Raw genomic sequence first — 57671 nt, 5'->3', positions numbered from 1 at the left:
ATAACTGCTGGCAACATACCCATAATCACATGTAGTAAGTTGAAGTGACCTTTCACAGATTTCGATTGGCCATCAATTTTATAAAGTCCCACTAAATTTAACATTCGCTTCCACATAACAACGACTACGGCTAAAATGGAGCCAAGCTGTACAACAATTTTAAACGTATTGGCGGGATACATCCCTAAAAACTCCTCTGTCTTTAGCCACATATCGTCTACAATAATCATATGACCTGTCGACGACACTGGCGCAAACTCTGTCATTCCCTCGACAAAGCCCAAAATAAGCGCCTTTAATAATTCAATGATATCCACGTTTTCACCTTACCTTTTATAAATTAAATACCAACATATTATAAAATACACTTTTTCATATACTATGACTATAACATTCAGTTATGAGTAGACTGCCTTATCACCATAACGTGGCGTTGATTTCCGTTCCGGCTGGGTGCTTTCGCACAGAAAACATCCGCTTCCGCTCCATGGGCTCATCTGTGAAGCTAGTCCCCAAGGAGTCGCCCAGCCTCCACTCCAATCAACTTATTCACATGTCATTTATTTCAAAATGTCTTCAGATAACGGACCAAAATTCACCATAATACAGGGGTTATTTTGAGCCCAAGCGTAATTTACCAATTAACGGAAATTTATATTTACAACCCATAATTCGGAACGGCTGCCTATTCGCATTGGCGGACCCCAAAAGCCAAAACCTGATGAAACAAGTGTATGCATTTTTTCCTTTATGTTATAACCATAATCAAGTTCAAATACACGAGCCGTTATATACTGATTAGGCCATAGTTGACCTTTATGTGTATGCCCTGACATATGGAAGTCTACGCCCATTTTTGCAGGCGTAATTAAATCATTTGGGGTATGATTCATAACAAACCAAGGCAAATCATCCGCTGTCTTCAATGCATCTAGTTGCTTTCTATCCTTGTTTGTAATATCCTCTTGCCCCGTTAATACTATCACATTATCGATTCTAATAGTTTCATCACACAAAACTTTTACATTAGCATTTTCCATCTCTTTAATAAATTCAGGGATTTTCTTGCCATAGTATTCGTGATTGCCTAGTACACCGTACACTCCATATGTCGATGTTAATTGCTTCATCACATCTGCCATTCCATCTTTAGCAAACCATTTAGGATCGTCATCCACAATATCCCCAACTAAAAAGACGATGTCTGGTTGTGCTTCATTCGATAAAGTAACAAAGCGTTGTAAATGCCTTTTATTTGAGAGAACCCCTAAATGAAAATCTGAAGCAACTACAACTCTCATCGAATCTAGCTCACTACTCTTTTTATCCATCGTTATTTCTAAATGACGGACAACAGGTGAATATGCTAAATAAGTGCCTACAATACTTAGTACAAAAAACATAGCAATGGCTATACTTCCAATGATCTGTACACTTTTAAAGGGGCTTAACCAAATAATCAAGTGTGCTAACAAGCAAAGCATTAATCCGTATTCAAAAATAAACATCCAGTAATTATGGATTATTGAAAAGACTCGTAAGGACTCATGCAATCTACTAATAACAATACTAAACGCAATGATATACAGTACTACCCAATATAAAATTGGGAATCGGAACCACCCCATTGCCACAAGCCACTGTCTCAATCCCCATCCTAAGTAAAAAGTTAATGCACTATATATACTTATTAATAGAATTCCACCGATTACTTTAGGCATTCAGTTCCCTACTTTCATATAGTCTTAGTTGATTATAGCATTATACTTAATCTTTAAATTTGCATTAAGTATTCTTATTGAAAGTATGTAAGGGCAACCAATCTGCTCAATATATTGTTTATTTTTCTTGTCATTTAATCGTATGATTTACATGACAATCTAATTAGGAAGGTGACAATATCGTAATCTAGGCAAATGATTGGATCTCTTCTGGTTTACAGTGAGACCTTGGAGCGCTTATCGGAAGCGCCTATGAATCAAATCATGTTATGTAAGACCCCTCCTTACAATTCACTATAATTATTAGATGATGTAAAAAAATCTATGAATAATATACTTTGATTTTTCCGAATTTTTAAGTAACATTGTAATTGCAAGAAAAAATTTACGCATGTACGGGAGAAAAAAGGGGTGTTGTTCATATGGCAAAATATAAATTTGAATCAACAGAGCATGAGTTATTTCGTAAAACCTTACGTAAGTTTTTAGCAGAAGAAGCTGAACCACACTATCCACAATGGGAGAAAGAGCATCTTATTCCACTTGAGTTTTGGCGTAAGCTTGGAGAAATGGGCTATCTATGCCCTCAAGTAGAAGAACAATACGGCGGTCTCGGACTAGATTTTAGTTTTGGCGTTATTATTCAAGAAGAGCTTGAGCGTGTAGGTTCGAGCCTTATTGGCGTTGGTCTGCATAACGATATTGTCGTTCCTTATATTGAAGCATACGGCTCAAATGAGCAAAAATCACGCTGGCTACCAAAATGTGTTACAGGCGAAAATATTACTGCAATTGCTATGACAGAGCCAGGTGCAGGTTCGGATTTGGCAAACATTCAAACAACTGCTATTCGTGATGGCGATTACTATATCGTCAACGGGCAAAAGACATTTATTACAAATGGTATTCATACAAATTTAGCAGTCGTTGCTGTAAAAACAAATCCTCAGGCAGAAAAAAAACATCGCGGTATTAGCCTCCTTGTCATCGAGGACGGGACGCCGGGCTTCACGAAAGGTCGCAAACTCGAAAAAGTTGGCATGCACGCGCAGGACACAGCAGAGCTTTATTTTGAGGATTGTCGTGTACCTGTAGAAAATCTCCTTGGCGAAGAAGGTAAAGGCTTTATCTATATGATGGAAAAGCTACAGCAAGAGCGTCTAGCAGTAGCCATCGCTGCGCAAACGGCTGCTGAGGACATGCTGGCCTTAACAATTGATTATGTAAAATCACGCAAAGCTTTCGGAAAATCAATTAGTGACTTCCAAAATACACAATTTAAAATAGCTGAAATGGCGACAAAAATTGAACTGGGCAAATCATTTTTAGAATCTTTAATAGAGGAACATATCGCAGGAAATGATGTTGTGACAAAAGTTTCGATGGCAAAATACTGGATAACAGAAAATGCACGCGAGCTTGCTATTCAGTGCATGCAGTTACATGGTGGCTACGGTTATATGGAGGAATACAAGATTGCTAGAAGATATCGAGATATTCCTGTCATGTCGATTTATGCAGGTACTAACGAAGTCATGAAAGTGATTATTGCCAAGAATTTAGGTTTATAACTTTGAACCTGAAATGTATTCTCTTCAGCAAGACGAGGGGATTGATTTCCTCCGTTCCTGCGAGCGCCCGATGAGCCGCTTCACTTCTTTACAAAATTCCAGCACAAATGATGTGTAAGTGTAGTGTTAGCGCATTGGCAGCGAATTAAAGCGAAGATCCGGGGTGACGGATTGTTGGGCTGGATCGACGGATGAATTGGCACAAGTGACGGTATAAAGAGCTGAAGTGACGGATAGAACCGTCTTAATCGTGGATAAGAACATCATATTCGCGGATAGAGCCGTCTTAATCGTGGATAGGACATCGTATCTGCGGATTGAACCGACAATCGTGGATTGGAACGTCAAATTCGCGGATTGGAACGTCATATCCGTGGATTGAACGTCATTGCCGCGGATAACCCCGCCATACCAAAAAACAGCGGGCAAAATGTTTGCCGCTGTTCTTTGTCTATGCTGTTGGAATTCGAACAATTACTTTAAATAAATCTCCATCTACCTCTATACTCATACGAGCATCATGCAAATCTACAATGGATTGTGCTATGGCTAAGCCTAGCCCTGAGCCCTCTGTATGACGTGATGCATCAGCTCGCTTAAAGCGTTCAAATAACTCATCAGCATTCTCGCTAATTTCATATTTTGCAACATTCTTCACTGTGAATTCAGCATCACCTTCTGCCGTCCGTTTCAATGTTACATAAACACGTGTGCCTTCTAATGCATATTTCAAAACATTAACGATTAAATTATCGATTAATCTCCACCATTTTTGTCCATCCACATATGCGTAGATTGGCTCATGTGGTTTTGTCATGCGTAAATCTAAATGCGCCTGTGCTAAATCTTCCTCATGCTCCCCTACCGCCTGCTGTACAAGCTGGGTTAAATCAACTCGAGTGCGATGAAGCTCCATATTCCCACTCGCCATTTTAGACACTTCAAAAAGATCCTCAATCAGTAATTTTAGACGTTCTGATTTTTTATCAAGGATATGAATGTATTGCTTACGCTCTTCCTCTGTAACATCAGGATTTTTCAATAAATCTGTATACGTAATAATAGATGTTAACGGCGTGCGTAAGTCGTGACTAACATTCGTAATAAGCTCTGTTTTTAAACGCTCACTTTTTGCCTGTTCATGCATAGACGTGCGTACGCCGTCCCTTAAATGATTAAGATTTTCTGCATGCCCAGCGAGTGGTGATTTGCCCATTACCTTGACATCGCGATTTAAACGCCCTTCTGCCATGTCTTTCGTATCCTTCATAATTCGATTTAAATAGCCCATTCTAGAAAGGAAGAGAATCATGGCTGGTATACCGATCATTGCACAGATGCCCAACATTAAAAAGGGGAATCCGCCACCTCCTACCATTGTGGCAACAAGGCTGCCACCACCGAAAAACGCTGCCCCAATCATTACAATGGAATGTAATGCAATGGAACGATTTATAAATAAATCTGTGATTGATCCGCCAAGTGACCATAAATAGCTAGCTTTTAAGTCTTCTTTTAATTTCTGTGTTGTATTCACTCGATCATACAACCAAATAAGCTGTACAAAGAACAGCATTGCAATAATGATTAAGGCACCTATTTTAAACAGCAAACTAATTAAGTAATGTACATAGTTAGATTGATAAGGGACAAACTCAATCGATTCAAAAGCAATTTCAGATGCTATAAAATATATGAATGCACTTATTATTAATAATCCAATCGGGTAGTCAATTTTCATCTTTGCAAGAGCTTCTTTTTCCTTTAAACCTTGTACCATCTGCAGTACTTCTTTACGCCCTTTCCATGCAAAAATAGCTGCCACAATACTCGTTAGCCATATAAAGTAGAACATGTATTGATTGCGTGTAAAATGGTCATATCCTCCCAAGATATCGACTGTTTGGGCTGATTTTTTTGAAATGGTTATGATACCAGTGTAATCAGAAGTTTCCCTCAAATCCTCTATATCCACGTAGCTATCGGCCCGGTAAACAAATTGGTTTAAATTATCAAGTATATTCCAAGCAGTTAATGGGTGTTGTCCGTTATACTTAATTTTGAACGCACTACTATCCGAAACATCACCGGAACGATATGTTTTGCCTGTTTCAATGTTCGTTAATTCATAAGACCAATAATTATAATTTTTCGCAAAACTCTTTGCTTCTTCATTTGCTGCCTTTATATATTGATCAACAAGCTCTTCCTTTTGAGCTAGGATTTTTTTACGGACATGCTCATCATCCTCAAAATTACTCGTAATATCTTTAATTATTGCATCCCGCTCTTTCTCAAGCTTGGCTTTTAATTCCGTTGCATTTACATTAGCAGCTTCTTGAATACGTCCTTCATATTGAGTTTTAATACTATCTATCTGTTCTCCTAATGTTCCATAGCGATTACGATGTTCCTCTATTTCACTTTGTGTAACTACAATTTTTCTTTTCAAATCCTCAGCTATTGGCATGTTCAACACTAATGGTCCTAATTCTGACTGAAAATTATCAAGTTCATGCTGGAAATTTTCAGATTGAAAATACGACTTTCCAATATATTGGTACCCGATCTTAGAGAACGTAAATATACCGAAAATTACCCAGATTAAACATATAAGAACGAGAAGAGGTTTCCAATTTTTCAACATACTTTTAACTCCTCTCTAAAAAATTTTCTCAAGTAATTGTAACATCCCCGAAGAGCGTGAAGTTACTATTTGATAGGCATACACACCGAAATAAATTAGTCCAATAACCCCTGCTACAAACCCTGCAATTGTAACATACTGCTCTATTTTATTTTTCCATTTTATAGCCAACGCCCCACACCACCTTTAAATAGCGTGGATTTTTCGGATCTGCTTCGATTTTTTCACGTATTTTTCGAATGTGTACAGCCACAATATTTTCTGCATTGTAAGCTTCCTCATTCCACACACGCTCATAAATCTCTCTTATCGAAAATACACGCCCTACATTTTTCATTAATAATTCCGTAATCTTATATTCGATTGGTGTTAATCGAACAGGCTCACCTTCTAAAATGACTTCCTTTGCATCTTCATCTAATACAAGTCCGTCGATTTCCACCTTTGCTGCTCCCTCATTGTACGTCCCAAGTTGTACATAACGTCGCAGCTGAGATTTCACTCGAGCCAACAACTCTAGCGGATGAAAAGGCTTTGTGACGTAATCATCAGCGCCTACAGACAAGCCATGAATTTTGTCGCCATCCTCCGCCTTTGCACTAAGCATAATAATTGGAATATTGCGCTCTTCTCTAATTTTAAATGTTGCTGTAATTCCATCCATATTTGGCATCATAATATCTAAAATAATTAAATGTACTTCATTGTTTTCTAATTTTCCGAGTGCCTCTAAGCCGTCAGCAGCTTTAATGACATTGTAGCCTTCATTCTTTAAATAGATTTCAATACCATCACGAATATCTTGATCATCGTCTGTTACAAGAACTGTTAGTTTCGTCATGATATACACCTCGCTCTCAATTAATAGTGTACCTTTTAAATCTTAAAAACCGGTTAGTATAAAAATGAAGAATTTCTTAAGGTTTTAACTTTGGCGGGTGTCACGGAATCGAAAAGGAATTCACAAAAGGATGTTCGCCGTTATCACAGGACGTGATGGTTTTAGCCTTCGCTTCGTTCCCCATCGCTAATCCCCAAGGAGTAGGCTAGTCTAATTCCCCCAGGATAGCCCCTTCCCCATTGTTAACATAGTTGATGTTCCCCACATCTTTGTCGCAAAATTTCCAAAGTTTACATTCTAAAGCATCACAAAAGACAGGAGAGAGCTACCAAACGTTACAATGGTTCCAATAGCTACACCTGTAAGACGAATTGATGAGAAAAAAAGACCTTGAATAACGCAGCGAAAATGTCCATTTCCTTGAACATTTCAGACAGCTCATTTTACATTGCAAAATGGTAATAGCTAATCATCATTATTGCCCCCTTAACCGTCACAACTCATTAACATTAATAATACAGATTTATCCAAAATCAAACAATTACCATTTTCCTTTTTTTTCATTTATTAACCCATAGTAGGCTTTCTATTAAATGGAGGTTATAATAAAAACAATAAAAGGAGCGAAATTTATGTATAAAACAATTGAAGAAACAGCCATCGAACTTGGTATGCCAGAGGATCAAGTACTTCGCCTAGTTTACGAGGGCCGTATTCGTTCAGTATACGACGGAGACCAAATACTAATTAATAGCGGGCAATTTAGCACTTATTTTGAGCAGTTAGATCGTATTAAAGAGGAAATAGAGATTTGGCGGAATACACCTATTCCAGAGGATATCGATGTTAAAGATGAGGATTAAAAAATGCCTATCATTCAAACAAGTAGAACATTGTTGAATGATAGGCTTCTATTATATTGTTACGACAAATCCAGCTCGCTTACCGATAATTTCCGCATAATCCTCAACCATTACACTAGCTGTTGGATACATGCCTGCCCCAGGTCCAACTAGCGTCAATGTGCCAATATAATTAGTATCTAATGCCACAGCATTATTGACATCATCAACTGGATAAAGTGGATGTTCTTTATCAACTAATTGCGGTCCAACCTTTGCAACCACTTTACCATCTGCTAGTTTCTCAACCTCAGCAACGTGGCGGTAACGCAAGCCTTTTTCACATGCTTCTTTTACTTGTTCTGCTGAAATACTATCAATACCTACTACTTCGACGTCAGCCCAGTCTGGTTGTTCTCCAAATGCCAAAGCACTTAAAATCATTAATTTTTTAAAGGCATCCTGTCCTGAAATATCATTATAAGGATCTGCCTCTGCATAGCCTAAATTTTGCGCTTCTTTTAGTGCAGTTTCGAACGACCAGCCTTGTGAACGCATTTTCGTTAAAATATAGTTGGATGTCCCATTTAAAACACCCTGAATACGACTAACATCATTGACAAGCAAAATGTTTTTCATCGTTTTAATAACTGGTACACCGCCAGCAGTCGTTGCCTCAAAGCCTACAAAAACACCGTTTGCTTTTGCAAGATCCTGTAGCTCCAAGCCTCGTTTTGCAAACATTACTTTGTTGGCGGTGATGACATGACATTTATGTTCAACAGCGCGCTTTAAATAAGTAAATGCTGGCTCCTCATTGACAATCGCCTCAAAAACAACCTGCATACCTGGTTCTGCTAAGACTTCATCCATACTAGTTGTCATTAAATGCGCTGTGCCTGGTACACGTTCACGGCTAGTATCTGTAACTAAAATTTTTGCTACTTCTAGCTCAATTCCTAATTTATTTTTAAGCTCTTCACGCTTTTCGTTTAATATATGGTAAATTCCTTGACCTACCGTTCCAAATCCTAATATAGCTGCCTTTATAGTTGCCATTGTTGTATTCCCTCCAACTTACATTCCGCAGTTTCATTAAATTTATTTCGTCTCAGCTTAATTCGGACATATTTTGAATTGTGCGCCGACTTTACAAAGCAGGTCAATTTGCCGTGTTTCCAACACTTCGTTTTCAAACAGATATTTAGGTTAAGTCATCTAACCTTCGCTACAAAAAATATTCTGAATGAAGCTAAAAAACCTTTGAAACACACACAAATTCAAATAATTCAAAATTCAACTTAAAGAAAATTGTAACGTAAATACTTACATTGCACAAGAAAAATCTTTCTAGGATGGACATTTGTTTTCTGTAGACGTGCAAAAGAAATCGTTCTCATCCCTTTTATTATATGATTTTTCACTCGAATCTATAATGATGGAACAATTATTGACTTTTCTTTATCAATTGTGCCTCGGCATAATTGTGTCCGGAATCGGCTTTGTGCTTGCACAAAAAACTCCTTCCCGATTCCATGGCATCCACCGGAGGCTTTAGGCCAATATGATGTTGGTCACTCAGTCGTTGTTGTTGTTGCTGTCGCTTCGCTTTCGCACAGACAAAACCGTGTTGCTGTCGCTTCGCTTTCGCACAGATAAATTGCCACAGGACGTGGCGCTCTTAGACTGAGTTCCTTTATTTCAGCGCATGTCTTTTGTACCGAAAGCGTAGCGACAGGTACAGATGTTTGCAAACCCGCTGAAAAGAAACTTAACTACGTATTAATCTCACCAACTATAAATGTGAGAGACTTCTGTAACTGCACTTCCATTACAAATATATTTGCTGAAAGAAGTTAAAAAACAAATGCCTTTCTTCTATTATATATATGTATGTAAAGACATTCATAAAAATTGTTCTTTTGAAATATATTAATAAAAATTTTTTCTGTATATTTTCATCGTCTAATTTAAAAAGCTCATTCCCTGTAGCAGCAGAGAATGAGCCAAAAATATGAGGGATAATTAACTAGCGTTGGCTAGCAATTTATAACGATATTGTGTTAAAGCTTGTTGAACTAATCCTATTTCCTCCCACGTATAATTTGGTATTGCATACGTACGTTCAACTAATTGGAATGTACCGTATTTTAAATAATACTCTGTCGCAGGAAGAGGAATATGATTTGCTCCATAGCTTTCATAAGCTTCGAAAACTTCTTTTACTGTATAGCCTTCCTCTTTGACATAGACCATTTCATTAAAAGCAGAATGTCCAAAGTTCTCTTGCCATTTACGTTCAACTGACGCAAGTATGTTTTGAATGGACATGTTGTTCACAAACACATGACCTTCATTTAATTCATAAATAAGATAAGATGCAATGTTTTGCGCACTATACACATTTCCCATTTAAAACACTCCTTTATCATCAGTTTTGTAGAAAGAGTAGCTACTGGCTGAGTAACTACTCCTCTTCATCTATTCAAAAGTGGGGGAGCACTTATGAAACTAAATTAGTTTAAGCATTAATTGAAAACATTGGTTCTAGGTTGGTAGCCCTTCGAACACTTTTCTTATTTCCTAGTATAAAACAAGGAATTAAGAAAATCAATAATACTTATAAAATTACTAGGTATTAATTTTCAGCTTCTTCACCAAATGAGGAGAGCGGATGATGTAGCAACGTTTGACGCATTACCAAATGAGGCCTATCGAATGAGAAAATACGTAAACGCTACAACATTAGCCAATGTCCTTTATTTATTAAGCTTCTACTTTTTGTTGTGAAGCTGTTACTTGTTCAATAGCTTGTTCTAAATCTTCAATGATGTCCTCTACTGCCTCTAAACCGATGGATAAGCGAATGAGCGACTCGGTTACGCCAGTTTGGATTAGCTCTTCAGCAGATAGTTGCTGATGTGTAGTAGATGCTGGATGAATAATTAATGATTTCGCATCCCCTACATTTGCTACGTGCGAGAATAATTTCACACTATCTATTAATTTACGCCCTGCTTCACGTCCACCTTTAATACCAAATGTAAGCACTGAACCGAAGCCATTTTTTAAATATTTTTTAGCTAAATTATAGGTAGGGAAATCTTCTAAGCCGTTGTAATTTACATATTCCACAGATGGGTGGTTTCGTAAATATTCAGCTACCGCTAATGCATTTTCATTGTGTTTAGGAATACGCAAATGAAGCGTTTCTAAACCTTGTAATAAATTAAATGCTGCATCTGCACTTAATGTTGGACCAAAGTCGCGTAGTAATTGCACACGCAATTTTGTGGCGAATGCTGCCTCTGCTGTGTCAATACCATAACGTAAACCGTGATAAGAAGCATCTGGCTCAGTAAAACCTGGGAAACGGCCACGAGTCCAATCGAACTTCCCTGCATCTACTACAACGCCACCTAACGTTGTTCCGTGGCCACCAATCCATTTTGTTGCGGAATGAACAACAATATCTGCACCGTAGTCAATTGGTGTAGAGCCATATGGTGAAGCAAATGTGCTATCAATAATTAATGGCAAGCCGTTTTCATGTGCTATATTTGCTACTGCTTCAATATCTAGTACCTTTAAACTTGGGTTACCGTAAATTTCAGCGAACACGGCCTTTGTTTTATCAGTAATAGCTGCTCGGAAATTTTCTGGATTTGTTTCGTCTACAAAAATCGTTTTAATACCGTAGTTTGGTAGTGTGTTGGCGAATAAATTATAAGTACCTCCGTATAAAGAGCTACCTGCAACGATTTCATCGCCTGCCCCTACAAGATTTAAAATGGAGAATGCGATAGCTGCTGCACCAGATGAAAGTGCTACCGCTGCTGTACCGCCTTCTAATAAAGCGACGCGTTTTTCAAAAACATCTACAGTTGGGTTTGTAATTCGTGTGTAAATATTGCCGGCTTCCTCTAAGGCAAAAAGACGTTGCGCATGAGCAGTGTCTTTAAAAACGAAAGCCGTTGAGCGATATATCGGTACTGTTCGTGATCCTGTTACCGGGTCTGGCTCTTGGCCACCGTGTAACAGCAATGTTTCTGGTTTAAATTTTGTCATTGTATACCTCCAAATGGTTATTTTTTTACGATGGTACCGGAGATGAGGAGGATTTTTTTAGTAGAAAACAAAAACCCTCTTCAGCTAAGAAGAGGGTTGCGGCTGCAAGTTTTCCTCCCCTTATCTGCCAGATCCAATAAGAATCTGTAGGAATTAGCACCTTAGCAAGTTCATCACTTACTGGTTGCCGGGCATCATAGGGCCTATCCCTCCGCCGCTCTTGATAAGAGTATGAGATTCAATTTCCATCGTTGTTACACAGTATAAACATAGACTTTTTCACTGTCAATACTAAAATTTTATTTTTTCTGAAACTTCCGTCTGCTTTTTTACGTAATACGAACGCATACACTATTTTGATATTTATTGTTTTTATCACCAAAATGTGGGGTTGATTACAGTTCCGACTATGTGCTCTCCTAGGGGCGCCCAGTCTCCACTCCAATCAACTTTAGGGCATATGTTATAACAAACGTCATTCCTAACTTTTAGTGACGAGCCTATTTTATTTTGAAAGGAGAATTTTTATGATAAAAGCCGTTATTATTTTTCTTCTTGTTGGTTATTTGATTGGCTGTATTCACGGCTCTAAAGTTGCTCAGTTTTTATCTGGGGTAGATTTAAAAAAGACTGGTCATGGCAATGCAGGTGCCTCTAACGCAACACTTTCCCTTGGCTGGAAATACGGCATATTAGTTGCACTGATCGATATCAGCAAAGGCGTTGCAGCTATAAACTGTGCACATGCCTATTTAGCAGATATAACACAATTAACAGAAGTACAAGTTTGGTTCTTCACGTATATTGTAGCTGCCGGTGTCATTCTAGGTCATAATTTCCCATTTTATATGGGCTTCAATGGCGGTAAAGGAACTGCTTCAATCATAGGGATATTACTTGCGATTGATTGGACAATTGGCTTATTTGCACTCATTTTATTTGTTATTTTATCTTTCGTAACGAACTATTTAATTGTCGGTGTACTTGAGTTTTATCTCGTTTTCTGTACAGCCACATATTTATGGATCCCTGGAACAGTCCCAACGATTATAGCCCTATTACTTTTTGGTATAGCCATCATTTTACATATCGAAAATATTAAGCGATTGCTGCTAGGAACTGAGCCTAAAGTGACTTCAGCATTCAAAAAGAAAAAATAAGGATCATCACCAAAACGTGTGGTTGATTTCCGTTCCGACTGGGTGCTTTGTTGCTGCCGCTTCGCTTTCGCACAGAAAACATCCGCTGCGCTGCAGGGTCTCGGGCCAACACGATGTTGGTCACGAAGGCGTTATCACAGGATGTGATGCTTTTAGTCTTCGTTCCTCTATCGCTGATCCCCTAGGAGTCGCCCAGCCTCCACTCCAATCAACTATTTACATAGTAGACGTTTTAACAAAAGTCATCCACAACTTTTTGGTGATGAATCAAAAATAATATCTTTTGGATATTTTTGTCTTTTCTATGACCGTCTATTTGCTCGCAACTGCCCATTATCGCTATAAATAGAGAGTATTTCACATACTAGTTTTTTTACAATAAATAGACAAATTAACTTTCTTAATAAAGCATTTTACTAGCCGATGTGAAAATTACAGTCATGTTTAAGAAAGGATGAAAAGGTATGTCTACTTCTGAACAAGCAAAACCAAAACGTAATTTGAAACCACTCTGGATTGGATTAGCCTTCGCTTCATTAATCATCATTACTTTTTTACCTAACAACGGTGATTTACCTGTAGCCGGACAACGCGCTTTAGCTATTTTAGCTTTTGCGGTCATCCTTTGGGTTACAGAGGCAGTATCCTACCCTGTTAGCTCTGCTATGATTATTGCTCTCGTTACAATCTTATTAGGGTTAGCTCCATCAATGGAAGATTCAACGAGAGAGCTAGGCACTTCAGATGCATTAAAATTAGCATTAAGTGGATTTAGTAATTCAGCAGTAGCACTAGTAGCCGCAGCACTTTTCCTAGCGGCAGCCATGCAGATTACCAATTTACATAAAAGACTTGCGCTATGGATTCTTTCACTCGTAGGGACAAAAACGAAAGCCATTGTATTCGGTGCTATTTTAGTATCTATTGCACTCGCATTCTTTGTCCCTTCTGCTACTGCACGTGCAGGCGCAGTTGTGCCAATACTACTTGGAATGGTAGCAGCATTTGGTTTACAACGTGATAGTCGGCTTGCTGCTCTACTTGTCATTACCTCTGTGCAAGCTGTCTCTATTTGGAATATCGGTATAAAGACGGCAGCAGCTCAAAATATGGTCGCTTTAAACTTCATCAAAGAACAGTTTGGTGTGGATATTTCTTGGGGTGCTTGGTTACTTTATGCTGCTCCCTTCTCAATCATCATGTCAGTCGCTCTATTTTTCATTATGATTACACTAATTAAGCCTGAAACAAGTAATATTGCAGGTGGTAGAGAAGTAATAAAAAAACAGCTTGCGGAACTTGGTCCATTAAAGGCTCCTGAAATTCGATTAATCATAACATCAGTAGTTTTACTATTTTTCTGGGCTGCTGAGGGCAAACTTCACCCATTCGATACGACAACTGTCACAATCGTTGCAATCGCCATTTTATTAATGCCAAAAATCGGAGTCTATTCATGGAAGCAAGTTGAACCACATATTCCTTGGGGGACAATTATCGTCTTCGCTGTAGGAATTATGCTAGGCACGGTCTTGCTTAATACAAAAGGTGCATCGTGGTTATCTGATAAAGTATTCGGTTCACTTGGTTTAGATTCTATGCCAATTCTTGCAACAATCGCGCTTGTTACTTTATTTAATATTCTTATTCATTTAGGCTTTGCGAGTGCAACAAGCTTAGCATCTGCGCTTGTACCTGTATTTATCGTTTTAGCCTCAACATTAACGACTAATGTCGATCAGGTTGGTTTCGTTATCGTACAACAATTCGTCATTAGCTTCGGCTTCCTCTTACCTATTAGCGCACCGCAAAATATGCTTGCGTATGGGACAGGAGCCTTTACAACAAAAGATTTCTTAAAATCCGGTATACCATTAACGATTATTGGATACATTCTAGTTCTTTTATTTTCTGCAACATATTGGAAATGGATTGGATTACTGTAAGGAAGCCAGGGTTTTTTTAAACAACTGAGGGGATTACCTAATCACTTCCCAGGCTTACCTTATCACTTTTCCGGTCTACCCGATTACTTCCCAGCTTACCTGATTCACTTCTCGAGGATGCTTTTGGATTTCATTTTTAACAAATTAAAAGCCTTGAAGGAACAAGTCAACTGTCCTTCAAGGCTTTTATTACTTTATTATTTCGATAAAGCTGGATTTTTCATCGTACCATTTTTTGCGTAATTCACATGCCATGAGAGCGCTTTTTCTAGATTGTGTGGCGTATGGTGTCCACCTGTTGCTTCATTAGCATCATTAAAATACTTCCATAATTGCTCACGATATTCCGGATGTGCACAGTGATCGATAATGAGGCCAACCCGTTCTTTTGGAGCAAGTCCACGTAGGTCTGCTACTCCCTGCTCTGTGACGATTACGTCTACATCATGCTCTGTATGGTCTACATGTGAGACCATTGGAACGATACTAGAAATATTTCCACCTTTCGCGTAAGATTTCGTGACGAAAATACCTAATCTCGCATTACGTGCAAAGTCCCCGGAGCCGCCGATTCCATTCATCATTTTTGTGCCAGAAACATGCGTAGAATTCACATTCCCATAAATGTCTACCTCTAGCGCTGTATTAACAGAAATTAACCCGAGTCGGCGAATAATTTCTGGTTGGTTAGAAATTTCTTGCGGACGTAATACTAGTTTATCTGCATATTTTTCAAAATTACCATAAACTCGGTTTCCAACTTCCTCAGAAAGGGTAATAGAAGTAGCAGATGCAAAGTTTACCTTCCCTGCATCAATTAATTCGAATACTGCATCTTGCAGTACTTCTGAATATACTTCTAAGTTCTCAAACTCAGAATCTTTAAAGCCTAATAAAACAGCATTTGCTACTGAGCCTACACCTGATTGAATGGGTCTTAAGCTTGTTGTTAAACGACCTACTTTAATTTCTTCACGTAGGAAGTTTAATAAATGATTGGCCATAATACCTGTTTCTTCATCTGCGGGAACAATCGTTGATGGTGCATCTAAAATATCTGAAATCACAATGCCTTTTACTTTATCTAAATCTAGTGGTATACCAACTGTGCCAAGCCGATCGGATATATGTTGTAATGGAATCGGATCACGTTTCCCCTGTGGTCCCGGTACAAAAATATCATGGACACCCTCTAATGCATCAAGCTGAGCTATGTTCAACTCAATGATGATTTGGTCTGCTTCTTGCACAAAAATAGGAGAGTTACCAACTGAAGTAGTAGGAATTAGTAAGCCGTCTTCTGTAATAGCAGCCGCTTCAATAATCGCAAAATCAATAGGACCAATAATCCCTTGGCGCACTAGCTCCGCATTATGTGATAAATGCGCATCAACAAATGAAATTTCGCCACTGTTGATTTTGTTACGAATACCGGCATCTGCTTGGAAAGGTCCACGTTTACGAATAACGCCAGCTTCTGCTAAGTATTGGTCAACTTCCGGGCCAAGTGATGCACCTGTATATACATCTACCTTGAAGCTCTCTTTTTTAGCTTTCTCCACAAGTGCAAGGGGCACCACTTTAACATCACCAGCACGTGTAAAGCCGCTCATCCCAAGTACCATACCATCCTTAATCCAAGATGCTGCTTCTTCTGCTGTTACAACCTTGCTCCGTAGCTGTTCATTACGAAGCTTTTTCGCCAACTTTTCTGCCATCCCTCTTCCCCCATCCCACTTTATTTTGTTTAACTAAATTACTCGGTTTAATCCTTATGGTATAGTCATCCAATTATTAGAAATACAACCAAATAAACCGTCCGTATATAATTTTAAACTATTTAGAATTTTTAATCTATAACTAACGAAATATTTTATATTACGAGAAATTTTATGCATTCGCACATTATTCAAAAATAATTTTCAACACCTTTTAATAAATTTTACCTTGGTGTAATTGTAGCTGTCGCTTTGCTTTCACTACAAAAATATTTCCTGAAGAAAGATAAATTCGATTTTGAAGAAGAAGCGTGATATGCTCTTGTTATATAAAGGGGAAAAGGAGATTTTAAATGGTTAAAGAATTATTACAGAACCACTCCTCGGTTCGTATTTATGATGGAAATCCGATTTCAAAAGAAATTATAGAAGAATTAATTTCTACTGCACAAATGGCTGCTACTTCCCATTTCGTACAAGCTTATAGTGTAATTTGGGTAACAGATGCAGAGAAAAAAGAAAAATTAGGGTTGCTCTCTGGTAACCCTCGTCAATACGAAACTTCTGGCGGTGCCTTTGTCTTCTGTGTAGATTTCAAGCGTCTGCAATCAGCAGGTAAATTAGAAGGTGTAGATATTGTGGCTGATTCGGCAGAAAACGTACTTGTTGGAGTAGCTGATGTTTCATTATTCGCTCAAAACTTTGTCGTTGCTGCGGAATCAATGGGATATGGGATTTGTTACATTGGAGGCGTACGTAATAAACCTGAAGAAATAAGCGAATTATTCAATCTACCTGACTATGTTTTCCCACTTTTCGGCTTAACAATTGGGGTTCCTGCTCGTCGTAATGAAGTAAAACCTCGTTTACCGGTTGCAGCAGTATTACATGAAAATGAATACAATGCAGACAAATACGAGGAGCTTTTACCAGCTTACAACGACACAATGGAAACATACTATAATAATCGCTCATCCAATCGAAAAATTGATAACTGGACAAAGCAAATGGCTGATTTTTTAATTGAACAGCGCCGTCCTCACATTAATGAATTTTTAGCAAAAAAAGGTTTCAGTTGGAAATAATTTTGTCGGCAAACTGTGTGGAGTTACTATCGTATGATAGTAACTCCACTTTTCATTATCCGCTCCCTACACCTAGTATTTTTGTCCAAATGAATATGTTAAATTTAGGTATAAATTAAACAAAAAGACTCTTTCCTTTTCAAACAATTCCATTAATACTAATAGATGACCGCTATGTGAAAAGGAGTTATGTATAAATGTCCTATGTCAATAAACATCTTGCTCGTACATTAGAACAACAACATAAGCGAAGTGTAAGAGGTTTATTTTTAAAAATTCAAGACTTAAATAATGAGTGTACTTTATTAAGAAAACGACTTGAACCACATATCGACTTAGTTGTTTATAAAGATGCTATTAATTATGTGAATCAATTCGTTTCCCACACTACCATCCTCAACTTAAAATTTATTACAAATACACAAAATCTAGAGGTCGTGGTGTTACATGCACTTTTATTAGCACATATATTAGAAAACGAAGATTCTTATACTTTTGAATTTGAACATCATTTACTTCAAGGGTACATTCATGAAATATTTACGTTAAACGATCATGCGAAAGCACTTTTTACTAATCACCAGGAAAAGATGCTTCACTATATGGAATCTCAGCCAACATAAAAAGAGACGATCTTCGTAGCATAGTACTACTAGATCGTCTTTTTTCTTCATTCAAATTGATTTACTTCTATTGTAATCCTTTAATAATCAATGATCGAACTGGTAAGAACTGCTCTCCTGTATCACCGTATGTGAGAATGACATCATCACCTTCTTGCAAATAAATTGCAAGCGGTTCTGTTTCCGAGCTTACTAAATAGTTTTCACCGTTCTTTAGTAAAAACGATACAACTGTATAGTCACCGAGACGTTCCTTGTAAACACGAAGCACCTTTCCACTTGCATTTTTCTCTTCCGCATGTGAGCTTCCTTCGACTGTAGTTCCACCACGACTTAAGGCTGTTTTATATAATTTTAATGCCTCTTTAGGAGTCGTTGCATATACGGAAATTTCAGGATTTGCCGCAGATACGATGAAATAATTTTGTAAGAAACCATTTGAATCAAGTACCGCTGTTAGCCAGCTTGCTTCACCGTAAAAGTTATACAACACAGGCATTTCTCCAGACCATTTTTTCTCTATAAATTTCTTCTCGATAATTTGCAAGTTACCTTGTGAATCCATATAAGAAGCGTCTTGATTTCCAGTATAATAGGTTGCTTGACCTGTTCTTGCATTTGTTAAGGAATAGCCAAGCATTGAATCGACACCCTCTTTAGGGCTCGTAAAGTCTGTGAAATAATACATTTCGCCTTTCTCGTTAAAAATTGGGCTAACATTTTCCTCTGTTCCCTCATCAGAAGGCAGTTTTACATCTTTCTTACCAAACTTACTGTTCCAAAATCCATGTACATAATTACCGAAATAACTATTTTGTAAGCTTACCGTTTCTGGAGAAACCGCTCCATCAATAAATTCTGGGACATCCTCCAGCTTAATAACTTCTGATTTTCCTGTTAGCGCATCTACAAGCACAATCCCTTTTACATCGAAACCATTACGTGCAGAAATAAATTCACCATATGAACGAATGTAGTATGGTTTACCATCATCATCTATTTCAAGTTGTACATCTCCGCAAAAAACAAGGAATGGATGTTGTAAACGTATATGACGTTCTAAATTTGAATTTAAATAAGCAGACGGAACATACTTCATTTCCTGCTTAACAAATTTTGGATTATCTGCTGAATCCGTTGCACTCATCATAAAGTAACCAGGAGTCGAACCGCCGTTCATCCATTTAAATAACCCAGAGAACTCAACTGGTGCAATATAAACATACTCACCATTCACTTTTTGAATTTGTAAGCGCCCTAGCTCATAATAACTCGTATTCGGTACTTGTCCGAACGCTTTTTTCATCTTATTACGCGCAAATTTAGGGGGAACACTAGCTGGTGTTTGTGTTTCATCGAATGGTTTTATTTCAACCTCTTCCTTCATTTCAGCTGATTTGAATTTTTCATTAGCATTCCATAAAGGAGCTGATAATACATACACTGCAACACCTAAACTAGCTAAAAATAAAACACCCTTTATTTTTCTTTCTATACCACCTGCAAGAAGCGCGCCGCCTAATGTTAATAAAATAATAGCGGGCCAAAAAGCAAGCCAGTTTACATCCATTTTTGTCACATATACTGTTATACCAGTAGCTAAAAACCCTAGTACAAATACACCGATAAAGAAGTATCCAATGACCTTTTTAGATCCGCCATCTTCTCGTTTTTTTGTTATAAGCGGTGTTAATAAAACACTCGCGATTAGCCCAATGACTGCCGAAGCTATTAATAGCTTAGTCATTTTGTTCACCCTCTCTAACCTTACTGTCCACTTATTTACGACTACATACCAAAAAAGTTTCATACATAAGATGAATGGGTACCCTCTTTCACAAAAGAATAAAGGAAATTGTTACATAGATAAAGAATTTCAAAGAAAAGGAGATGAGAAATTTGTCTAAAAAAATTTTAATAGCATTTATTATTTTGTTCGGTCTTTATTATGTTTTCTTCCTGTCCCATATTGCAGAAAGCTTGATACTTATCTTTAAAGTTATTCCAATGCTTTTAATCATTATCTTAGCTGCTGCATCAAAAAATTTAGGCATTAAAAAGTATCAACTACTGATTGTCATCGGACTTGTGTTTTGTATGGTCGGCGATTATACGCTACAGTGGTTTCTAATTGGGCTAACAAGCTTCTTAATCGGGCATATTTTTTATATCCTGGCCTTTTCTCCTACTAATGAACGACAAGTACCGGCTTGGGCGAAGATTGTCTTACTCGTTTACGGAGCAAGTATGGCTGTGTGGATTGCAGGTACAGTATTTTCGTCAGGAGAAGTCGTGCTTGGTATCGCTGTAATTGCCTATATTTTCGTCATATTAACGATGGGTTGGACTGCCATTCGAACTGGTTCTACATTTGCAACGATTGGCGCTCTGCTCTTTATTTCATCAGATTCCTATTTAGCTATTAATAAATTTGTTATGCCTTTACCATGTTCACATGAGATTATTATGTTGACATATTACAGTGCCCAAATTCTAATTGCCTTAAGCATTTCTCAATATTCCGAAATCCGAAGTAAAGTGTTACAATAATATCAATTATGACTCGGCATAATTATGTCCGGAGGCTTTAGGCCAACACGATGTTGGTCAATCAGTCGTGTGTTGGTGGTGTTGGTGGTGTTGCTGTCCCTTCGCTTTCGCACAGTTAAATTGCCACAGGTCGTGGCGGTCTTAGACTGAGTTCCTCTATTTCAGTGGATGTTTGCGCGCCCGCTGAAAGAAATTAAACATACACATTAGGAGGCCATACTTATGAAAGAACAAGTAATCGAGCGTTTAATTCGTTATGCAAAAATTGATACACAATCTGATTTCACAAGCGAAACAACTCCTTCAACACAAAAACAATTTGACTTATTGCATGTACTAAAAGATGAACTTGCTGCAATAGGCTTAACTGACATTACACTAGATGCAAATGGTTATTTATTTGCAACACTCGAAGCAAATACAGATAAAAAAGTGCCTACTATTGGCTTTTTAGCACATGTGGACACTACTACAGATTTTACTGGCACAAACGTTAAACCACAGCGCATTGACAACTATGATGGTGGAGCGATCCAGCTCAATGAAAATCTAGCGATGTCGCCAACTGATTTCCCTGAGCTTAAAAATTATGTAGGTCAAACGTTAATTACAACGGATGGTACTACATTATTAGGTGCTGACGATAAAGCTGGTATCGCAGAAATTATGACGGCTATGGAATACCTAGTAAATAATCCTTCCATTAAACATGGTAAATTGCGTGTAGCGTTTACACCTGACGAAGAAATTGGCCGCGGTCCTCATAAATTCGATGTGGCTGCATTTGGAGCCGACTATGCTTATACTATGGATGGCGGACCACTTGGCGAGCTACAATACGAAAGCTTTAATGCTGCAGGCGTAAAGGTTGTGACAAAAGGTACGAGTGTACACCCTGGTTCTGCGAAAAATAAAATGGTCAATGCGATCACAATGGCGATCGCTTTCCAAAATGAAATGCCTACTGATGAAGTACCGGAAAAAACGGATGGTTATGAAGGCTTTATTCACTTAATGGGCTTTAACGGTGCGATCGAGCATACTGAGCTCTCATATATCGTCCGTGATCATGACCGTCAAAAGTTCGAAGCCAAAAAACAATTAATGCTTGATGCTGTGGCGAAAATTAGAGCCCAATATGGCGAGGATGCTTTAAGCATTACAATGGAAGATCAATACTATAATATGGGCGAAAAAATTGAGCCTGTAAAAGAAATCGTTGACATTGCACGCGCAGCGATGGAAAAGTTAGATATTACGCCAATTACATTACCAATCCGTGGCGGTACTGATGGTTCACAGCTTTCTTACATGGGCTTACCAACACCAAACATTTTTGCGGGTGGCGAAAATATGCACGGTAAATTCGAATATGTATCTGGAGAAACGATGGAGAAAGCTACACAAGTGATTATCGAAATCGTACAGCTCTATGAACAACAAGGAAAATAATTATGAAGAAGGGTCTACCCCTTCTTCATAATTTTAAAAAAATCAATAACTGAATTTTCAAATTATACAAAGGGTTTTGAGGTGATTTTAATGAAAGAAATTGCATTAGGCATTTTAGCCTCACTTTTTTTTGCTGTTACATTTATATTAAATCATGCAATGGAAATGCAAGGTGGTAGCTGGCTTTGGAGTGCATCTTTGCGTTATTTCTTCATGCTTCCGTTTTTACTTGTGATCGTCTTCTATCGAAAAGGTTTTTCCAAACTATCAGGTGAAATGAAAGCACAGCCTGTCGCTTGGCTACTTTGGAGCTTTATTGGATTCGTATTGTTCTATGCACCATTGACATTTGCAGCAGCATTCGGTCCAGGTTGGCTCGTTTCTGGAACATGGCAATTGACAATTGTCGCTGGCGTATTACTAGCTCCCCTATTTGTTTCAATAGTAGCTGAGAAAACAGTACGTCAAAAAATACCGCTTATTTCATTACTTATTTCATGTGTCATTTTAGTTGGCATTTTACTTATCCAACTACCACAAGCACAATCTGTTCCGTTTAAAAGTTTAATGCTTGGTATTTCACCTGTTGTCATCGCTGCATTTGCCTACCCTCTTGGTAATCGCAAAATGATGGAAATCTGTGGCGGACGCATCGATACATATCAACGAGTTCTCGGCATGACCATCGCCTCGATGCCTGCATGGATTATTCTAGCTATCTATGCATTAGCAACGGTCGGGCTACCTTCCATCAACCAAGTGATGCAATCGTTGCTTGTTGGTATAAGCTCTGGTGTCATCGCCACAACATTATTTTTCATTGCAACAGACCGTGTTCGCGATCACCAAGGCAAGCTTGCAGCAGTCGAAGCAACACAATCCACAGAAATACTCTTTGTCATAATTGGTGAAGTATTATTGCTCGGCATTGCATTCCCAAATCCAATTGCACTCGCAGGCTTAGGTGTCATCATTGTTGGCATGCTGCTACATAGCTATTATACGATGATACTAGGAAAAAAAAGCGCTGTTCATAGCAGCAGCCCTACTCAGTAATATGAAAAATGTACATTACTTAATTTACTTTTAGTATTGTACATTTTTTATTCTAGAGAGCACTATAATTTGTAAATCATTGTTTTAGATGTCCCCACTACTTCATAATCTTTAAAACCTAGTTTTTGATATATATTAATGGCCGTGTCATTTTCGAGGTCTACACTAAGTGAAATGGTATTGTATCCTTCATCCTTTGCTTGTTGAATTATTTTATGCATCAGTAAAGTCCCCACCCTTCTTCCTCTTACTTCTTTTGAAACAGCCATTCCTATTTCAGGCGTGTTGCCATCAATATAACCATAGCCTTTATTATTATCGCCAAACAATCTGTACCAGACTGCTCCAACAGTTTGATTTTCTGAGTCAAAGGCAATCAACACTTTATCTCCCTTTCTCCCCCAACCTTCATGATATTTTCTTATGCCAGGCGAGTTTAGTAAAACTTCTTTTGATGGTTTATTCTCAGGAATATGAATAGATTCATATAACATATCTAGAAAGAACTCAAACTCTTTTTCATTACCTTCGAAGTTTCTAATAGAAAACATAAATAAACACTCCTTCTCATTAAGGTATATTATATATTAAATTGTAATTTTTGGTATAATCATTTAAGATTACATATTTGCTTGGAGGCTGGGCGACTTCTCAGGGATCAGCGTCACAGATGAGACCCTGGAGCGAGCAACGCGAGTGAAGCGGCCCATCGGACGCCCCTAGGAAGCTTTGCCCTGTGCGAAAGCGAAGCGGCAGCAACAAATGTCTTCTGTAGCGAAAGCGAAGCGGCAGCTACAAAGCGCCCAGCCGGAACGGACATCAACGACACGTTGTGATAAGGATTTCATTTTTATCGGAACGCTTTGAAGATTTATCGCAACATATTCTCATTTTATCGGAACAATTGCAGTTTCAATCAAAAAAAGACGACTCAATCACAATGGAGTGAGTCGTCTAGAGATTTTACGTTCCCAAAAAATGAGGGGGGTTTTAGGAGCGTTTTCATGAACTAGCAAACTTCTGGAGAAAAGTAGCTAAAGTTCATCCTCTCTACACTGTATTGTAGAGGAGGAATAATCTTTATACGATAATGATAATCATTATCAATTACAAAGTCAACATTAATCTGAAAATTTTTTAAGTTTTTTTTATGCCTTCTTCAGCGAGCGACGATATTGCCATTGCTTTAGCTGAAAATGAAAGAAACAACCTATACAAAAGCCTGCAATTGCTATCGATGAAGCTATAGCAACCATTCCCGTAAAGAGATAGCCAACCACCTGCCATTTAAGCAAGTAACCTAAAATTCCTCCTGCTAAACAAAAGCTAGCAATACTTGAATTAAATTTTTGCTGCTGCGCATCCTCTGGTAAATATGTAGATAGCGTATTTTTTAGACACAGCTTCCCTACCCGAATAATAGGATTGTAATTGCATAAAACACCAAGTAAATTTGCTACTAAAGGAATTGCTAAAATCCAAGCGACCCCCGTTACCCACGTTAGAATGACACTTAACAAAATCGTCCATTGATTGAGTCGAACGAGAGGCCTTGGAATTGCATTGAGGCTGTGACATTTTAAAACCAACTTTCCGAATATGTTTAATGCATTTTACTATATTGCATACCATTTGTGAAGCAAAAATGATTAATTTATAATTGAAGTAGCAGAAGAATGAAAGAAAAGGTGATGACAATGCCAGCATTAACGATGGATCAAGTTCGACAATTGAATTCCTATAGCATTTATACAACAGAACCAAAGCGGACAATATTTACATTAGCTGATATACATAAGGACTTTTACCATCCTGACTTTTTAAACCTGATGATGGGAATTACGGAGGCAGCAACGGAAACAGCCGCTATTTCACACTTTGCACGCCGCTACGGTATGTTTTTCGCTATGCAACTTTACATGCTTGCTGCCTATGACGAGGTATGGAATGGAAAACCTATCGAGCTTCGCTTTGATGCAGCAAAAGAATTCGACAGTTTTACAGTCGCAATGTTTGTTAACCCTAACGATTGGCGCTATGTCGAGGAGGAAGAACGTCAAACCGTTATTGAGAAGATTCTATATGATGGGCATGTTATCGTTCAACAGCTCCGTAAAGTAACATCTATTTCCCCTCTTACTATTTGGGAGAATTTCTTTGGATATCTACTTTGGCACTATCATGTATTGCTTTCTAATCCTAGTCTAGCTGATCAAGCGATGGAGGATATTGAAGCTTTAGAGGACCCTAAAACATGGGCTCGCTTCTCCAACAAATCTTGGTGGGCACAATATACAGGAGGTCAAAGCCCCACTAATTTAGTGAACGTTCCCGTACGGAAATCATGCTGTTTTTCTAAAGATATACCTGGTTTAATGGCTTGTGGCTTTTGCCCGATGAAATAAGAATCTCCTAAACAAAAAAGCCTTACCTCTTACAATAAGTAAAAGGTAAGGCTTTTTTTGCTGGTATTTATTTTTCATAAACGACGAACCAATTATTTTGATCCTCATACATAGAAGTACCTATATAACCCTGTTTCAAAAGCTGTTGCTGACCAACTGTATCATCCATTGAAATCGTCTTCTTTTCTGTAAAGGTGGATAGCTCTTGACGCAAGTCTTTATAGAAAATGTATCGTAGCTTATCTACATACTTAATCTTTAATCCCTTTACGACTAGCCCTTGAAAAAATTTATCTTTCAAGCTAGGGATATTATATGGCTTTACTGTTGAGCATACATAATCATATTTTTCTAAATCGATATGGCCCATGACAACTTGGGCTAATGTTTTTTGTAATCCATAGCCACGATATGTTGGTGAGACATTCGATATTTCTTGATATAAAACTTTATGAAATTCATCCTCGGCAATCCCACAATCATAGCCAAGGTGTTCGCCATCAACAGGTGGATTTAATAATGCACGAAAGGCAATTAACTCATCTCCTACGTAAGCACCTATCATCATGCCATTGCCGCTTAAAATATAGTCAAATTCCTCAGTGCTTAATGGTTGTAAAACACTTTGGTCCGCTAATGATTGATAAACCACAAGCTGTAAGTTTTCAATCTCTTGCAAATGCCAAAGATTTAATGTTGTCACAAAAAACGGCGTTTCTCCAAGCATGCCTTCGTAAATTTTTTCCATTCCGCCGCCTCCTTAGGCTGTTACAATTGTTGAGAACTTACATAATTCTTTAAGGATTTCTTCATCTACGTCTACACCTAATCCTGGTTTTTCATTTAAACAAATAAATGGCACATCATAGTGTAAGTTTCCAACATCCTTAGAAAATTTTAATGGACCTGTTAATTCTACACTTGTCATTATTTTTTTAGAGAATGCTACATGGAAACCGGCTGCTGAACCAACCGATGATTCTACCATTGAACCGATTTGACATTCAATGCCTGCCATTTCAGCCATCACCGCTAGTTTCATAGCAGGATAAATTCCACCGCACTTCATTAATTTAATATTGACTTTATCTGCTGCACGCTTTGCAATAATTTCACGCATTTCACGTACACCGTGAAGCCCTTCATCAATCATTAATGGTACATCTGTTTTCAACTTCACTTCTACCATACCATCAATATCTTCACTATCTACTGGCTGCTCTAACCAATCGATATTTAGATCCTTTAATGCACGTAAACCTTGTAAAGTAGTTGACGCATTGCCCCATCCTTGGTTTACATCTACTCGAATGGCGATGTCTTCACCAATACGTTCACGCACCGCTTTAATACGAGCAACATCACGGGCTACCTCTGTTCCTACCTTCATTTTAAATGATCGATAGCCCATCTCTACACGGTTAACCGCCTCTTCTGCCATTGCCTCAGGTGTTCCAATGCTCAGTACATGTGTAATCGGGAATTTCTCATGATAACGCCCACCTAGTAGTTGATACACCGGAACTTGTAACGCTTTCCCTGCAATATCGAAACAAGCAATGTCAATCGCTGCTTTCGCTGCTGGTACATCCTTCACAACTTTATTCAATTTATCGTGAAGCTTTTCAAAGGCCATTGGATTTTCTCCAATGATTGCAGGAGCAAGCTGGTTCTTTAATACAGCATATGTGCTCTCCCACGTCTCCCCTGTTACGTGCTCATCTGGTACAGCTTCACCGTAGCCCACAATTCCTGTGTCTGTCGTCACCTTCAAAATAATAGAAGGCATTGTATCATATGTAGCATAACTGATGATAAATGGATCAATAAGTGGTAAATGAATTGCAAAAATCTCTACTTGTTGGATTTTCATTTTTATCACTCTCCTGTATAATATAATTGTCGCTAATACGTCGCTAATTGTTGAAAAAATATAGAATAGAAAAGGAACGTTGCCTATGTCTACTAAAATAGCGGTTATCTGCTCTAAAGCATTTATGAAGCGTATAAACAGTATCGCACAAAACATAGAAAATATTCAAATAGATTTTTATCTTTACAAGCAACCTACAGAGGCACCCGTTTTGTTAAAGGAAATGAAGCCCTGTGATGCACTCTTATTTGGAGGAACGCTACCCTATTTACATGCCCAATCTGCTCTGTCAGAACTGCCAATACCTTGGAATTATATAAAACAAGATGAGACGGCAATTTCTACAACTTTATTATCGCTTATAGCCAATCATGCAGTACCTTTGAATAGAATTTCCATTGATGTTATGAATCCAGCTATTGTAGAAAATGTTCTAACAGAAATAGAGTATTATGGTTCAAAACCATATATCCAACCTATTTCTATCACGAAACCCACCCACTCTATATTGCAGCATCATATAGCTTTATGGGAGGCTAACAGCATTGATTTTGTCATAACAAGTATCCATAGTGTGTTCGATGAATTACAAGCTCTTCAAATACCTGCAATGCGCATGTTAGATGCAACTAACTCCATTGTACAATGCTTAGAGGAAACGAAATCCCAATCACTTCTTATAAAATCCGAATCTGTCAAAGCTGTTGTTGGACTATTAGAAGCTCTTGAAAATAAACCTATAGAACATGATATGTTAACGCACATCGCCGCTACTACACATGCAACTTATAAAGAAATTTCACCTTACTCTTTTGAGCTATATACGACAGCTGGGCATTTGCAAAAGGCACTCGAAAAAGAGACCTTACAGAACTTATTACATCAAACCGAGCCATTTAAACTAGCTTTTGGTTATGGTCATTCAATTTTTGAAGCTAACCAAAATGCTAAGAATGCTTTAACATTTGCTAAACCTTGTGAAATTTATATACTAGATGAACATAAAAATTTGCTAGGTCCATTTCCAAAATCGGAAGTAAAACTTTCTTTAAAAACAGATGATCCTTACGTTTTACAAATGGCAAAGCAAACAAGCTTAAGTCCATTAAATATATCCAAGATCATTCATTTTAGCCGAGAGCGACAATCAGCGCAATTTACATCCCATAATCTTTCTGAATACTTACAAGTTACACGTCGCACAACAGAGCGCATTATTAAAAAATTAGTGGATAACGGTTATGCAAAAGTTGTTGGTGAAGAAATGACACACCAACAAGGTCGCCCACGCACAATATATGAATTGAACTTTGCAACCTATTAAGAGCAATGATGCCGAGGCATAATTACGTCCCGCTGAAAGAAATTAACTAAAAAGCTCTCGCAGATGCCTTTGCATCCGCGAGACTTTAGTTAACTATCCGAAGAGAATTAGTCGGCCATGACCATATCAGCATCATTTAGTTCTTCCTCTTTTTTGCGCTTCTCTGCTGCTTCCATTTCTTCCGGTGTCAGCTTAACAATCGCAAATCCGATATAGGCATAAAAAATAGAAATAATAGGTACAAGTAAATTAATAATTGCATATGGTGCATATTCCATGGCACCTACACCTAACGTTGCTAAAATAAAGACTCCACAAGTATTCCATGGGAAAAATACAGAAGTTAGTGTTCCCCCATCTTCTAACGCACGAGATAAGTTTTTCGAATGCAAGCCACGCTCTCTATACACATTCGCAAACATACGTGACGGAACAACAATTGAAATATACTGCTCAGAACATGTAGCATTTGTTGTAATACATGCAGCAATCGTTGAAGCAACTAAGCTTCCTGTTGATTTAGCAAATTTCATAATGACATTCATAAGAGCTTTTAACATGCCGGAATATTCTAACACCCCACCGAATGTCATAGCCACAATTGTCATTGAAACCGTATTCATCATCGAATCTAAGCCACCACGGTTAAATAGATTGTCCACCATGTCATTGCCAGTTGCAATCACAAACCCTTCTTGTAAAGCATGTACGGCCATTGTAGGTGTGCCGCCTTGTACGAAGATTTGTAGTAAGAATCCTGAGATTATTCCGATAATTAAAGCTGGAATTGCAGGTACTTTTTTCGCTACCAATACAATTACACCAACTGGTACAAGCAATAACCAAGGAGAAATAACAAAGCTTTCCTCCATTACTTTTAATGTTGTTAAAATGCTTTCGGATTTCATTGAGATATCTGCGAAACTTCTTCCCATGATTCCAAATACAACAATCGCAATGACTAGAGCTGGAATTGTTGTATAAAGCATGTGTTTAATATGATCAAATAAGTCGGTACCTGTTAAACCTGCTGCGAGGTTAGTAGTATCCGACAACGGTGACATCTTATCACCAAAGTACGAGCCTGAAATAACAGCTCCAGCAATCATTGCTGCAGGGATTCCCATACTTAAACCAATACCCATACCAGCAACACCAATTGTCGCCATCGTCGACCATGAGCTACCAATCGCCAGTGAAACAATTGCACATAACAGCATGATTGTTACTAAAAACCAAGCTGGAGAAATTAATTTTAAGCCAAAATAAATCATTGTTGCGACAACACCGCCGCCAATCCATGCGCCAATTGTCAAACCTACTAAAATAATAATAACAATGGCTGGTAAAGCTAGACGTATCCCCTTATACATCATTTCCTCAATTTCTATCCACTTAAATCCATGCATTTTAGCGACAATGGCTGCTACAGTTGTTCCAATAATAAGTGGTACGTGAGGACTTTGCTTTAACACAACTACTGTAACTAGCATAGCTATAATCATTATTGCAAAAGTCAGAAGTGCCCAACCCGCATTAATCTCTTTTTTCATGAATCCATCCCCTTTTTTGCACTAATTGTTAATCTTGGTTGTTAAAGACGCAAATAATTTTTACGCTTTTTTAGCGTAATATTCAAAAAATTAAAAGTCAACGCAAAAATTTTATGCTTATCTAGCAATTTCGACTATTTTAGCGCATAAAAACGCTTTCAAATAGCCATTAGAGACAATGCAAAATATTCATACATTTCTACAAAAAAAGAAAAGAAAAAGGAAATATATCAAAAGAATTTTGCACTTTTGATATAGCTCCCTCTCGCTATCGTTATTCATATTCAGGTTTTTTTTCTAGCACACAAGCAAGTACCTTTGCAGCATCAATTAGTGCATTTCGTTCAAAAGTCATTTTTGGATGATGTAATCCTGGAGTTAAGTCGGCACCAATCCCAATCATTGTTGCTTTTAATTCAGGTTTTTTAACTGTGTAAAAATGGAAATCGTCACTTCCAGGCGTTGTTATTTCCCCAGCTAGATGCGTTTTTCCAAGCGTTTCAATAATTGCGTCTTTAGCCATACGTGCAGCAACTGAAGAAACCTCTGCGCCAGGTGTGAAATCTAACCATTCCCACTCCATATCAATCTCAAACTGCTGCTTGATTGATATTAAGCCAAACTCAATACGACTACGAAGCAATTCTAGTTGGTTATTACGTTGCGCGCGAATATCCATAGAGAAGCTCGCAGTACCTGGAATAATATTCGTACTACCACCATCTGCAACAATCTTCGTTAACTTTGCCGAATGAGGCTCGAAAGGTGATAAATGTATGCTATTGAGCATTTGTTGTACGGCCATAATAACATCGATTGCATTTTTACCTTGATGAGGTCTAGCACCATGGGCATCAGTACCTCGTATTGTTCCTTCTAAAAAATATGCCGCACCATGATGGATAGCAGGTGACACCTTGCCAAGTGGTAGCTCTTCAATTGGTCTTAAATGAACACCAAACAAATGCGATACGCCTTCAACTGCTCCGCGTTCAAAGGCTGCACAAGCTCCATTCCCAAGTTCTTCAGCAGGCTGGAAAATAAAACGAACGCGATGTTGCAATGGTCGACCTTTCAGCAGTAATAAAGCACCAAGCACCATTGTGATATTTGCATCATGCCCACACGAATGGTTCGCTTGCCATTTCCCATCCACTTCTTGCCACAAAGCATCTATATCTGCACGTACAGCAACAATTCCATCACCTGTACCAATTTCCGCAATTAGCCCTGGAACATCCCCTAACAACCGATAGGATACGTTTAACTCATCTAAAATCGACGCTATTTTTTTAGTAGTTTCAAATTCCTTCCAACTCACTTCGGGGTATTTATGAAAATGATCAAACCATTGATAAATTTTCTCTTCTAACATTACAGCATTTGACATAACTACACCTCTATACGCATTTTTGTTTCCCATTATACAGCAAACTATTTCGTAAAAAAAAGAGGCCAATGACCATAACGTGTGGGTTGATTTCCGTTCCAACTGGGCGCTTTCCTGAGAGCGTTCGGTGAGCCACTTCGCTTCGCTGCACGTCTCGGGCCAACACGATGTTGGTCGAAGGCATTATCACAGGACGTGATGGCTTTAGCCTTCGTTCCTCTATTGCCGATTTCCAAGGAATCGCCCAATCGGAACGAAGGTCAACTTTTATATGGCATACATTTTAATAAAAATCACTTTCAATTTTCGAAAAAAAACGAAGGACCGTGTTAAAGGTTATTTCTACCTTTAGCACAGTCCTTCAAATATTTATTATAAACTTGTAAAAAAACCTTCTGGATATTCATCATAATGCACCATCGATAGTTGCTCCTCATTTTTTTCCTCTTCCATATTAAGCTCCAGTTCCTGATCCATTAGATATGTTTCAAATTTTGAGTCAAACAAATTTTTCATTTAATCATCCCTCCTTTTATTTAATTGAATTTTCTGATAAAAGAATTATACAATGACCTTTGTAAAAAAACAATAAACGATGCTCCTTATGCATAAAAAGAATAAAACCCATCTACTTTTTAGATTGAAATTCGGAGTTAATCAGAAAAAGAGATGTATCATTTCGATACATCTCCCTTCATGGTAAAACTTATAAAACAAGTGTTCTATATACTTTGCACGCTTCCATTACCCCGTAAACATGCAAAGCATTTACTAACCTAGAAATTGAGTAAGCCCTTTTTACCTATTACTTAAGCTATAGCGCTCGTTTTACTTTTTTGATCGCCATCACCGTTATCTTTTTGTTGCGTTACATATTGAATAACAAACATAACAATAAAGATTGCTAAACCAGCCCAATCTGAGAATTTTTCTGGATAGATCAGTAATAAACCAGCTGCAATCGCAATAATACGTTCAAACCAATGCAATTTGCGATACCAGAAACCGATTACTCCCGCACCTATCGCTACCATTCCTGTAATGGCCGTGATTACTACCCATATAATTTCAGGTATAGTTGTATCAATCATTAGTAATGCCGGTGAAAATACAATCATATACGGAATAATAAATGCTGCAATCGCAAGCTTCGCTGAGTTTACACCTGTTTTAATTGGATCTCCACCAGAGATTCCCGAAGCCGCAAAAGCTGCAAGTGCAACAGGCGGGGTTATATCGGCAATAATACCAAAGTAGAATACAAAGAAGTGTGCCGATAATAACACAACTACTGGTACTAATTCCTGTGGTGTATTCGGTGATAATAATGCTACGATCGCAGGAGCAGCAATTGTTGATGTGATTACATAGTTCGCTGTTGTCGGAGCTCCCATTCCAAGAATTAAGGAAGCAATCATCACAAAAATTAGCGTTAAAATAATACTACCACCAGCTAATTCTACTAAACTATTAGCTAAACTTAAGCCTAGACCCGTTTTTACAACAACACCTACGATAATACCCGCACAAGCTGTTGCCGCTACAACACCAAGTGCTGTACGAGCCCCTTCAACTAATGCATCAATAATATCCATTGGCTTTAAACGTGTTTCCTTATTAAACATAGCAACGCCAATAGAAATAAGAATACCGTAAAGCGCTGCATGCATGACTGGTGTACCTGTTAACATTAAAACGATGATAGAGATTATCGGTAATAGAAGGTAAATTTTCTTAAATACCTCTCGACGATTTGGCATTTGATCATCACGTAAGCCTTTTAAACCTACACGTTTCGCTTCGAAGTGAGTCATAATCCAAATACCTGTAAAATAAAGCAATGCAGGTATCGCTGCCGCCTTCGCAATATCCCAGTACGTTATTCCGCGACCGATAAATTCAACCATTAAAAATGCTGCCGCACCCATAATCGGAGGCATTAACTGCCCACCCGTAGATGCCGCTGCCTCAACCGCACCTGCAAACTCTTTACGGTACCCAAGCTTTTTCATCATTGGAATCGTATATGATCCAGATGTTACAACGTTCGCTACAGAGCTTCCTGAAATCGTACCTTGAAGTGCACTAGAAAAAACCGCCACTTTTGCAGGACCACCAATTAATTTACCCGCAAGAGATACCGCTAAATCATTAAAGTATTGGCCAACACCTGTTTTGACAAGGAATGCTCCAAAAAGCAAAAACACAAAAATAAATGTGGCTGAAACGCTAATTGGTGTTCCAAAAATTCCATCTGTCGTAAAATACATGAGATTAACAATACTCTCAATATCTTGCCCTCTGTGCGCCATAAAATCCGGGAAATATGGTCCGAAATAGGCATATATTAAGAAACATATAGCAATGATGGTAATCGGTATACCTACAGCACGACGGGCTGCTTCAAGCACCAACACGACAGCTATAAGACCTACAATAAAATCTGTTTGCGTAATAGTACCGTTACTATTAACAAGCTCTGTATAATTCATTGTCCAATACGAACCTACAACAATGGATAATACCGCTAAAATATAATCAAACCATGCTATTTTATTCTTTGCTGCTTTTTTTCGAGCAGGGAATAGCAAGAAAATTAGGGTCAAACCAAAACCTAAATGTATCGTGCGCTGAATTTGCGCTGGAAATTGGCCTTTAATTGCCGTGTAAAGCTGGAACAATGAAAACGCTAGTAATCCAAAGAAAATGACATGCTTCATAATGCCCGATACCGTTCGGACATTGGATTCAATATCATATTTCTCAAGTATCGCTTGTTGCTCTTCAGCTGATATTTGTTCGAATTCTTCTTTTTTTACTTCGTCGTTTGATGTATGCTGTGTCGTCATTTCATCCTTACTCCCTTCCATTGTTCATAAAGCGATAAACGCTTCACCTCAAATAAATAGGATTTTCCCCTTTGTAAGTCTTTTTTTAAATCGTATTCATAATTCTCGTAATCTAATACAAGGTCTAAATCCAAATCGGCAATATAAATCGTAAAATTTTCAATGACTTCATTGTCAAACTGCAAAAAATATTTACCATTGCGTTCTGTTAATGTTTGATTTTTTTCTGCATAGCTTGGCATGCCGATTGCTAAACTTTCATACTCCATCCCTAACATTTGAATACGTGTTCCTTCTATGCATTTATAATGTTCGAGTACATCCGTTTTATGGATAGAGTGAGTATATCTAATTTCAAATGTATCCTCAGTTGTCAGTGGTATATAATGCACTATCGGATCTTTTATACGTGTTTCCGTAAATGCGAATACCTTTTGAAGAGGAAGAAAAATGACTAGACTAAAGCAAATACATAAAAAAGCTAAAACAATTATGATTGTTCTCTTTCGCACTGCATCTGTTCCCCCACATCAATTATGCCCTGGCATAATTCAGTGACATCCGCCGGAGTTTAGACCAACAAATGTTTTTTGCGCGAAAGCGTAGTGCTAACGCAGCGTCAGCAGCATGATGTTGGTCACTCAGTCGTTGTTGCTGTCGCTTCGCTTTCGCACAGAAAAAAACCTTGTTGCTGTCGCTTCGCTTTCGCACAGAAAAAAACCTTGTTGCTGTCGCTTCGCTTTCGCACAGATAAATTGCCGCAGGACGAGGCGTTCTTAGACTGAGTTCCTTTATTTCAGCGAATGTCTTTTGTACCAAAAGCGAAGCGACAGGTACAGGTGTTTGAATACCCGCTGACAGAAGTTAAAGCTATTCGCCATTACTCACGACTTATACTTAACGGAAGAAAAGAGACTCGAAGCTTTACGCAATCCGAGCCTCTTCGTATTAAGAAAATAACTTTTCACTTGCTATAAGCTATAGTTTGATAAAATTCAAAACCCAAATGTTCCGTTATTTCCTTTCATTAAAGTATTTTTGAGCACCTGGATGAACATCAATACTAATACCATCTAAACCTGTCTTCGCTTTGATAAACTCCCCTTTTGCATGGGAAATCTTACCTGAATTATCATAAATAGCTTTCGTCATCGAATAAACAACATCTTCCGGAAGATCTTTTTTCACTGCTAGCATAGCAAGAACCGAAACTGTTTCTGTGTCATTTGCAATCCCATACGTACCAGCTTTTACTGTATCTTTTGCATAATATGGGTATTTAGCAATTAACTCATCTGCTTTACCAGCATCCATACCGATAATATTCACTTTAGTTGTTGCATTTAATGCCTCTACTGCACCAGTTGGCGTACCTGCAGTAATAAACGCTGCATCAATTTGGCCTGATTGTAGACCGTCAGTAGACTCACCGAAATCAAGATTTTGGGCTTTGATATCATCCATTGTTAAACCATGAATTTCAAGTAATTGTTCAGCATTTGCGTAAGTACCAGAACCTGGCGCACCTACAGAAACCTTTTTCCCTTTTAAATCAGCGTATGATTTAATGCCTGATGCTTCAGTCGTTACTAATTGTACTGTTTCTGGATAAAGTGCACCTAAAGCAGCAATTGAATCAATTTTTTTGCCTTCAAACATAAATTTTCCTTCAGTAGCGTAGTAAGCAATATCTGATTGTACAAAGGCAATTTCACCTTTACCATCTTGCAAAGCCGTCATGTTGGCAGCAGATGCTTGAGATACTTCAGCAGTTGTTTTAATGCCTGTTTCTTTAGAAATGAAATCAGCAAACGTTCCACCTAGTGCATAATAAGTACCTTGTGTTCCACCTGTTAATAAGTTTAAAAATTTCGGCTTGTCAGATGATGCCGATTCGCCCTTATTCGAGTCCTTTGAACCTGTTCCGCTATCAGACCCACACGCAGCCAAAATCAATAGCGCAAAGGCACTTAATAGCATTAATAGCCTAAATTGTTTTTTCTTCACTGTAACCTTCCCCCTTGGTTAAAAGTAATAATCTACTTAAAATTATCAAACATAGTATAATAATGTCAATCTATTTATAGTAAATTCAGTCTTTTATAATTATACTATTTTTCTTAAATACCTATTATTCACGGAGTTCATCAATAACTACCTCGCACTATTTTTATCTACATTAAACTATTAAATTCTTTTTCCGAGAAAACTTTTCTAGTTCCTCTATGTATAAAAAATGTATGTTTCTGATCAAAATGACCGTTTAATTCTTCTTTTATAAGAGGAATACTCATCATCATCATGTGGGGTTGATTTCCGTTCCGGCTTACCATTCTTTTTTAATGAATCAAAATATTGTCGATTTTTACCCCCAAAACAAAAATACTGTATCTAAAGTGCTTTACTTCAGATACAGTCGGTTCATTTTCCTTATTGAATAATGCCACAAGCAATTCTAGCACCAGAATTACCAGAAGGATCTGTTTTATAATCATCCTCAGATTCATGAATGATTAATGTAGTACCTCCATCACGTAACAATGAGTTAGCCGCATTTTTTTCTAATGTTTGTCCTTCAGCTAAGAAGGTCATATCTACTTTACCATCTTCTCCAACTTCTAAATTTGGAAGATCCCCTAAATGGTATCCCTTAGGATTAAGCTTCCCATGCTCTTTATGCGTCGGATTAAAATGCGGACCTGCTGATTCAAATGTTGGTGGTTCACACTTCCCAACTGCATGGATATGAATGCCGTGAGTTCCGGGTGGCAATCCTGATAGCGCGAGTGTCACCTTAACCCCATTATCCTCTTCCTCAAAATAGGCATTGCCATAGCTTTCATTGTTTTTACCAATTACTTTCGCAGTTGCAGTTGGTCCTGAACTTGCGTTAACTGCCACTTTTTGCTCCTTCTTTTCAAAGAAGCTACAACCACCGACAAATACTAATAAAGAAATAATTATTAAGCTCATTTTTTTCATAAAAATACCTCCTCTATTTCAGATGGTTGCCAACATTCCTTCCACTTATGCAATTTTGCTGAGAATTTTGTGAATTATTGGTACAAAGTAAACTTTGTACACTAGGCTTTTAATCCATGCTGATTCTTAAAAACAATGCAAATAAAAGGATATCTCCAACCTACGGAGATACCCTCTATCTTACATTAATTTAAAATTTTTACAGTTACGTGTTTGACGCCCCACTGACGAGCTTGTCCCTCGGTAGGAATAAATACATCAATTTTATTACCTTTTATCGCTCCGCCAGTATCTGCTGCGATTGCTTCTCCGTAACCTTCAACCCAAACTCTTGTACCAAGAGGAATTACACGCGGATCTACAGCAATTACCTTTAAGTTCGGATTCGATCTGATATCTGTTCCGTTCGCTGTCACCCCCGAACATCCTTCACAATACGCTGTATAGGCAGTTGCTCGCATTGTTAACGTTTTGCCCGTATTCGTTGGAGCACTCACTGTGTTTGTGCTTGATGTCGTTACTTTCTTTTTACTTGGTGTCGTTGCTACCTTTGTAGTTTTGCTTTCGGGAGTTTTAGGTTTTGCCGCTGATGCTTTGATAGCTAATGTTTCACCTACATAAATTAAATCAGATGAAAGGTTATTCCATTCCTTTAATTCTTGCACTGACACTCCGTTTACACGAGCAATTGAAAATAATGTATCCCCGGCCTCAACGAAATGCTGATCTTTCAACGAACTATCAATTTTCGGCTCTACTACTTTTAAATTTTGCTCTGGATAAAACCATGTCGAATCTGTCTCATCCAGTGGCTCAAAATCTCCTAAAGATAAATTGTAAATTTTCGAGATTCCCCATAACATATCGAATGGCCTAAAAGAAATTGTGTCCTTAGCAAATGATGGACTAGCACATACACCTAATCCCAAGATCAATGTTACAGCTAAAGCTAAAGCTTGTTTTTTCATATTTTAAAACCTCCATATTTTAATATTTTGCAATCTGCTGCTAGCACACTAGAGTTAGGCTCTTTTATGCAAACAATGCTAGAGAATGCAATTAATAACTCAGGACTAATGGACCTGATATTACGAATTATTACTATAAGGGAGGAAAAATATACAATATTGATTATATTTTTGGTAAATTGAACAATTTTACGAAAAAAATCGCAACACTATTGGCAATTTTTACGCATTGGATAATTAGTGTTCTTATCCTACAATATGGTAGAGTAGGGATGTCGGATGGAAGTTAATATTGCAAAATGCACTCAATCTAAATACTGCAACTGCTACCGAATTATTAAAAGATCTACCACAGCAGCAAGTAGCTATACATCCACATAAGGGGTCAGTCATTGATATTTCAATTTAACCTACTTCACTACTTATCAATTATTCCTTGTCATAATTGTAGCTTTCGCTGCAGAAAACATTTGCTGAAAGAAGTTAAAATTAATATTCGAAAGTTGGTGCCCTTTTTTGATTAGAGTGATAGTAATGGATGATGAGCCATTAGCTCTTATAAACTTGGAGAAAAAGTTAAAGGAATTTAATTCAATAGAGGTCATTAAATCTTTTACAACTACAAAAGATTTGCTGGCAGAGGGACCGAGCTTGGATTTTCAAGTAGCATTTTTAGATGTTGAAATGCCTGACATGAACGGTTTAGAGATTGCACGTCTATTAAAAGAATGGAACAAGAATATTTTTATTGTATTTGTCACTGCGTATCGGGACTATGCTGTCCAAGCATTTGAAATTCACTCCATTGACTATTTACTAAAACCTATTTCAAAGGCTCGTCTAGAAACAACTATTAACAGAATCCAAGAGCTCCTTCACCTAGAAAATAAATCAACTCCTATACAAATACGAAATAAACCTGCGCTTACAATACAATGCTTTGGAGGATTCGTTGTTTTACACAATAACAAAGCCGTCCATTGGAGAACGCTTAAAACAAAAGAATTATTTGCCTTTCTTTTTTCTAACCTAAATAGCCAAGTACCTCGCGATTCAATCATCGATGCTTTATGGGCAAATACAGAATTTAAAAAGGCAAGGGTACAGTTACATACAACTGTTTCCTATCTACGCACTACTCTTTCAGCATTGGGCTATTCAGAAGTCATACAGTATACAAATGGCTGCTATATTTTGCAACTAAAGGCGTTTCAATGTGATGTCCATGACTTAGAGCATATTTTAAATGCTAAAGCAGAGACTGGAAAGCTTGATGTAGAGATGGCTGAGTCACTAATACAAAGCTACCAAGGTGAATATATGGCCTCATTAGATTATCCCTGGATTACTAGTAAAGCAAATTTTATGAACAACAAATTTACTCTTTTACTGCATGATTTAGTAGAGCATTATACAGCAATACATGATGTTAAAAAACGAGAGCAAATTTTACTTTTAACGATAGAACATAATCCATATTCCGATAAAACCATACAACAGCTAATAAAGCATTATTTAGAAGTGGATAATCGAGCAAGTGCAGTAAAGGTTTACAATACTTTTAAGAGTACTTTGTTAGCGGATCTCAATATTTTACCAAAGCAAGAAACAACTGAGCTATTTAACACTATATCTGTCGAAAATTTTAATCTATAAAAGGCATCGAGAAGATTACTCTCGATGCCTCTTATCTATGTATTCATTTCACCAGTAATGAAGATCGACCGTCTTACTACCATAGCATGGGGTTGATTCCCTTTCCGGCTAGGCGCTTTGTAGCTGCCGCTTCGCTTTCGCACAGAAAAAACATTTGTAGCTGACGCTAAACATTTGTGCTGTCGTTTCGCTTTCACAGAGCAAATCTTCCTGGGGGCGTCCGATGAGCCGCTTCACTCGCGTTGCTCGCTCTAGGGCCTCAGGCCAACACAAAGTTGGTCACAGGACATGATGGTTTTAGCCTTCGTTCCTCTATTGCTAATTGTGAAAGATTTATTTGATAATTTTTTCAGATAATTCTTCAACGACACAGATACAGTTCCTCCCTGACTGCTTCGCCTTATATAGTGCCTGATCAGCAATTGTAATGATCTGATTAGCCGTTTTAATATTAGCTGTAAATGATGTAATGCCGGCAGACATTGTAACAGGTCTTCCACATGCAGTATCTAACATGGCCTGCTTAATGCGCAAATTCTCCGCTACTTCTAAAGCTACGTCTATTGTCGTGGATGGCAATATCACCAAAAACTCTTCCCCACCATATCGAAAGCACATCCCTTGTCTCTCTATGTTCTCCTGCATATGACCTGCGAAAGCTTTTAAAACTTCATCCCCTACAGTATGACCATAAGTATCATTTATACTTTTAAAGTCATCTAAATCTATTAAAACTATTGAGTGTGGCACTTTATTGATAATTAACTCATTTAAAATTTGATCCATTCTTCTACGGTTGGGAATTCCTGTTAATGCGTCTAAGTTCAGTTGGTTAGTTAAATCAAATATTCTGTTTCCCGAACTAATAACCATGTTTTGCACTACTTTTTTTAATGAATGTGCTTCGTAATACCAGCCATTAATTTCTTCAAGTTTCTGTACTTCTTCTCTCTCTACACTAATAAAAAGCTGTTTTAAAGGTCGTGCAATTTTGAAAGCAAGCCATACAACTAATACAAGTACTGCGACTAACCATAATAGTAAAGGCATGAGTATACTTTTTATGAATGCGCTAAAAGAAACTACTCTTTCATCAAGTAACTTGTCAACCACTTGCACCATATAAGGTTCGATTGATTGATCTCGATTTGGTTCCCTCAGTTTCTCTTGTACGTAGCTCTCCGTGATTATTGAAACTTCCTTCACGTAATTTTCCTGCATGACAATTTTATTTTGCATAAGGATGTCGTTAAAATTTTGATAACCACTCCAAATACTAACACTAGAAGTCGCCAGTACTATCATTACCGTCATACTAACAATAACAAACGATAACTTTAACTTGAATTTACCCACAATAGATCATTTCTCCCATTGAGATTTTATTCCTTCATCATACGTCACGCCTCTTAAAAAAAACTTAAAAACGAATTACTATTTGCAAAAATATGTATTAAAATGTGCATTCTACTCTAGAAAGGAAATAGGACACTCGCCTCCCCCCTTTCAAAATCCCGCCATACCAACAACCCCTTTTCACTCGGTCATATTTTTATGAAAATATTGCTTTATAATTAATCGATAAAAAGATTTTTTGTTGATATGATGTGACACTCATTTTAGTTGGTTGTAGCGGAGAAAACGGCTCTCGCTTGCCCACAAGTAGCCTGCAGCGGAAATCAGCTTCCCCAATACTTTCTGATTGGTCTGAAAGTATCACTTATCGATTATGCCTCGGCACGAAGTTATGGCGTTGGGATTGATCTAGGTCTACGTAATACAAGTTTACGTCTAAAAGGATTGACGGACAGAGATGACAAATTAAAAGCATATTAAACGAAGGAACAACTGTCACCTTCCATATTCAAAAAAATAGTTGCTTACTATTAACAGAGCCATCACCTTCTCAATTGAGTTTGTGGTGGCTCTTCTCTATAATTTCAAGTTACAATTATTATATTGATGTAGATATTTTAAGACGTTTCCAAAAATAGGGGCAATATTTTTAAAGGTACACTATGTAGATAAGTGGATTGGCGTGTAGACTGGGCGACTCCTCGGGGATTAGCGTCACAGATGAGACCCTGGAGCGAGCGCAGTGGGTGAAGCGGCTCATCGGACGCCCCCAGGAAGCTCTGCTCTGTGCGAAAGCGAAGCGGCAGCAACAAATGTTTTTTCTGTGCGAAAGCGAAGCGGCAGCAACAAAGCGCCCAGTCGGAACGGGAATCACCCCTACGTTATGGTGATGAGCTATATTTATGGATTTTTAAAAATTAGGGTACATTAATAGTATGTTATTAAAGAAAGGTCGATACTATGTACAAAATATACATAATAGAAGATGATCCCAATATTTTAAAGATTATTGTGGAGCATTTATCAAAATATCAATTTGAATGTTATACCGTTCAACAATTTAATCATATAGTAGAGGAATTTCAAGCTATTCAACCTCATCTCGTTGTAATGGACATTAACCTCCCAACCTATGATGGGTACTTTTGGTCGCGCAAAATCCGTCAGCTATCCAAATGCCCGATTATCATCGTATCTGCTCGCGTGAATGATATCGATCAAGTGCATGGGATTGAAAATGGTGCGGATGATTTTATCACTAAGCCCTTTTCACTAGATGTGCTTATGGCAAAAGTGAATGGGCTTATTCGTCGTACATACGGAGAATATGCTTCCTCCGAAACTAATTCAATATCCATTACTAATACAACGTTAAATTCAAATACCGTTCGACTTTACACTGAGAAACACGAGAGCTTGTTAACGTTAAAAGAGATGCAGCTTAGCAAATTACTATTTGAAGCTTATCCTAATGTTGTTCCTCGTCAAAAATTGTTAAGTGCCATTTGGGATGATGAATCCTTCGTTGAAGAAAACACTTTATCTGTTAATATTGGCCGATTACGCAAAAAATTCGTGGCTATCCAATCTAGACTAGAAATTAAAACAATTCGTGGACTTGGTTATCAATTAGTGGAGGCAGAAGAATGAAGCTGTTCTTTCGAGATCATGTAAGTGTCATCATTCTTTATTGTGTAAGCTTTCTATTATTACCTTGGATCATTCATTCATTAGATGATTTATCTTCACACTATTTTTATTTTATCTTTCTCGTTAGCTTCCTATTTACCATTTGGCTGATTGGACGTTATTATCGCAGAAAAAAACTCTATGCTCATTTACAGAACAACACATTCACAAGCGATGACCTCCATCTGTATGAACCACAGGCTATGATTGAGCAAGCCTACAGTGAAAAACTACGACAAATGCAATATTTATACTTAACACAGCAGCAACATTTAGAGAGGCAAGGAAAAGAAAAACAGCTTGTTCTTTCACATTTTGTCCATCAAATGAAAACGCCATTGTCGGTTATTCAACTGATTATCCAATCTAACGCAAATAGCCCATCCGAGCATTTGCAAACAATTAATCTAGAATGCGATAAGCTGACATTTACCCTTAATCAGCTACTAACTTATGAACGCACGTCCAATCTTGTGGCTGATTTAAAAATAGAAGCACTCTCATTAAAAGATCTTATTAAGGAAGTTGTGAACGATTTAAAGGATTATTTCATTGCCAAAGAAGTTTTTCCAAAAGTGACGCTTGTTGAAAACACTATTATTTATTCAGATCGAAAATGGTTAAAAATTGTGCTTTATCAAATCATCAATAACGCCATTAAGTACGGCGAGACTGAAAGCTCTATTCAAATTATTTATGACGAAGCTACTTTACGAATTCAAAACTATGGAGATTCGATTCCGGAGAGTGAAATTTCACGTGTCTTTAATTTATTTTATACAGGTGTGAAAGGAAGAACGAGCGGTGAGGCAACAGGTATAGGCTTGTATTTAGTAAAAAAGATTTTAACTGAATTAGAACACCCTTTTACTTTACAGTCCCATGAGTGCGTCACTACCTTCTCCATAAATTTTTCAAATAGCGTAAAAAAATCATGATTGTAAGTTCGTAATATGACAACTTTGTCATATTGACGTCATTTATCTGAATAGGTAAAATGCTGCTCCTTCTTTATACTTAAGCTATTCAATCGAAGTAAGGGAGTTGTTCAAAGATGGGAAAATCAATCCTACAAGTGACCAATCTGCAAAAAGAATATATCGGAGAAATCACATATAAGGCATTGAATGGCATTGATTTCCAACTCGGTGAGAACGAATTCGTAGCCGTCATGGGGCCATCAGGAAGTGGGAAAACTACATTTTTAAATAGCATATCAACAATCGATCGCCCTACTGTTGGTGAAATTCTTATAAATGGTAGAAACCCATATTCATTAGATGATGAAGAGCTTGCAAAGTTCCGTCGTTCAGAATTAGGCTTTGTATTTCAAGATTTTAATCTTGTACACACATTAACGGTGAAAGAAAATATTTTATTACCGTTAACTTTAGATAGTTTACCTGCCGATAAAATGCAGCACCAACTTAAACATGTATCTCAATTTCTTGGAATTGAAGAGCTTCTGTCAAAACGAATTTACGAAATTTCTGGTGGGCAAAAACAACGTGTAGCTATTGCTCGTGCGGTTATTCACGAACCGAGCTTATTGTTGGCAGATGAGCCTACAGGAAATCTCGATTCAAAAGCAGTAAATGATGTTATGAACTTATTTAGTTCTATTCATACAGAACTGAAAACGTCCATTTTAATGGTGACACATGATCCTTATGTAGCAAGTTTCGCAAATCGTATTATATTCATTAAGGATGGTAAATTATATAACGAAATTCATCTTGGTCATAATCGCAAACAATTTTACCAGGAAATCATGGACACACTTGCTTTTTTAGGTGGTGGACAGCATGAGCTTTAATCATATCGTTATTCAAAATATTTTACGTGATAAATGGACTTACGTTTCGTATTTCCTTAGCAGTATGTTCTCTATCATTATTTTCTTTCTATTTTCAGTCATAGTATTTCATCCAAGTCTTACAAATTTAGATCCCGACTCAACACTCGGCCTTGCATTAATGTTAGCAAGTTTGCTCGTCTATTTGTTTTCGTTTATTTATATTGCCTATTCCATCATGGCCTTTTTAAAGAAGAAAACAAAAACACTAGGTATTTTTATGATTACTGGTGCATCCATGAAACAAATTCGTACGCTCGTTTTTCGTGAAAATATTCTTATCGGTGTATTGGCGATTATTACAGCAGTCATTCTTGGGCTTGTCATTTCGCCTCTCTTCTTAATGGGTGCCAAAGTTGTTTTAAATGCAGAAACTTTCGGTATGTATGTCCCTATTAAAGCAATCATGTTAACTATTGGTTTATTCCTTGTATTATTCATTGTTATTTCAAAAGTAATGACAAGATTTATTAATAAAGAAGCTTCCATTCAACTATTAAAAAGTGATGTTGCCATCGAGAAGTCGATAACACCACATTATCTTTTATTATTCATAAGTATTATGATTTCCATTGGTTTAGGTTATTTTTTAAATGCAGATTATGATATTGGTGGTAGTCTTTTCTATGTAGCTTTTTTCGTGAGTGTTCTTTGTACAATATATTTAATCATCTCACAAGGAATGCGCTTCCTGCTAAAGGCTTTTGAGAGATCGTCAGCCTATATGAAACAAACAAATATGCTACTTGCTTCTAATCTGAATGCAAAAATGAAATCACATGCAAATATGCTATTTTTAATCACTATTTTATTAAGCGGTGTATTTTTATGTACAAGCATTTTATTTAGTTCTTACTACAATGTTGAAAAGGATAGCGAGGCAAATTATCCATACAGTTTTCAGTATATTGCCGCTCCTAAGGCTAGTCCAAATAAAGTAGAAGCTGATATTGAAAATATTAAAAAACAATTATCCACAGTGGATTCACAAAATTATTTTATTGAATTTAAATCGAATGAAGAACGTAGTATTGGCTATATGTCAATTTCCGATTATAACTTGTTACACAATAAAAAGGTTAGCTTACGTGCAAATGAATTTATAGCAGTTGCCGGCAATCGTAAAACATTACCAATTACTAATGTAAGTGATGACAACTATCTAAAGCAATTTAAGCTTGTATCTGTAAATAAAAAAAATCTATTAACAACAGGTTTCCAACAAACGTATTTTATTGTGCCTGATGAAGTTTATAACAACATCAAATACCCTGTCTATAAAGCCTATTTATTTGAGTTAGACAATTGGACGGCACATACAGCGTTAGCAAAAAAAATTATAGAGGATTTCCCACATATATATGAGGAACGTTATGTAACTTCAAAAATCGAATTGTATGACGCAGAGTTGTTCACAAAAAGTGTTATGTTCTTTATCGGCTCTATGTTGAGCTTGATTTTCTTAAGTGCAGCTATGAGCATACTCTACTTCTATTTACAAACGACACTTCTTCAGGAAAAAGAAAAGTATGCAGGTATACGAAAACTTGGGCTATCTAAAAAAGAGTTATTCACTGTTGTTTCTAAAGAGTTGGCAATCCTTATATTTGTACCATTCGCGATAGCTATTACGATGTTATGCGCTACATTATTTGCCATGCGAACAATGGTTTCAGCAGCATTTTTACAAGTTTCAATGATGAGCTCTTTATGCTTCTTCGCCCTATTCTTCGTTAGTTTTATATTTATTCGCAAAAGTTATTTCAAACGTTTGCTTAGCAATTGATGAAAAAAATCCGCACTCCTCTCAGAGTGCGGATTTTCATAGTGTTGAAAAACAAAATTAAAGATAATCTTTGAGAATGTTGTGGCGCATTGAATGGGGGGAGTTCCGTTCCAGGTTACTCCTTTGGGATAAGTATCACAGATGAGACCCTGCAGCAACAATGTTTTATCTGTGCGACAGCGAAGCGACAGCTCAAAGGCCCAGTCGGAACGGACACGTTATGGTGATGAGCCAGCTTCTTACCAAAGTACAGGCTTTGCTACCATTAGCCATAACATAATTAGCAATAATAAAATGTACATCCATGCTTTGCGATGTAACAATGAAGCAAATTTTTGCTGGTCATAGGCAGGTGTATTAAATGTCTGTAAAGTCGGTTTGAACGCTCTTGCTAAAAAAACAATAGAGGCCAACATCACAAGAAATGTAAGAACAATCCACGAGGTACTCCAATGATAACCCGCATGCCACATTAATAAAACACCAGATGCAACAAGAACATGCCCCGAATGCTTGACGATCGTAATTGCTCCTTTAAAAGCCTCAATATATGGTGACATTTCAATATGAGATGCTGTACGCATTTTCTTAACAATTGTTAAAACAACGAACAAAGGCCCAATCGAAAGAATGGCACTTAAAATATGTATGTAAAGAAGAAGTGTATAAATCGACATCATGGTGCAAACTCCTTTTTATCTTTTTTCAGCAATTATTTTATGTAGCGAAAGCGAAGCGGCAGCTACAAATGTTTTATGTAACGTAAGTGAAACGGCAAATGTCTCCCACCTATATAAGTGGTGAGATAAATGCGGGTATAAGTTACTTAAATTATGCCGAGGCATAATTTATTCAGTCCCCCCTCATTATAGCACCAACATAAACGTGCTTTATCGTCAATTGTGAATCCTTTGTAAACGCAAAATGAATCATTGTTAAGTTGTTTGAAATTTGCACAAAGAGGGTATGGATTATAGTAACATGCACATATAGACCAAAAAGGAGTGATTTTTATAGGAATTCATCAATTTTTTACAAGCCTTAACGATCTAGAGCGTATTATTCGTTGCCCTGGTCGCTTCAAATTTGAAGAGCACAATGTGGCTGCTCACTCTTGGAAGGTATCGCAGTATGCGATGTTCTTCGCCACACTTGAAGAAATGAACGGAGCTACAATCAATTGGAAATCATTATATGAAAAAACCATTAACCACGACTTTGCTGAAGTATTTATCGGCGATATTAAAACACCGGTAAAGCATGCTAGCCCAGAGCTTAAACAAATGCTTGCACATGTGGAAGAAAAAATGATGGAGAAATTTATTATTGATGAGATTCCACAAGAGTTTCAGGCTGTCTTCTTTGAGCGTATGAAAGAAGGTAAGGATAAAACTATAGAGGGTCGCCTACTTGAATTTGCTGATAAGCTTGACCAATTCTACGAAGCCTTTGCTGAGTTAAAACGTGGAAACACAGATAAAGAATTTGTGCATATGTATCAATCAGCCCTTTCCAAGATTTTAACTATTCCTCTTGAAGCGTCAGTTCACTATTTCCGTACTGAGATTCTAAAGGATGCTGTGAAGGAAAAAACACATATTGATATTCAAGCTTTGACCAATGAAGTATTAACATCAAATTAATAGGGTGCATGTAAGTTTTCCGAACGAATTAACTCACGGAAGGCTTTTTTTATTTTCTCAAAAAAGTCGTATAATGGAAGGAGATCGATTGGAGGGAAGCTTTTGTCACAGAATTGTTCAATTGTAGAGGATTTATTACCTTTGTATAAAAAACAAGTGCTCCAAGCAACTACTGTAGAATTCGTCGAACAACATTTAACTACTTGTGAGCATTGTCAGCAGCTCGCTACTTCAAAGCAATCACTGGGCTATCATTTATTAATGAAAAGAACGATAACGCTTTTCCATCTTGTTTTTATCGTACTATCCTTTATGTTTGCTATTAACTCTTCCTTACTTGGCAATCAAACAAGCTTTGCTATATCTTACGCGATTTTCGGCTGTCTTACTTATTTCTTTTACAAAAATATTTGGATTGTTTTTGCCATCAGCTCGGTACCTGTTTTCGTATGGGCTATTATTAACAATATCAATAATTCACTCTATGTCACCCACTACTCCTTAACGGAAATTGGTACGCTGTTAATTGGAGCTAGCTTTATAGCCATTTTACATACTATTTTTGCACTATTCGGTGCTGCTTTTGCAATTCTATTTCGTAGGTTTACAAAATAATGTTACACCAGTAGAAAAAAGTTGTCTCACTGCAACTGAGACAACTTCTCTTAACACCAATTATACCCATTCATAAGTTCAACATCCCCTGCATTTCATTAGATATACCTTCTAGACAGCCATGTTACAGCAGCGCCATACATCCACCGGAGGCTTTACTTTTATTCAGTCGGTGATTAGACACCTACTAAATAAAAAATAAAAAAGAGTCGATTTTGAATAGCTTCCAAACCTAGTTGGAATGCCTCATTTCACGACTCTTTTTTCAGTAATTATGCCTTTTTTACGAACTCTGACTTTAATTTCATGGCACCAAAGCCATCGATTTTACAATCAATATTGTGATCGCCTTCAACGAGACGAATGCTTTTCACCTTTGTCCCAATTTTTAGCGTCGAAGAACTACCTTTAACCTTTAAATCCTTAATAATTGTAACAGAATCACCGTCTGCAAGTAGATTGCCATGAGCATCCTTTACGATTAACGCATCTGTCTCCTGTTCCGTGACATCAGTGCTCCACTCATGTGCACATTCTGGACATACAAAGTTTGTTCCGTCCTCATATGTGTATTCAGAATTACATTTTGGACAATTTGGATAAGCTGCCATTTCTGCTTCCTCCTTTGACTTTATTACTAGGTAAACCCTATATATTCTCCTATCTTTACATACTTAGCCCTATTAAGTAAAGAATGTTCGTATTTTTCGTTCGTATTTGTGAAAACTATTTGAATCTGTTAAAAGCTTTTGGAGATATTTCACTCTGGATATTCATGAATTGGGACACTCGCCCATTGACTTTTTTGTACAAACCATCTTACTTGCAAGTTTGTTTAACATGCCTTATTATATCCTTAAAGGCTGCATTGTTCGTATAATATTAAGTTTTAACCTTTAAGCTGTAAAAGGGAGTTTTATTATTGGAGTTGGAATGACGGGCCTCACACTAAGGTGCATGAGGATAAGCAGGAAAGCTTCTGCGAACACCCACTTTGAGGAGTGGTGGTTTAAAACTTTCTATAATAACTACGGCATACGCGGCTTTTTAATTTAATCATACAGCCACAAGGCTTTGAAGCATTTCTCCCATAGTGAAAACTATGGGAGATTTTTTGTTTGGGCAATAACTTTGGGAGAAAGTTGGGAGAGATAAGTTTTCTATAGTTTTCATTCTATGGTTTAGGATCTATCATGGTACCACAAAAGCTAGAACATCAACCAAATCAACAAAGGAAAAATAAAATACATTAGTCAAGAAAAACAATATTTATTACTTCTATTCGTTAATATTAAGTATCTTGTAATAAGCAAAAATGATGGTGGAGATACCAATCCCAAAAAGGATACTTCCAGCAGCTAAGAAATTATTTGTATAACCCTCAATTACAATTAGGTATTTAGAAGTGTCCATCCCACCTTGTGTAACTATCCGATATTCAGCAAGTGATAATCCAATATCAACACTGAAAAATAGCAATATGAAACCAATTGCAGTTATTACAGAACCTAAAGAAACTAAACCTTTTAATTTATTTTTTGTCATTACTCTTCCTCCTTTCTATTCTTTCACTAAACTCCCCCGTTTGTACAAGAAGAAAAAAGATGCTCCGCTGCAACACCTTGTTTAACCCTGGCACCCGTTACTTAAAAAACATCTAAAGTGTCCCCTTAAATTTCTCTGGTTTTTCTACATAACTTTCAATTATAAGTCCACATTCAGTACAAATAATATATTCAACATCATACCCAAAGCTTAACTTATTAGATGGATACATAACTGAATAACTACTATGTTGATGACCTTTCCCCAATTCTTTTCCACCACATTTAGGACATTCTGTTACTTTCGTAGTATGTTTCATTTGTAAACCTCCACTTTGGTTTTATATAAATATTATTACGGTGTTCCTTATGTAATTATGAATGAACAATAATTTGCTTTCATCTTGTTCAACTAAACTGCATCGTTAGTTGAAGAATGACAGTCATTTAGAAAACAACAGCTAAAAATTAAAGCTCTTTAAATTTATTTGTACTTCTCCCAAATAAATCTCCCAGCTTTTTTCTGTGGGAGATTTTTGGGAGAGTAAATAAAATATCTCATTAAAAATTGTGTGATTCAAATAACTCATATAATAAAAACCTTCTAAATCTGGTCTAAATCCTTTGATTTTTATCATTTTCACAGCAAACTTCTTCTTTGAGGAGTGGTGGTTTAAAACTTTCTATACTAACTACGGCATACGCGGCTTTTTAATTTTAATCATATAGCCACAAGGCTTTGAAGTACCTCCCTCATAAGTAAAAACTATGGGGGATTTTTTGTAGTGGGGAAAAAATGGAGAAGTTGTTGGGAGAATTGATATTCTACCGTTTTTCTCTCATACAAGAAAAAGTAAATCCATTATAAAGCACATTTGTTTTTTTTCATTTTATTAGAATTCATCATTAAGTAATCCTTGCATTGTCATTATACTTGCTACTTTAGATAACACTTCACCGATTGCTTCATAGTTCCTAACCCATCATCCTTTTTTCTTTTTCATTTGATCCTTCTACCCTTTATTACACTTAAACTCCTTATAATAGGAAATATTTTCTTCATGATAAAAAAGGTTATAAAACCTACCTAATAAACAGCAATGAATAACACTCTGGTTAACTATGGTTGGCACTTATTTCAAGTGGAGAAAAACATAAAAGAATGATAGACTTTTGAATGGAAATGTAGTTAATTATTACTACATAAAAGAAAGGTGATTGATAAATATGCAACAACAAACTTCTGAAAAAAACTATATAGTAATGATTTTACTATGTTTCTTTTTAGGTGGCCTAGGAATACATCGCTTCTACGTAGGTAAAATTGGTACTGGTATTTTAATGATTATAACTTTTGGTGGACTAGGTATTTGGGCATTGATCGATTTAATTATGATTATTGTCGGCAAATTCAAAGATAAAGAAGGAAAAGAAATAAAACCTTCTTAACAATAGAAAGGCGTTGGTTAACTACGGTTAGCTGGCGCTTTTTTGAATAGAGAAATGTTGTTTATGTCAAGGAGGGTTGATATGCGCCCTATGTGTTTTTGTGGCCCCTGTTTGCCCTTGCTTGGAATGAAGCTTGTGGGTACGCTACCATTACACACACGTATCTATTTCACCTTGCAACTCCAGTTCTAAATAGCGTTTCCTTAATTCAATTTGTTCAGTGAACCCTCTTATCCTTATATTAGCGCCTGTTTTCTTTTTTCATACCATTCCTGTAGTATATAAGACTTCCACGTTTCCATTAATGTCGATATTACGTTATTGCTCCCAAAAGTTTAAAAAAGATAGCTAATATCGGTTGTGTACTTTTTTGTTCATTTAATCAGTTTTTTTGTATATAAGTTAATCAGTCTTAAGGCTGAGAAGTGACACCGCCTAAAGTTTGTTTCCAGCAAAAAGGAAAAGTGTTACAATAAAAAAACATTAACCGGAGCATTAAGATTCATCACCAGAAGTCGGGATTACGCGCATTGCTTTTAAAATGCTCATTGATCTACGTTCCAACTGGGTGATTCCTTCGTGACCAACATCCTGTTTCTCCAAAGTGGCACATTGGACACCTCACCCAAAAGGAGATTAAATCTAAGTTAGGGTAGTGAACTATAAACAATTACGAATTGAAGAAGGTGTTTATATTTGAGTATGAAAATATGGTGGGCTTTAAACATTGTATGGCTATTCATTTTTGCTGCTGGGGCCATATTTATTGGCGTAAGAGAAGTTGATTTTGCAGGGGTAGTTCAAACTCCGGAAGTTAGAATGGTCTCATTCATTATTTTGGGTATTTTATTTTTATTTGTTGTACTATTTCAACTAATGCTACTCATCTTTATTCATTTTGTTCGAAAAGGTACAACCAATACTTCAACAAAAACAAAAAGGCTATCTTAATCAAGATGGGCTTTGTCGTTTTCTAGGTCACTTTAATAAAGTGGCTTTTTTATTTGTACTAATGTAAATCCCCTTCTACTCTTCACCTAAACTGTACCTTAGCCATCTATGAAGTGCAAAATCCACGTATTGTGGTCATAAAAAAACTGCACTCCAATAGATAGAGTGCAGTCAGCTGCTTCTTTTTTTCTAAATTAAATAACGAAACCAACAATTGTAGCGGTTAAGATACTAACAAGTGTAGCTCCATACAACAACTTTAAGCCAAAACGAGCAACTACATTCCCTTGCTTTTCATTCAAACCTTTTACTGCGCCGGCAATAATACCGATAGATGAAAAGTTTGCAAAGGATACAAGAAAGACTGAAATAATAGCCAATGTATGCGCACTCATAGACTTAGCTACTTCTCCAAGGCTAATCATTGCAACAAATTCATTCGTTACTAATTTTGTTGCCATAATTCCTCCAGCAGTAATAGCATCTGCCCAAGGTATACCCATTAGGAAAGCAATTGGTGCAAAGATATAACCTAAAATTTCTTGGAAAGATATACCAAAAATCATATCAAATAGTGAATTGATTAAATCCATTAAAGCTACGAAACCGATCAGCATAGCGCCAACAATGATGGCTACTTTAAATCCATCCATGATATATTCTCCAAGCATTTGGAAGAACGATTGCTTTTGTTCATCTATCTTTAAAATATCTTCGCCTGCTTCTACTGTATACGGATTAATGATTGAAACAATAATAAAACCGCCAAACAAGTTCAAGACAATCGCCGTTACAACATATTTCGGTTCAATCATCGTCATATATGCTCCAACAACTGACATAGAAACAGTCGACATTGCTGATGCGCATAATGTATACATTCGCTGTGGACTAATCTTATCTAATTGTTTTTTAACAGTAATGAATACTTCAGATTGACCTACCATTGCAGAAGCAACAGCATTATAGGATTCCAATTTCCCCATTCCACTTACTTTACTTAAAAGTAAACCTATCCCTTTCATGATGAGAGGAAGAATTTTAAAATGCTGTAAGATCCCTATCAATACAGATATAAAAACAATAGGTAATAACACATTTAGGAAGAAGGAATACTCTCCTTCATTCGCTAAACCACCAAAAACAAAAGTTATGCCCGTACTTGCGTAAGCCAATAAATGATCAAATACTTTTGTAAATCCTTTGATTAGAACATAACCAACCTTTGTATTTAGCAGTATAGCTGCAAATACAAATTGGATGATAAGCATAATAATTATGTTTTTATATTTTATTTCTTTTTTGTTTTTACTCATTAACAGAGCTAAACCAAAAACAAGTAACAATCCACAAATGGATATTAAGTATCTCATGAGTTCCTCCATAAATATATTGATAATTTTTGTGCGTTTGATATCCGAAACTACAAATCCTTCTTTCACTCATTATGTTCCATTATTGAAACTTGAATAACAGCTATAGATCTTATAACTGAAAATATGTAGTTAGTCAGACGTCAGACAAATCACTTCACTATACATTGTTTTCACTAGCAATTCAATAGTTAAAAGAAAAAAACTCACGAAAAGTGTATACGCTTACAAAATTATCGTTTTATACAAAAAAGACCATCATATATATGATGGTCTCTGCATGCAACAAATTTTTGTAATCTTCATTCAAATTTTACTGACTTTAATGAACTTATAAGCATCCATCACTGTCCTTAAATCTGTCGAATTATTTTACACGGAAATACCAATCATCCATAACCTAAGTGACCATTAAACCACCCATCACCTATGGGAATTTTTAATAATTATTCATTAGCATTTCAATTTCTTTATAAAATTTAATGCTTGTTGTGTAGATTCAATAAGAGATACATCACCTTTAATTCCCCTTAACTTTAATGCTTCTTTAAAGCATTTTTCTGCCTCAGCAATTTCCCCTAATTCTAACAAACACTTACCTTTATGTTGTATGGCGAAGTCCAAATATAACAAATTATTTTTTGCCTTACATTTATCTAAAACTTCGTTGAAGATCCCTAATGCTTTCATTGGATTACCGTTATATTTTATTGCCTCTCCAAGACGTATTAATGACACGGTTTCTCGATTGCTGTTATTCTGATTGCTAGCAATAGTAACGCATTCAGTTAAAATGTTAACAGCTTTTTGTGGTTCCCCGTAAATTCTATATAAATTCCCCAGCGTCCCCATTAGAAAATATTCCTCATCTTCATTCGAAATATTCGCCAGTAAATTTTCAGCAATATCTATTATTTCTTTTAATCTACAAGGATTAGAAGTTTTTTCGCGAAGATACTCATTGCTATCAAAATAAATTATTTCGTTTATTGTCAAAAGACAGTTTTTAAACTCCGGAAAATTCATTTTATCAATACCTCCAATTTATTAAAAAATTAAAGCAGTGGCGTAGGGCGAATTTTAATTTTATGACGTACGAAATAAATATCGGTTTTTTCTTTATATACTTTTACCAGAATCAAACTTAAAATGTAAATATAAGGTTCATCGCCAAAAGTTATGGATGACTTTTGTTTAAACGTCTACTATGTAAAAAGTTGATTGGAGTGGAGACTGGGCGACTCCTCGGGGATCAGCAATAGAGGAACGAAGGCTAAAAGCATCACATCCTGTGATAACGCCTTCGTGACCAACATCGTGTTGGCCCGAGACCCTGCAGCGCAGCGGATGTTTTCTGTGCGAAAGCGTAGTGTTAACGTAGCGGCAGCACCAAATGTTTTCTGTAGCGAAAGCGAAGCGGCAGCTACAAATGTTTTGACTGTGCGACAGCGTAGCGACAGCAACACCAAAAGCGGCTCATCGGACGCCTCCAGGAAGCTTTGCTCTGTGCGAAAGCGAAGCGGCAGCTACAAAGCGCCCGGTCGGAACGGAAATCAACCACACGTTTTGGTGATGATCCAAATATAAAGTTTCGTTACCAAAAGTTATAGAATAGGCACTTTTTGGGGTTTGTGTCACAGACGAGACTCTGCAGCGCAGCGAGGCGGCCACGTTATTGTGATGAATTCATTTTTATAGGAATACTTTTAAGATTTAACGGAACAATTTCAGTTTTAAATTAGCCAAACTGAAATTAGCGTAACTTTTGAAACGCGATTACATAAGAATCAGTAAGGAGTATTTTAAATGAAAATAAAGAAGAGTATGTTGTTTTTTATATCACCACTATTTCTTTTAGCTTCTTGTAGTGATGATGATCCAGTTATTAAAAAGGATGAGAAAATGTATGCATCATCAATACAACAAAAGGAAATATATGAAATTAAACAACCTGCAAAATCTAATGTTTCAAGAGGGTTGATACTTAGTAATATGAACAATTCATTAAATGTCAGTGAAATTGAAAAAGGATTAATGGATTTATCAGTCAATTACTTTCCTACAAAGAAGTTTTATATGCAGGAAGGTCAATATTTAGATGGTAAAATTATAAATAAATGGTTAGATAGAAAATCAAAAGAAGGTTTTGGATTAAACCCACCTATTAAAAAAAGTACTGGAGATGTTTTAGAGGATGAGAAAAATAATCCTAAAATATTATCTCATGTCTTAGAACAAAATTTCGTTAACAAAGAAAGTGGAAAAGTAGAAGGAATGTCTTTAGCCATATCCTTAAATGAATTTTATGACATTAGAGTACATGATGATAAAGGCTTAACTTATACAGATCAAGTTAAAGTCGATACGAACGAAGATAAGGTTAATGACGTAGAAAAATACGGTAAGGAAATAGCCGGAACTATAATAAAAAACATAAGAAATAATAATAAAGTACCCAATGTACCTATTTATTTAACTTTATATCAAGAATCCAATAAAAATGATATAATTCCAGGAATATTTTTAGCTCAAACATTTATTCCTGAAGGCGAGGATAAAATAGATAAATGGGCTGGGATAGATATAAAAAATTATACATTCCCTTCAGATTCACTTTATAGTTTAGACAAAGATACTTATAGTAAATTATTAATTTTCAAAGAAGATATCCAAGAAGGCTTTAAACATATAAATCCTAAAATAGTTGGTAAACTCCGATATGAAAACGGGAATTTAACCGAGTTAAAAATAGAAGTTAATGCGCCTTTAATAAATGATACTGAATTGATAGGTCTTTTACAGTTAATTAGCACCAAATTGAATACTATTTTATTTGATTATATTCCTATTTCTATTCGTATTATAGATCAAAATCAAGATATCGGGATTGTCCTCTGGGATCCAACTGAAAAACAGATTTATGCAGCTCCATTATAATTTAATTTCTTTCAACGGGTGTACAAAAATCCGCTGAAATAGAGGAACTCAATCTAAAAACGCCACATCCTGTGGCAATTTTTCTGTGCGAAAGCGAAGCGACAGCAACAAGGCTTTTCTCTGTGCGAAAGCGGAGCGACAGCAACAAGGCTTTTCTCTGTGCGAAAGCGGAGCGACAGCAACAAGGCTTTTC

At 36.9% G+C, this 57671-nt stretch carries 50 protein-coding genes, 1 other RNA gene and 1 riboswitch (1 of these 52 running past the window's edge); of the genes, 22 read left to right on the top strand and 29 right to left on the bottom strand.

Annotated elements, in window-relative coordinates:
- On the bottom strand, window positions 1-317 hold the beginning of the coding sequence (locus ACIPKN_RS22640) for an undecaprenyl-diphosphate phosphatase (protein WP_400940431.1). The gene continues 517 nt to the left of window position 1, outside the view; the window shows 317 of its 834 coding nt (coding positions 1-317); its start codon is at window positions 315-317; the stop codon falls past the left edge of the window.
- A 324-nt stretch (window positions 318-641) separates the two neighbouring features.
- Window positions 642-1721 carry a metallophosphoesterase gene (locus tag ACIPKN_RS22635; protein WP_400940429.1) on the bottom strand — a complete coding sequence of 360 codons (1080 nt, stop codon included), beginning with the start codon at window positions 1719-1721 and terminating at the stop codon, window positions 642-644.
- Window positions 1722-2143: 422 nt separating this feature from the next.
- Here ACIPKN_RS22635 and ACIPKN_RS22630 point away from each other — a divergent pair, with 422 nt between their 5' ends.
- Window positions 2144-3292, top strand: a complete 1149-nt coding sequence (locus tag ACIPKN_RS22630; RefSeq protein WP_400940427.1) for an acyl-CoA dehydrogenase family protein — start codon at window positions 2144-2146, stop codon at window positions 3290-3292.
- Between the two features lie 451 nt (window positions 3293-3743).
- Here ACIPKN_RS22630 and ACIPKN_RS22625 read toward each other — a convergent pair whose 3' ends face one another.
- Genes ACIPKN_RS22625 through ACIPKN_RS22615 form a run of 3 tightly spaced genes read right to left on the bottom strand, consistent with a single transcriptional unit; the run spans window position 3744 to window position 6780 of the window.
- Window positions 3744-5939 carry a sensor histidine kinase gene (locus tag ACIPKN_RS22625; protein WP_400940424.1) on the bottom strand — a complete coding sequence of 732 codons (2196 nt, stop codon included), beginning with the start codon at window positions 5937-5939 and terminating at the stop codon, window positions 3744-3746.
- Between the two features lie 15 nt (window positions 5940-5954).
- A complete protein-coding gene (locus ACIPKN_RS22620) occupies window positions 5955-6110 on the bottom strand; it encodes a hypothetical protein (protein ID WP_185903509.1) in 156 nt (51 codons plus the stop codon).
- A complete protein-coding gene (locus tag ACIPKN_RS22615; protein WP_142509710.1) occupies window positions 6088-6780 on the bottom strand; it encodes a response regulator transcription factor in 693 nt (230 codons plus the stop codon). Before ACIPKN_RS22615 ends, ACIPKN_RS22620 begins: the two co-directional genes overlap by 23 nt.
- Before the next feature lie 632 nt (window positions 6781-7412).
- Here ACIPKN_RS22615 and ACIPKN_RS22610 point away from each other — a divergent pair.
- Window positions 7413-7643: a MerR family transcriptional regulator gene (locus ACIPKN_RS22610; protein WP_049667308.1), complete on the top strand. Its 231-nt coding sequence runs from the start codon at window positions 7413-7415 to the stop codon at window positions 7641-7643.
- Between the two features lie 51 nt (window positions 7644-7694).
- On the opposite strand, the gene ACIPKN_RS22605 is transcribed toward ACIPKN_RS22610, so the two are convergent.
- The 3 genes from ACIPKN_RS22605 to ACIPKN_RS22595 form a co-directional block, all read right to left on the bottom strand.
- A complete protein-coding gene (locus ACIPKN_RS22605; RefSeq protein WP_248718722.1) occupies window positions 7695-8681 on the bottom strand; it encodes a homoserine dehydrogenase in 987 nt (328 codons plus the stop codon).
- A gap of 966 nt (window positions 8682-9647) precedes the next feature.
- Entirely contained in the window at window positions 9648-10034 is a 387-nt protein-coding gene (locus ACIPKN_RS22600; RefSeq protein ID WP_400940419.1) for a hypothetical protein, read from the bottom strand.
- A 354-nt stretch (window positions 10035-10388) separates the two neighbouring features.
- A complete protein-coding gene (locus tag ACIPKN_RS22595) occupies window positions 10389-11690 on the bottom strand; it encodes an O-acetylhomoserine aminocarboxypropyltransferase/cysteine synthase family protein (protein WP_400940416.1) in 1302 nt (433 codons plus the stop codon).
- 117 nt (window positions 11691-11807) lie between these two features.
- Window positions 11808-11920, bottom strand: a riboswitch (SAM riboswitch).
- Between the two features lie 297 nt (window positions 11921-12217).
- Between ACIPKN_RS22595 and ACIPKN_RS22590 the strand changes: the two genes are divergently transcribed.
- Both ACIPKN_RS22590 and ACIPKN_RS22585 read left to right on the top strand, forming a co-directional pair.
- On the top strand, window positions 12218-12850 hold the full coding sequence (locus ACIPKN_RS22590) for a glycerol-3-phosphate acyltransferase (protein ID WP_400940414.1): 633 nt from the start codon (window positions 12218-12220) through the stop codon (window positions 12848-12850).
- Window positions 12851-13314: 464 nt separating this feature from the next.
- Window positions 13315-14796: a DASS family sodium-coupled anion symporter gene (locus tag ACIPKN_RS22585; RefSeq protein WP_142509704.1), complete on the top strand. Its 1482-nt coding sequence runs from the start codon at window positions 13315-13317 to the stop codon at window positions 14794-14796.
- Window positions 14797-14993: 197 nt separating this feature from the next.
- Here ACIPKN_RS22585 and scpC read toward each other — a convergent pair whose 3' ends face one another.
- The gene (gene scpC / locus ACIPKN_RS22580; protein ID WP_400940410.1) at window positions 14994-16514 is read right to left on the bottom strand and encodes a succinyl-CoA:acetate CoA-transferase ScpC; all 1521 of its coding nucleotides are present in this window, start codon (window positions 16512-16514) and stop codon (window positions 14994-14996) included.
- Window positions 16515-16867: 353 nt separating this feature from the next.
- Between scpC and chrR the strand changes: the two genes are divergently transcribed.
- On the top strand, window positions 16868-17599 hold the full coding sequence (gene chrR, locus ACIPKN_RS22575; RefSeq protein WP_400940407.1) for a class II chromate reductase ChrR: 732 nt from the start codon (window positions 16868-16870) through the stop codon (window positions 17597-17599).
- Between the two features lie 197 nt (window positions 17600-17796).
- Window positions 17797-18222, top strand: a complete 426-nt coding sequence (locus ACIPKN_RS22570; protein ID WP_400940405.1) for a hypothetical protein — start codon at window positions 17797-17799, stop codon at window positions 18220-18222.
- A gap of 67 nt (window positions 18223-18289) precedes the next feature.
- On the opposite strand, the gene ACIPKN_RS22565 is transcribed toward ACIPKN_RS22570, so the two are convergent.
- Window positions 18290-19969: a hypothetical protein gene (locus ACIPKN_RS22565; RefSeq protein WP_400940402.1), complete on the bottom strand. Its 1680-nt coding sequence runs from the start codon at window positions 19967-19969 to the stop codon at window positions 18290-18292.
- Between the two features lie 152 nt (window positions 19970-20121).
- Between ACIPKN_RS22565 and ACIPKN_RS22560 the strand changes: the two genes are divergently transcribed.
- From ACIPKN_RS22560 to ACIPKN_RS22550, 3 genes are all read left to right on the top strand, one after another.
- A complete protein-coding gene (locus ACIPKN_RS22560; protein ID WP_400940400.1) occupies window positions 20122-20772 on the top strand; it encodes a lysoplasmalogenase in 651 nt (216 codons plus the stop codon).
- Between the two features lie 222 nt (window positions 20773-20994).
- Window positions 20995-22224: a peptidase T gene (gene pepT, locus ACIPKN_RS22555; protein ID WP_400940397.1), complete on the top strand. Its 1230-nt coding sequence runs from the start codon at window positions 20995-20997 to the stop codon at window positions 22222-22224.
- A 90-nt stretch (window positions 22225-22314) separates the two neighbouring features.
- Window positions 22315-23280 carry a DMT family transporter gene (locus tag ACIPKN_RS22550; RefSeq protein ID WP_400940394.1) on the top strand — a complete coding sequence of 322 codons (966 nt, stop codon included), beginning with the start codon at window positions 22315-22317 and terminating at the stop codon, window positions 23278-23280.
- A gap of 62 nt (window positions 23281-23342) precedes the next feature.
- Here ACIPKN_RS22550 and ACIPKN_RS22545 read toward each other — a convergent pair whose 3' ends face one another.
- On the bottom strand, window positions 23343-23831 hold the full coding sequence (locus ACIPKN_RS22545; protein ID WP_400940392.1) for a GNAT family N-acetyltransferase: 489 nt from the start codon (window positions 23829-23831) through the stop codon (window positions 23343-23345).
- 597 nt (window positions 23832-24428) lie between these two features.
- The gene (locus tag ACIPKN_RS22540; RefSeq protein ID WP_400940477.1) at window positions 24429-24839 is read right to left on the bottom strand and encodes a DUF4395 domain-containing protein; all 411 of its coding nucleotides are present in this window, start codon (window positions 24837-24839) and stop codon (window positions 24429-24431) included.
- Between the two features lie 138 nt (window positions 24840-24977).
- Between ACIPKN_RS22540 and ACIPKN_RS22535 the strand changes: the two genes are divergently transcribed.
- Window positions 24978-25685, top strand: a complete 708-nt coding sequence (locus ACIPKN_RS22535; protein ID WP_400940475.1) for a Fe-S oxidoreductase — start codon at window positions 24978-24980, stop codon at window positions 25683-25685.
- 67 nt (window positions 25686-25752) lie between these two features.
- Here the strand turns inward: ACIPKN_RS22535 and ACIPKN_RS22530 are convergent, their stop codons facing one another.
- Together ACIPKN_RS22530 and ACIPKN_RS22525 are read right to left on the bottom strand one after the other, a co-directional pair.
- Window positions 25753-26433, bottom strand: coding sequence for a GNAT family N-acetyltransferase (locus ACIPKN_RS22530; protein WP_400940390.1), 681 nt, complete (start codon window positions 26431-26433; stop codon window positions 25753-25755).
- 12 nt (window positions 26434-26445) lie between these two features.
- Window positions 26446-27558 carry a mandelate racemase/muconate lactonizing enzyme family protein gene (locus ACIPKN_RS22525; RefSeq protein WP_400940388.1) on the bottom strand — a complete coding sequence of 371 codons (1113 nt, stop codon included), beginning with the start codon at window positions 27556-27558 and terminating at the stop codon, window positions 26446-26448.
- A gap of 85 nt (window positions 27559-27643) precedes the next feature.
- On the opposite strand from ACIPKN_RS22525, the gene ACIPKN_RS22520 reads away from it, so the two are divergent.
- A complete protein-coding gene (locus ACIPKN_RS22520; protein ID WP_400940386.1) occupies window positions 27644-28882 on the top strand; it encodes a hypothetical protein in 1239 nt (412 codons plus the stop codon).
- Window positions 28883-28989: 107 nt separating this feature from the next.
- Here ACIPKN_RS22520 and nhaC read toward each other — a convergent pair whose 3' ends face one another.
- From nhaC to ACIPKN_RS22480, 8 genes are all read right to left on the bottom strand, one after another.
- Window positions 28990-30435, bottom strand: coding sequence for a Na+/H+ antiporter NhaC (nhaC, locus tag ACIPKN_RS22515; RefSeq protein ID WP_400940383.1), 1446 nt, complete (start codon window positions 30433-30435; stop codon window positions 28990-28992).
- Between the two features lie 274 nt (window positions 30436-30709).
- Window positions 30710-31825, bottom strand: coding sequence for an amidohydrolase (locus ACIPKN_RS22510; RefSeq protein ID WP_400940381.1), 1116 nt, complete (start codon window positions 31823-31825; stop codon window positions 30710-30712).
- A gap of 372 nt (window positions 31826-32197) precedes the next feature.
- Window positions 32198-32341: a hypothetical protein gene (locus tag ACIPKN_RS22505; RefSeq protein ID WP_400940379.1), complete on the bottom strand. Its 144-nt coding sequence runs from the start codon at window positions 32339-32341 to the stop codon at window positions 32198-32200.
- A 293-nt stretch (window positions 32342-32634) separates the two neighbouring features.
- Window positions 32635-34674 carry a TRAP transporter permease gene (locus ACIPKN_RS22500; protein WP_400940377.1) on the bottom strand — a complete coding sequence of 680 codons (2040 nt, stop codon included), beginning with the start codon at window positions 34672-34674 and terminating at the stop codon, window positions 32635-32637.
- The gene (locus tag ACIPKN_RS22495) at window positions 34671-35186 is read right to left on the bottom strand and encodes a DUF1850 domain-containing protein (protein WP_400940375.1); all 516 of its coding nucleotides are present in this window, start codon (window positions 35184-35186) and stop codon (window positions 34671-34673) included. Before ACIPKN_RS22495 ends, ACIPKN_RS22500 begins: the two co-directional genes overlap by 4 nt.
- 502 nt (window positions 35187-35688) lie before the next feature.
- Window positions 35689-36681 carry a TAXI family TRAP transporter solute-binding subunit gene (locus tag ACIPKN_RS22490; protein WP_400940372.1) on the bottom strand — a complete coding sequence of 331 codons (993 nt, stop codon included), beginning with the start codon at window positions 36679-36681 and terminating at the stop codon, window positions 35689-35691.
- A 423-nt stretch (window positions 36682-37104) separates the two neighbouring features.
- The gene (locus ACIPKN_RS22485; protein ID WP_132363714.1) at window positions 37105-37656 is read right to left on the bottom strand and encodes a superoxide dismutase family protein; all 552 of its coding nucleotides are present in this window, start codon (window positions 37654-37656) and stop codon (window positions 37105-37107) included.
- A gap of 185 nt (window positions 37657-37841) precedes the next feature.
- The gene (locus ACIPKN_RS22480) at window positions 37842-38624 is read right to left on the bottom strand and encodes a 3D domain-containing protein (RefSeq protein ID WP_400940368.1); all 783 of its coding nucleotides are present in this window, start codon (window positions 38622-38624) and stop codon (window positions 37842-37844) included.
- A 525-nt stretch (window positions 38625-39149) separates the two neighbouring features.
- Here ACIPKN_RS22480 and ACIPKN_RS22475 point away from each other — a divergent pair.
- A complete protein-coding gene (locus ACIPKN_RS22475; RefSeq protein WP_400940472.1) occupies window positions 39150-40280 on the top strand; it encodes a response regulator in 1131 nt (376 codons plus the stop codon).
- A gap of 333 nt (window positions 40281-40613) precedes the next feature.
- Here ACIPKN_RS22475 and ACIPKN_RS22470 read toward each other — a convergent pair whose 3' ends face one another.
- A complete protein-coding gene (locus ACIPKN_RS22470) occupies window positions 40614-41636 on the bottom strand; it encodes a GGDEF domain-containing protein (protein WP_400940366.1) in 1023 nt (340 codons plus the stop codon).
- 960 nt (window positions 41637-42596) lie between these two features.
- Between ACIPKN_RS22470 and ACIPKN_RS22465 the strand changes: the two genes are divergently transcribed.
- The 4 genes from ACIPKN_RS22465 (at window position 42597) to ACIPKN_RS22450 (ending at window position 46966) form a co-directional block, all read left to right on the top strand.
- Entirely contained in the window at window positions 42597-43286 is a 690-nt protein-coding gene (locus tag ACIPKN_RS22465; RefSeq protein ID WP_400940363.1) for a response regulator transcription factor, read from the top strand.
- The gene (locus ACIPKN_RS22460; protein WP_400940361.1) at window positions 43283-44263 is read left to right on the top strand and encodes a sensor histidine kinase; all 981 of its coding nucleotides are present in this window, start codon (window positions 43283-43285) and stop codon (window positions 44261-44263) included. Before ACIPKN_RS22465 ends, ACIPKN_RS22460 begins: the two co-directional genes overlap by 4 nt.
- 116 nt (window positions 44264-44379) lie before the next feature.
- Entirely contained in the window at window positions 44380-45141 is a 762-nt protein-coding gene (locus ACIPKN_RS22455; protein ID WP_400940358.1) for an ABC transporter ATP-binding protein, read from the top strand.
- Window positions 45131-46966 carry an FtsX-like permease family protein gene (locus ACIPKN_RS22450; protein WP_400940356.1) on the top strand — a complete coding sequence of 612 codons (1836 nt, stop codon included), beginning with the start codon at window positions 45131-45133 and terminating at the stop codon, window positions 46964-46966. The genes ACIPKN_RS22455 and ACIPKN_RS22450 overlap by 11 nt, the downstream gene beginning before the upstream one ends.
- 239 nt (window positions 46967-47205) lie before the next feature.
- Here ACIPKN_RS22450 and ACIPKN_RS22445 read toward each other — a convergent pair whose 3' ends face one another.
- Window positions 47206-47646 carry a hypothetical protein gene (locus ACIPKN_RS22445; RefSeq protein WP_400940353.1) on the bottom strand — a complete coding sequence of 147 codons (441 nt, stop codon included), beginning with the start codon at window positions 47644-47646 and terminating at the stop codon, window positions 47206-47208.
- Window positions 47647-47970: 324 nt separating this feature from the next.
- On the opposite strand from ACIPKN_RS22445, the gene ACIPKN_RS22440 reads away from it, so the two are divergent.
- Both ACIPKN_RS22440 and ACIPKN_RS22435 read left to right on the top strand, forming a co-directional pair.
- Window positions 47971-48609 (top strand): YfbR-like 5'-deoxynucleotidase, encoded by a 639-nt coding sequence (locus ACIPKN_RS22440; protein ID WP_132363732.1) that lies wholly within the window; start codon window positions 47971-47973, stop codon window positions 48607-48609.
- 102 nt (window positions 48610-48711) lie between these two features.
- Window positions 48712-49224, top strand: a complete 513-nt coding sequence (locus ACIPKN_RS22435) for a zf-HC2 domain-containing protein (protein ID WP_400940351.1) — start codon at window positions 48712-48714, stop codon at window positions 49222-49224.
- Window positions 49225-49496: 272 nt separating this feature from the next.
- On the opposite strand, the gene ACIPKN_RS22430 is transcribed toward ACIPKN_RS22435, so the two are convergent.
- Window positions 49497-49835 carry a zinc ribbon domain-containing protein YjdM gene (locus ACIPKN_RS22430; protein ID WP_400940348.1) on the bottom strand — a complete coding sequence of 113 codons (339 nt, stop codon included), beginning with the start codon at window positions 49833-49835 and terminating at the stop codon, window positions 49497-49499.
- Window positions 49836-50081: 246 nt separating this feature from the next.
- Here ACIPKN_RS22430 and ssrS point away from each other — a divergent pair.
- A non-coding RNA gene (ssrS, locus tag ACIPKN_RS22425) (6S RNA) lies at window positions 50082-50274 on the top strand.
- 228 nt (window positions 50275-50502) lie between these two features.
- On the opposite strand, the gene ACIPKN_RS22420 is transcribed toward ssrS, so the two are convergent.
- Together ACIPKN_RS22420 and ACIPKN_RS22415 are read right to left on the bottom strand one after the other, a co-directional pair.
- Complete coding sequence (locus ACIPKN_RS22420) at window positions 50503-50769, bottom strand: hypothetical protein (RefSeq protein ID WP_400940345.1); 267 nt, start codon at window positions 50767-50769, stop codon at window positions 50503-50505.
- Between the two features lie 112 nt (window positions 50770-50881).
- A complete protein-coding gene (locus ACIPKN_RS22415; RefSeq protein ID WP_142509673.1) occupies window positions 50882-51088 on the bottom strand; it encodes a transcription initiation factor TFIIIB in 207 nt (68 codons plus the stop codon).
- Between the two features lie 907 nt (window positions 51089-51995).
- Here ACIPKN_RS22415 and ACIPKN_RS22410 point away from each other — a divergent pair.
- The gene (locus ACIPKN_RS22410; protein ID WP_132363744.1) at window positions 51996-52217 is read left to right on the top strand and encodes a TM2 domain-containing protein; all 222 of its coding nucleotides are present in this window, start codon (window positions 51996-51998) and stop codon (window positions 52215-52217) included.
- A gap of 702 nt (window positions 52218-52919) precedes the next feature.
- The gene (locus ACIPKN_RS22405; RefSeq protein WP_400940470.1) at window positions 52920-53168 is read left to right on the top strand and encodes a DUF3923 family protein; all 249 of its coding nucleotides are present in this window, start codon (window positions 52920-52922) and stop codon (window positions 53166-53168) included.
- A 194-nt stretch (window positions 53169-53362) separates the two neighbouring features.
- Here the strand turns inward: ACIPKN_RS22405 and ACIPKN_RS22400 are convergent, their stop codons facing one another.
- A complete protein-coding gene (locus tag ACIPKN_RS22400; protein ID WP_142509670.1) occupies window positions 53363-54541 on the bottom strand; it encodes a NupC/NupG family nucleoside CNT transporter in 1179 nt (392 codons plus the stop codon).
- A gap of 453 nt (window positions 54542-54994) precedes the next feature.
- A complete protein-coding gene (locus tag ACIPKN_RS22395) occupies window positions 54995-55567 on the bottom strand; it encodes a tetratricopeptide repeat protein (protein WP_400940341.1) in 573 nt (190 codons plus the stop codon).
- Window positions 55568-56347: 780 nt separating this feature from the next.
- Between ACIPKN_RS22395 and ACIPKN_RS22390 the strand changes: the two genes are divergently transcribed.
- Complete coding sequence (locus ACIPKN_RS22390) at window positions 56348-57478, top strand: CamS family sex pheromone protein (protein WP_142509668.1); 1131 nt, start codon at window positions 56348-56350, stop codon at window positions 57476-57478.
- The last annotated feature ends 193 nt before the right edge of the window (window positions 57479-57671 follow it).

Source organism: Lysinibacillus sp. NPDC086135 (assembly GCF_044746345.1).
GTDB lineage: Bacteria > Bacillota > Bacilli > Bacillales_A > Planococcaceae > Lysinibacillus.
Note: the sequence above shows the minus strand (reverse complement) of the source record. Positions and strands in the feature narration are given on the sequence as shown.

Excerpts from the sequence above, each read along its gene's own strand:
- ACIPKN_RS22635 (WP_400940429.1), bottom strand. The coding sequence starts at position 1,721 with ATGCCTAAAGTAATCGGTGGAATTCTATTAATAAGTATATATAGTGCA.
- ACIPKN_RS22630 (WP_400940427.1), top strand. The coding sequence starts at position 2,144 with ATGGCAAAATATAAATTTGAATCAACAGAGCATGAGTTATTTCGTAAA.
- ACIPKN_RS22625 (WP_400940424.1), bottom strand. The coding sequence starts at position 5,939 with ATGTTGAAAAATTGGAAACCTCTTCTCGTTCTTATATGTTTAATCTGG.
- ACIPKN_RS22615 (WP_142509710.1), bottom strand. The coding sequence starts at position 6,780 with ATGACGAAACTAACAGTTCTTGTAACAGACGATGATCAAGATATTCGT.
- ACIPKN_RS22610 (WP_049667308.1), top strand. The coding sequence starts at position 7,413 with ATGTATAAAACAATTGAAGAAACAGCCATCGAACTTGGTATGCCAGAG.
- ACIPKN_RS22605 (WP_248718722.1), bottom strand. The coding sequence starts at position 8,681 with ATGGCAACTATAAAGGCAGCTATATTAGGATTTGGAACGGTAGGTCAA.
- ACIPKN_RS22600 (WP_400940419.1), bottom strand. The coding sequence starts at position 10,034 with ATGGGAAATGTGTATAGTGCGCAAAACATTGCATCTTATCTTATTTAT.
- ACIPKN_RS22595 (WP_400940416.1), bottom strand. The coding sequence starts at position 11,690 with ATGACAAAATTTAAACCAGAAACATTGCTGTTACACGGTGGCCAAGAG.
- ACIPKN_RS22590 (WP_400940414.1), top strand. The coding sequence starts at position 12,218 with ATGATAAAAGCCGTTATTATTTTTCTTCTTGTTGGTTATTTGATTGGC.
- ACIPKN_RS22585 (WP_142509704.1), top strand. The coding sequence starts at position 13,315 with ATGTCTACTTCTGAACAAGCAAAACCAAAACGTAATTTGAAACCACTC.
- scpC (WP_400940410.1), bottom strand. The coding sequence starts at position 16,514 with ATGGCAGAAAAGTTGGCGAAAAAGCTTCGTAATGAACAGCTACGGAGC.
- chrR (WP_400940407.1), top strand. The coding sequence starts at position 16,868 with ATGGTTAAAGAATTATTACAGAACCACTCCTCGGTTCGTATTTATGAT.
- ACIPKN_RS22570 (WP_400940405.1), top strand. The coding sequence starts at position 17,797 with ATGTCCTATGTCAATAAACATCTTGCTCGTACATTAGAACAACAACAT.
- ACIPKN_RS22565 (WP_400940402.1), bottom strand. The coding sequence starts at position 19,969 with ATGACTAAGCTATTAATAGCTTCGGCAGTCATTGGGCTAATCGCGAGT.
- pepT (WP_400940397.1), top strand. The coding sequence starts at position 20,995 with ATGAAAGAACAAGTAATCGAGCGTTTAATTCGTTATGCAAAAATTGAT.
- ACIPKN_RS22550 (WP_400940394.1), top strand. The coding sequence starts at position 22,315 with ATGAAAGAAATTGCATTAGGCATTTTAGCCTCACTTTTTTTTGCTGTT.
- ACIPKN_RS22545 (WP_400940392.1), bottom strand. The coding sequence starts at position 23,831 with ATGTTTTCTATTAGAAACTTCGAAGGTAATGAAAAAGAGTTTGAGTTC.
- ACIPKN_RS22535 (WP_400940475.1), top strand. The coding sequence starts at position 24,978 with ATGCCAGCATTAACGATGGATCAAGTTCGACAATTGAATTCCTATAGC.
- ACIPKN_RS22530 (WP_400940390.1), bottom strand. The coding sequence starts at position 26,433 with ATGGAAAAAATTTACGAAGGCATGCTTGGAGAAACGCCGTTTTTTGTG.
- ACIPKN_RS22525 (WP_400940388.1), bottom strand. The coding sequence starts at position 27,558 with ATGAAAATCCAACAAGTAGAGATTTTTGCAATTCATTTACCACTTATT.
- ACIPKN_RS22520 (WP_400940386.1), top strand. The coding sequence starts at position 27,644 with ATGTCTACTAAAATAGCGGTTATCTGCTCTAAAGCATTTATGAAGCGT.
- nhaC (WP_400940383.1), bottom strand. The coding sequence starts at position 30,435 with ATGAAAAAAGAGATTAATGCGGGTTGGGCACTTCTGACTTTTGCAATA.
- ACIPKN_RS22510 (WP_400940381.1), bottom strand. The coding sequence starts at position 31,825 with ATGTCAAATGCTGTAATGTTAGAAGAGAAAATTTATCAATGGTTTGAT.
- ACIPKN_RS22505 (WP_400940379.1), bottom strand. The coding sequence starts at position 32,341 with ATGAAAAATTTGTTTGACTCAAAATTTGAAACATATCTAATGGATCAG.
- ACIPKN_RS22500 (WP_400940377.1), bottom strand. The coding sequence starts at position 34,674 with ATGACGACACAGCATACATCAAACGACGAAGTAAAAAAAGAAGAATTC.
- ACIPKN_RS22485 (WP_132363714.1), bottom strand. The coding sequence starts at position 37,656 with ATGAAAAAAATGAGCTTAATAATTATTTCTTTATTAGTATTTGTCGGT.
- ACIPKN_RS22480 (WP_400940368.1), bottom strand. The coding sequence starts at position 38,624 with ATGAAAAAACAAGCTTTAGCTTTAGCTGTAACATTGATCTTGGGATTA.
- ACIPKN_RS22465 (WP_400940363.1), top strand. The coding sequence starts at position 42,597 with ATGTACAAAATATACATAATAGAAGATGATCCCAATATTTTAAAGATT.
- ACIPKN_RS22460 (WP_400940361.1), top strand. The coding sequence starts at position 43,283 with ATGAAGCTGTTCTTTCGAGATCATGTAAGTGTCATCATTCTTTATTGT.
- ACIPKN_RS22455 (WP_400940358.1), top strand. The coding sequence starts at position 44,380 with ATGGGAAAATCAATCCTACAAGTGACCAATCTGCAAAAAGAATATATC.
- ACIPKN_RS22450 (WP_400940356.1), top strand. The coding sequence starts at position 45,131 with ATGAGCTTTAATCATATCGTTATTCAAAATATTTTACGTGATAAATGG.
- ACIPKN_RS22445 (WP_400940353.1), bottom strand. The coding sequence starts at position 47,646 with ATGATGTCGATTTATACACTTCTTCTTTACATACATATTTTAAGTGCC.
- ACIPKN_RS22430 (WP_400940348.1), bottom strand. The coding sequence starts at position 49,835 with ATGGCAGCTTATCCAAATTGTCCAAAATGTAATTCTGAATACACATAT.
- ACIPKN_RS22420 (WP_400940345.1), bottom strand. The coding sequence starts at position 50,769 with ATGACAAAAAATAAATTAAAAGGTTTAGTTTCTTTAGGTTCTGTAATA.
- ACIPKN_RS22415 (WP_142509673.1), bottom strand. The coding sequence starts at position 51,088 with ATGAAACATACTACGAAAGTAACAGAATGTCCTAAATGTGGTGGAAAA.
- ACIPKN_RS22410 (WP_132363744.1), top strand. The coding sequence starts at position 51,996 with ATGCAACAACAAACTTCTGAAAAAAACTATATAGTAATGATTTTACTA.
- ACIPKN_RS22405 (WP_400940470.1), top strand. The coding sequence starts at position 52,920 with ATGAAAATATGGTGGGCTTTAAACATTGTATGGCTATTCATTTTTGCT.
- ACIPKN_RS22400 (WP_142509670.1), bottom strand. The coding sequence starts at position 54,541 with ATGAGATACTTAATATCCATTTGTGGATTGTTACTTGTTTTTGGTTTA.
- ACIPKN_RS22395 (WP_400940341.1), bottom strand. The coding sequence starts at position 55,567 with ATGAATTTTCCGGAGTTTAAAAACTGTCTTTTGACAATAAACGAAATA.
- ACIPKN_RS22390 (WP_142509668.1), top strand. The coding sequence starts at position 56,348 with ATGAAAATAAAGAAGAGTATGTTGTTTTTTATATCACCACTATTTCTT.